57 protein-coding genes and 1 pseudogene (1 of these 58 running past the window's edge) are annotated in these 54,905 nt (G+C 71.5%); 19 read left to right on the top strand and 39 right to left on the bottom strand.

All coding sequences use genetic code 11. From position 1 onward, the window contains the following. Positions 1–82 carry the beginning of an alpha/beta hydrolase gene (locus ACFVYN_RS20100; protein WP_390000255.1) on the bottom strand. 1,061 nt of this gene lie to the left of the window's left edge, so the window shows 82 of its 1,143 coding nt (coding positions 1–82); its start codon is at positions 80–82; the stop codon falls past the left edge of the window. 174 nt (positions 83–256) lie between these two features. On the opposite strand from ACFVYN_RS20100, the gene ACFVYN_RS20095 reads away from it, so the two are divergent. From ACFVYN_RS20095 to ACFVYN_RS20070, 6 genes are all read left to right on the top strand, one after another. Then, entirely contained in the window at positions 257–2,068 is a 1,812-nt protein-coding gene (locus tag ACFVYN_RS20095) for a phosphatidylglycerol lysyltransferase domain-containing protein (RefSeq protein WP_390000392.1), read from the top strand. A gap of 50 nt (positions 2,069–2,118) precedes the next feature. Beyond that, positions 2,119–2,979 carry a dihydropteroate synthase gene (gene folP, locus ACFVYN_RS20090; protein WP_390000252.1) on the top strand — a complete coding sequence of 287 codons (861 nt, stop codon included), beginning with the start codon at positions 2,119–2,121 and terminating at the stop codon, positions 2,977–2,979. Next, positions 2,976–3,479: a nuclear transport factor 2 family protein gene (locus tag ACFVYN_RS20085; protein WP_390000249.1), complete on the top strand. Its 504-nt coding sequence runs from the start codon at positions 2,976–2,978 to the stop codon at positions 3,477–3,479. The genes folP and ACFVYN_RS20085 overlap by 4 nt, the downstream gene beginning before the upstream one ends. Positions 3,480–3,711: 232 nt before the next feature. Then, a complete protein-coding gene (gene folB, locus ACFVYN_RS20080) occupies positions 3,712–4,071 on the top strand; it encodes a dihydroneopterin aldolase (RefSeq protein ID WP_390000246.1) in 360 nt (119 codons plus the stop codon). After that, on the top strand, positions 4,068–4,679 hold the full coding sequence (gene folK, locus ACFVYN_RS20075) for a 2-amino-4-hydroxy-6-hydroxymethyldihydropteridine diphosphokinase (RefSeq protein WP_390000244.1): 612 nt from the start codon (positions 4,068–4,070) through the stop codon (positions 4,677–4,679). Before folB ends, folK begins: the two co-directional genes overlap by 4 nt. 68 nt (positions 4,680–4,747) lie before the next feature. Then, positions 4,748–5,233, top strand: a complete 486-nt coding sequence (locus ACFVYN_RS20070; protein ID WP_390000241.1) for a DUF3180 domain-containing protein — start codon at positions 4,748–4,750, stop codon at positions 5,231–5,233. A gap of 11 nt (positions 5,234–5,244) precedes the next feature. On the opposite strand, the gene folE is transcribed toward ACFVYN_RS20070, so the two are convergent. From folE to dacB, 6 genes are all read right to left on the bottom strand, one after another. Further along, positions 5,245–5,850 (bottom strand): GTP cyclohydrolase I FolE, encoded by a 606-nt coding sequence (gene folE / locus ACFVYN_RS20065; RefSeq protein WP_390000238.1) that lies wholly within the window; start codon positions 5,848–5,850, stop codon positions 5,245–5,247. A gap of 123 nt (positions 5,851–5,973) precedes the next feature. Continuing rightward, positions 5,974–8,007 (bottom strand): ATP-dependent zinc metalloprotease FtsH, encoded by a 2,034-nt coding sequence (ftsH, locus tag ACFVYN_RS20060; protein ID WP_390000236.1) that lies wholly within the window; start codon positions 8,005–8,007, stop codon positions 5,974–5,976. Positions 8,008–8,192: 185 nt separating this feature from the next. Further along, complete coding sequence (gene hpt, locus ACFVYN_RS20055) at positions 8,193–8,753, bottom strand: hypoxanthine phosphoribosyltransferase (protein ID WP_020122574.1); 561 nt, start codon at positions 8,751–8,753, stop codon at positions 8,193–8,195. Between the two features lie 54 nt (positions 8,754–8,807). After that, positions 8,808–9,857 (bottom strand): tRNA lysidine(34) synthetase TilS, encoded by a 1,050-nt coding sequence (gene tilS, locus ACFVYN_RS20050; RefSeq protein WP_390000233.1) that lies wholly within the window; start codon positions 9,855–9,857, stop codon positions 8,808–8,810. 193 nt (positions 9,858–10,050) lie between these two features. After that, complete coding sequence (locus ACFVYN_RS20045; protein WP_390000230.1) at positions 10,051–11,193, bottom strand: zinc-dependent metalloprotease; 1,143 nt, start codon at positions 11,191–11,193, stop codon at positions 10,051–10,053. 65 nt (positions 11,194–11,258) lie between these two features. Then, on the bottom strand, positions 11,259–12,899 hold the full coding sequence (gene dacB / locus ACFVYN_RS20040; RefSeq protein WP_390000227.1) for a D-alanyl-D-alanine carboxypeptidase/D-alanyl-D-alanine-endopeptidase: 1,641 nt from the start codon (positions 12,897–12,899) through the stop codon (positions 11,259–11,261). Positions 12,900–12,978: 79 nt separating this feature from the next. Between dacB and ACFVYN_RS20035 the strand changes: the two genes are divergently transcribed. Both ACFVYN_RS20035 and ACFVYN_RS20030 read left to right on the top strand, forming a co-directional pair. Further along, positions 12,979–13,470 carry an inorganic diphosphatase gene (locus ACFVYN_RS20035; RefSeq protein WP_059209164.1) on the top strand — a complete coding sequence of 164 codons (492 nt, stop codon included), beginning with the start codon at positions 12,979–12,981 and terminating at the stop codon, positions 13,468–13,470. Positions 13,471–13,570: 100 nt separating this feature from the next. After that, entirely contained in the window at positions 13,571–15,241 is a 1,671-nt protein-coding gene (locus ACFVYN_RS20030) for a threonine/serine exporter ThrE family protein (RefSeq protein ID WP_390000224.1), read from the top strand. Between the two features lie 16 nt (positions 15,242–15,257). Here the strand turns inward: ACFVYN_RS20030 and ACFVYN_RS20025 are convergent, their stop codons facing one another. Continuing rightward, a complete protein-coding gene (locus ACFVYN_RS20025) occupies positions 15,258–16,169 on the bottom strand; it encodes a DedA family protein (protein ID WP_390000222.1) in 912 nt (303 codons plus the stop codon). 131 nt (positions 16,170–16,300) lie between these two features. Here ACFVYN_RS20025 and ACFVYN_RS20020 point away from each other — a divergent pair, with 131 nt between their 5' ends. Beyond that, a complete protein-coding gene (locus ACFVYN_RS20020) occupies positions 16,301–16,666 on the top strand; it encodes a YbjQ family protein (protein ID WP_390000219.1) in 366 nt (121 codons plus the stop codon). A gap of 27 nt (positions 16,667–16,693) precedes the next feature. On the opposite strand, the gene ACFVYN_RS20015 is transcribed toward ACFVYN_RS20020, so the two are convergent. Beyond that, complete coding sequence (locus tag ACFVYN_RS20015; protein ID WP_390000217.1) at positions 16,694–17,455, bottom strand: MerR family transcriptional regulator; 762 nt, start codon at positions 17,453–17,455, stop codon at positions 16,694–16,696. Positions 17,456–17,572: 117 nt separating this feature from the next. Here ACFVYN_RS20015 and ACFVYN_RS20010 point away from each other — a divergent pair, with 117 nt between their 5' ends. After that, a complete protein-coding gene (locus ACFVYN_RS20010; protein ID WP_390000215.1) occupies positions 17,573–18,856 on the top strand; it encodes an ion channel protein in 1,284 nt (427 codons plus the stop codon). A gap of 30 nt (positions 18,857–18,886) precedes the next feature. Then, positions 18,887–20,293: a glutamate decarboxylase gene (locus ACFVYN_RS20005; protein WP_390000212.1), complete on the top strand. Its 1,407-nt coding sequence runs from the start codon at positions 18,887–18,889 to the stop codon at positions 20,291–20,293. A 143-nt stretch (positions 20,294–20,436) separates the two neighbouring features. On the opposite strand, the pseudogene ACFVYN_RS20000 reads toward ACFVYN_RS20005, so the two are convergent. The 5 genes and pseudogenes from ACFVYN_RS20000 to ACFVYN_RS19980 all read right to left on the bottom strand — a co-directional run. Further along, positions 20,437–20,622, bottom strand: a pseudogene (locus ACFVYN_RS20000) (ATP-binding cassette domain-containing protein); the annotation flags it as partial. Positions 20,623–20,647: 25 nt separating this feature from the next. Further along, on the bottom strand, positions 20,648–21,289 hold the full coding sequence (locus tag ACFVYN_RS19995) for a PadR family transcriptional regulator (protein ID WP_390000209.1): 642 nt from the start codon (positions 21,287–21,289) through the stop codon (positions 20,648–20,650). A gap of 18 nt (positions 21,290–21,307) precedes the next feature. After that, positions 21,308–21,844, bottom strand: a complete 537-nt coding sequence (locus tag ACFVYN_RS19990) for a DinB family protein (protein ID WP_390000207.1) — start codon at positions 21,842–21,844, stop codon at positions 21,308–21,310. Positions 21,845–21,958: 114 nt separating this feature from the next. Beyond that, a complete protein-coding gene (locus ACFVYN_RS19985; protein WP_390000203.1) occupies positions 21,959–23,419 on the bottom strand; it encodes an aldehyde dehydrogenase family protein in 1,461 nt (486 codons plus the stop codon). A 156-nt stretch (positions 23,420–23,575) separates the two neighbouring features. Further along, positions 23,576–24,400 (bottom strand): helix-turn-helix domain-containing protein, encoded by an 825-nt coding sequence (locus ACFVYN_RS19980; RefSeq protein ID WP_390000389.1) that lies wholly within the window; start codon positions 24,398–24,400, stop codon positions 23,576–23,578. Between the two features lie 364 nt (positions 24,401–24,764). Between ACFVYN_RS19980 and ACFVYN_RS19975 the strand changes: the two genes are divergently transcribed. Next, a complete protein-coding gene (locus ACFVYN_RS19975) occupies positions 24,765–25,265 on the top strand; it encodes an ATP-binding protein (protein WP_390000200.1) in 501 nt (166 codons plus the stop codon). A gap of 91 nt (positions 25,266–25,356) precedes the next feature. Here the strand turns inward: ACFVYN_RS19975 and ACFVYN_RS19970 are convergent, their stop codons facing one another. The 6 genes from ACFVYN_RS19970 to rpmG all read right to left on the bottom strand — a co-directional run bounded on the left by ACFVYN_RS19970 (position 25,357) and on the right by rpmG (position 28,480). Continuing rightward, entirely contained in the window at positions 25,357–25,599 is a 243-nt protein-coding gene (locus ACFVYN_RS19970; RefSeq protein WP_390000197.1) for a DUF397 domain-containing protein, read from the bottom strand. Further along, positions 25,572–26,093, bottom strand: coding sequence for an SRPBCC domain-containing protein (locus ACFVYN_RS19965; protein ID WP_390000387.1), 522 nt, complete (start codon positions 26,091–26,093; stop codon positions 25,572–25,574). The genes ACFVYN_RS19970 and ACFVYN_RS19965 overlap by 28 nt, the downstream gene beginning before the upstream one ends. A gap of 542 nt (positions 26,094–26,635) precedes the next feature. Beyond that, positions 26,636–26,869: a 30S ribosomal protein S18 gene (rpsR, locus tag ACFVYN_RS19960; RefSeq protein ID WP_390000194.1), complete on the bottom strand. Its 234-nt coding sequence runs from the start codon at positions 26,867–26,869 to the stop codon at positions 26,636–26,638. Continuing rightward, the gene (locus ACFVYN_RS19955) at positions 26,869–28,056 is read right to left on the bottom strand and encodes a CobW family GTP-binding protein (RefSeq protein WP_390000191.1); all 1,188 of its coding nucleotides are present in this window, start codon (positions 28,054–28,056) and stop codon (positions 26,869–26,871) included. Before ACFVYN_RS19955 ends, rpsR begins: the two co-directional genes overlap by 1 nt. Next, a complete protein-coding gene (locus tag ACFVYN_RS19950; RefSeq protein WP_390000188.1) occupies positions 28,056–28,313 on the bottom strand; it encodes a type B 50S ribosomal protein L31 in 258 nt (85 codons plus the stop codon). Before ACFVYN_RS19950 ends, ACFVYN_RS19955 begins: the two co-directional genes overlap by 1 nt. Before the next feature lie 2 nt (positions 28,314–28,315). Next, positions 28,316–28,480 (bottom strand): 50S ribosomal protein L33, encoded by a 165-nt coding sequence (rpmG, locus tag ACFVYN_RS19945; RefSeq protein ID WP_390000186.1) that lies wholly within the window; start codon positions 28,478–28,480, stop codon positions 28,316–28,318. A 62-nt stretch (positions 28,481–28,542) separates the two neighbouring features. Between rpmG and rpmB the strand changes: the two genes are divergently transcribed. From rpmB to ACFVYN_RS19925, 4 genes are all read left to right on the top strand, one after another. After that, positions 28,543–28,779 carry a 50S ribosomal protein L28 gene (gene rpmB, locus ACFVYN_RS19940; protein WP_390000183.1) on the top strand — a complete coding sequence of 79 codons (237 nt, stop codon included), beginning with the start codon at positions 28,543–28,545 and terminating at the stop codon, positions 28,777–28,779. A 13-nt stretch (positions 28,780–28,792) separates the two neighbouring features. Continuing rightward, entirely contained in the window at positions 28,793–29,098 is a 306-nt protein-coding gene (gene rpsN, locus ACFVYN_RS19935) for a 30S ribosomal protein S14 (protein WP_390000180.1), read from the top strand. Between the two features lie 68 nt (positions 29,099–29,166). After that, entirely contained in the window at positions 29,167–29,667 is a 501-nt protein-coding gene (locus ACFVYN_RS19930; RefSeq protein WP_390000177.1) for a hypothetical protein, read from the top strand. A gap of 474 nt (positions 29,668–30,141) precedes the next feature. Then, positions 30,142–30,681, top strand: a complete 540-nt coding sequence (locus ACFVYN_RS19925) for a DUF4232 domain-containing protein (protein WP_390000175.1) — start codon at positions 30,142–30,144, stop codon at positions 30,679–30,681. Here ACFVYN_RS19925 and ACFVYN_RS19920 read toward each other — a convergent pair. Next, positions 30,662–31,792, bottom strand: coding sequence for a DUF2786 domain-containing protein (locus tag ACFVYN_RS19920; protein WP_390000384.1), 1,131 nt, complete (start codon positions 31,790–31,792; stop codon positions 30,662–30,664). The two genes, ACFVYN_RS19925 and ACFVYN_RS19920, sit on opposite strands and share 20 nt — an antisense overlap. Positions 31,793–31,990: 198 nt before the next feature. Between ACFVYN_RS19920 and ACFVYN_RS19915 the strand changes: the two genes are divergently transcribed. The 3 genes from ACFVYN_RS19915 to ACFVYN_RS19905 all read left to right on the top strand — a co-directional run bounded on the left by ACFVYN_RS19915 (position 31,991) and on the right by ACFVYN_RS19905 (position 35,666). Further along, positions 31,991–32,620, top strand: coding sequence for a LysE family translocator (locus ACFVYN_RS19915; RefSeq protein ID WP_390000172.1), 630 nt, complete (start codon positions 31,991–31,993; stop codon positions 32,618–32,620). Positions 32,621–32,682: 62 nt separating this feature from the next. After that, entirely contained in the window at positions 32,683–33,435 is a 753-nt protein-coding gene (locus ACFVYN_RS19910; protein ID WP_390000170.1) for a Clp protease N-terminal domain-containing protein, read from the top strand. Between the two features lie 539 nt (positions 33,436–33,974). Continuing rightward, complete coding sequence (locus ACFVYN_RS19905; RefSeq protein WP_390000167.1) at positions 33,975–35,666, top strand: bifunctional 3'-5' exonuclease/DNA polymerase; 1,692 nt, start codon at positions 33,975–33,977, stop codon at positions 35,664–35,666. A gap of 14 nt (positions 35,667–35,680) precedes the next feature. On the opposite strand, the gene ACFVYN_RS19900 is transcribed toward ACFVYN_RS19905, so the two are convergent. The 18 genes from ACFVYN_RS19900 to ACFVYN_RS19815 all read right to left on the bottom strand — a co-directional run. Then, complete coding sequence (locus ACFVYN_RS19900) at positions 35,681–39,061, bottom strand: BTAD domain-containing putative transcriptional regulator (protein WP_390000164.1); 3,381 nt, start codon at positions 39,059–39,061, stop codon at positions 35,681–35,683. 402 nt (positions 39,062–39,463) lie between these two features. Continuing rightward, a complete protein-coding gene (locus ACFVYN_RS19895; RefSeq protein ID WP_390000161.1) occupies positions 39,464–40,357 on the bottom strand; it encodes a glycosyltransferase family 2 protein in 894 nt (297 codons plus the stop codon). Between the two features lie 109 nt (positions 40,358–40,466). Beyond that, positions 40,467–40,904, bottom strand: a complete 438-nt coding sequence (locus ACFVYN_RS19890; RefSeq protein WP_390000158.1) for a DUF3052 domain-containing protein — start codon at positions 40,902–40,904, stop codon at positions 40,467–40,469. Positions 40,905–41,277: 373 nt separating this feature from the next. Then, positions 41,278–41,502, bottom strand: a complete 225-nt coding sequence (locus ACFVYN_RS19885; protein ID WP_390000155.1) for an acyl-CoA carboxylase subunit epsilon — start codon at positions 41,500–41,502, stop codon at positions 41,278–41,280. Positions 41,503–41,510: 8 nt separating this feature from the next. Then, on the bottom strand, positions 41,511–43,109 hold the full coding sequence (locus ACFVYN_RS19880) for an acyl-CoA carboxylase subunit beta (RefSeq protein ID WP_390000152.1): 1,599 nt from the start codon (positions 43,107–43,109) through the stop codon (positions 41,511–41,513). Beyond that, positions 43,106–43,972 (bottom strand): 4'-phosphopantetheinyl transferase family protein, encoded by an 867-nt coding sequence (locus ACFVYN_RS19875; RefSeq protein WP_390000149.1) that lies wholly within the window; start codon positions 43,970–43,972, stop codon positions 43,106–43,108. The genes ACFVYN_RS19880 and ACFVYN_RS19875 overlap by 4 nt, the downstream gene beginning before the upstream one ends. After that, positions 43,969–45,285 carry an MFS transporter gene (locus tag ACFVYN_RS19870; protein ID WP_390000146.1) on the bottom strand — a complete coding sequence of 439 codons (1,317 nt, stop codon included), beginning with the start codon at positions 45,283–45,285 and terminating at the stop codon, positions 43,969–43,971. The genes ACFVYN_RS19875 and ACFVYN_RS19870 overlap by 4 nt, the downstream gene beginning before the upstream one ends. Then, positions 45,282–46,160, bottom strand: a complete 879-nt coding sequence (locus ACFVYN_RS19865; RefSeq protein WP_390000144.1) for an alpha/beta hydrolase — start codon at positions 46,158–46,160, stop codon at positions 45,282–45,284. The genes ACFVYN_RS19870 and ACFVYN_RS19865 overlap by 4 nt, the downstream gene beginning before the upstream one ends. A gap of 4 nt (positions 46,161–46,164) precedes the next feature. After that, positions 46,165–47,688 carry an FAD-dependent monooxygenase gene (locus ACFVYN_RS19860; protein ID WP_390000381.1) on the bottom strand — a complete coding sequence of 508 codons (1,524 nt, stop codon included), beginning with the start codon at positions 47,686–47,688 and terminating at the stop codon, positions 46,165–46,167. A 133-nt stretch (positions 47,689–47,821) separates the two neighbouring features. After that, a complete protein-coding gene (locus ACFVYN_RS19855; protein ID WP_390000141.1) occupies positions 47,822–49,315 on the bottom strand; it encodes an FAD-dependent monooxygenase in 1,494 nt (497 codons plus the stop codon). 2 nt (positions 49,316–49,317) lie between these two features. Continuing rightward, positions 49,318–50,268: an aromatase/cyclase gene (locus ACFVYN_RS19850; protein ID WP_390000139.1), complete on the bottom strand. Its 951-nt coding sequence runs from the start codon at positions 50,266–50,268 to the stop codon at positions 49,318–49,320. Between the two features lie 208 nt (positions 50,269–50,476). Beyond that, positions 50,477–51,265 (bottom strand): 3-oxoacyl-ACP reductase FabG, encoded by a 789-nt coding sequence (gene fabG / locus ACFVYN_RS19845; RefSeq protein ID WP_390000136.1) that lies wholly within the window; start codon positions 51,263–51,265, stop codon positions 50,477–50,479. A 139-nt stretch (positions 51,266–51,404) separates the two neighbouring features. Next, positions 51,405–51,680, bottom strand: coding sequence for an acyl carrier protein (locus tag ACFVYN_RS19840; protein WP_390000134.1), 276 nt, complete (start codon positions 51,678–51,680; stop codon positions 51,405–51,407). A gap of 73 nt (positions 51,681–51,753) precedes the next feature. After that, positions 51,754–52,965: a ketosynthase chain-length factor gene (locus ACFVYN_RS19835; protein WP_390000131.1), complete on the bottom strand. Its 1,212-nt coding sequence runs from the start codon at positions 52,963–52,965 to the stop codon at positions 51,754–51,756. Further along, entirely contained in the window at positions 52,962–54,233 is a 1,272-nt protein-coding gene (locus ACFVYN_RS19830) for a beta-ketoacyl-[acyl-carrier-protein] synthase family protein (protein WP_390000128.1), read from the bottom strand. Before ACFVYN_RS19830 ends, ACFVYN_RS19835 begins: the two co-directional genes overlap by 4 nt. Beyond that, positions 54,230–54,559 (bottom strand): TcmI family type II polyketide cyclase, encoded by a 330-nt coding sequence (locus ACFVYN_RS19825; protein WP_390000125.1) that lies wholly within the window; start codon positions 54,557–54,559, stop codon positions 54,230–54,232. The genes ACFVYN_RS19830 and ACFVYN_RS19825 overlap by 4 nt, the downstream gene beginning before the upstream one ends. Before the next feature lie 64 nt (positions 54,560–54,623). Beyond that, positions 54,624–54,758 (bottom strand): hypothetical protein, encoded by a 135-nt coding sequence (locus tag ACFVYN_RS19820; protein WP_390000123.1) that lies wholly within the window; start codon positions 54,756–54,758, stop codon positions 54,624–54,626. Positions 54,759–54,785: 27 nt separating this feature from the next. Beyond that, positions 54,786–54,905 (bottom strand): biotin/lipoyl-containing protein (locus ACFVYN_RS19815; protein WP_390000378.1); only part of this gene is annotated, 120 nt, incomplete at its 5' end.

Below are 54,905 nucleotides of genomic sequence, written 5' to 3'. Positions count from 1 at the left end.
GCCAGAACCACACCGTGCCGGCGAACAGCGCCATGGCGGTCAAAACCGCTGCCACCAGCGTGTTGTTGTTCGTGAGACCCATTGCTTGCTTCCGCTTTCCTCTGCCTTTGAAACGGCTTTGAGGAGGTGAGTGAACCTCTCCCCCCGAGACACCGTCCTAGAGGGCGCAATGTCGCCGGATGCCCGAATCGGAGCTCCGGATCCAGAGTCACTCGCAGAACCATGGGATGCGATGTCTGTCAGGACAGATGAGGAAATGTCGGGCGGGGTTCCGATCCGATCAACACGGCTGCGGCGTGCACTGCACGGGCCGCGCCCCGAGGCCGTCCCCGTCCTCGTCGCCAGAGCCTGCGCGCTCGTAGGCCTGCTGGACGTCGCCGCCGGCGTCTTCCCGCGCTTCCGGCACAGCCGTATGCACACCATGGCCGAGGTACTGCCCGGTGCGCTCGGCCCGTTCGCGGCCGCGCTCTCGCTCAGCACCGGCGTGCTGTTGCTGCTGCTCGCCCACGGCCTCAGGCGCCACAAGCGCCGGGCCTGGCGGGCGGCCGTGGTGCTGCTGCCGGCGGGCGCGCTGGCGCAGTTCACGTACCGTCACTCCCTCGTCGGGGCGGCCATCTCGCTCGCCCTGCTCGCCCCGCTGCTGCGCCACCGCGACCAGTTCAGGGCGCTGCCCGACCCGCGCAGCCGCTGGCGCGCACTCGCCAACTTCGTCCTCATGGGCGCCGGTTCCCTCGTCCTCGGGCTGATCATCGTCAGCGTCCACCCGAACCGCCTGGTCGGCGACCCGAGCCTGGCCGATCGCCTTACGCACGTCCTGTACGGCCTGTTCGGCTTCGAGGGGCCGGTCGACTACCAGGGCGACACCTCGTGGACCGTCGGCGCCTCCCTGGGCGCCCTGGGCCTGCTCACGGCGATCACGACGATCTACCTCGCCTTCCGTCCCGAGCACCCCGCCGCACAGCTCACCGAGGAGGACGAGTCCCGTCTCAGGGCGCTGTTGGCCAAGCACGGCGGCCGCGACTCCCTCGGCCACTTCGCGCTGCGCCGCGACAAAGCCGTCGTCTTCTCCCCCAGCGGCAAGGCGGCGGTGACCTACCGCGTCGTCTCCGGCGTGATGCTCGCCAGCGGCGACCCGATCGGTGACGTGGAGGCCTGGCCCGGCGCCATCGAGCGCTTCATGGACGAGGCCAGGGCGCACTCCTGGACGCCCGCCGTCATGGGCTGCTCGGAGACCGGCGGCGAGGTCTGGACCCGGGAGACCGGCCTGGACGCCCTCGAACTGGGCGACGAGGCGGTGGTCGACGTCGCGGATTTCTCGCTCGCCGGCCGCGCGATGCGCAATGTCCGCCAGATGGTCAAGCGCATCGAGCGGGCCGGTTACGAGACCCGCGTACGGCGCGTCCGTGACCTCGGGGAGACCGAGCTGGAGCGGATCCGGCAGGCCGCCGACGACTGGCGCGGCACCGACACCGAGCGCGGCTTCTCGATGGCCCTGGGCCGCATCGGCGACCTGGCCGACGGCGACTGCCTCATCGCCACCGCCCACAAGGCCGACGACCAGCCCGGTCTCTACGGCGATCTCAAGGCGATCCTGCACTTCGTTCCGTGGGGCACGGACGGCGTCTCCCTGGACCTGATGCGGCGGGACCGGTCGGCGGACCCCGGCATGAACGAACTGCTGATCGTGGCGGCCCTCCAGGCGGCCCCGAAGCTCGGCATCACGCGCGTGTCACTCAACTTCGCGATGTTCCGCGCGGCGCTGGCACGCGGCGAGAAGATCGGCGCGGGCCCGGTGCTGCGCGCCTGGCGGGGCCTGCTGGTCTTCCTGTCCCGCTGGTTCCAGATCGAGTCCCTGTACAAGTTCAACGCGAAGTTCCAGCCCCGCTGGGAGCCCCGCTTCGTCGTGTACCGGGCCTCCGGCGATCTGCCGCGCATCGGCTTCGCCGCCATGCAGGCCGAGGGCTTCGTCAACCTCGCCCTCCCGCTGCCGCGCTTCCTGCGCCGCCGCACGCACACCGCACGCGCGTGTGCCCACGCGGTCGCGGAACGGGACGTCAGAGCGGCCTGACCCACCGGCCGCGCGGCCCCGCCGCTCCACGCGGGGCCTAGGCTGAACGCATGAGCAAGCAGAGCGGACGCGGGCGCGTCGCCGGCCTTCCGGAACGGGACCGCTGCGCGGTCATGGGAGTCGTGAACGTCACCCCCGACTCCTTCTCCGACGGCGGCCGCTGGTTCGACACGGCGGCCGCCGTCAAGCACGGCCTCGCCCTCGCCGAGGAGGGCGCCGACCTCGTCGACGTCGGCGGCGAGTCCACCCGCCCGGGCGCCACCCGCGTCGACGAGGCCGAGGAGCTGCGGCGCGTCATCCCCGTCGTCCGCGGTCTCGCCGCCGAGGGCGTCACCGTCTCCGTCGACACCATGCGCGCGCGCGTCGCCGAACAGGCCCTCGCCGCCGGCGCGGCCCTCGTCAACGACGTCAGCGGCGGCCTCGCCGATCCCGCGATGATCCCGGTCGTCGCCGACGCGGGCGCCCCCTTCGTCGTCATGCACTGGCGCGGCTTCCTGGAGGGCGGCAACGTCAGGGGCGTCTACGCCGACGTCGTCGCCGAGGTCGTCGACGAGCTCCACGCGCGTGTGGACGCCGTCCTCGCGGGCGGCATCTCTCCCGACCGGGTGATCGTCGACCCGGGCCTCGGCTTCTCCAAGGACGCCGAGCACGACCTGGTCCTCCTCTCGCACCTCGACCGCCTCCTCGGCCTCGGCCACCCCCTCCTCGTCGCCGCCTCCCGCAAGCGCTTCCTCGGCCGTGTCCTCGCCGGCCCGGGGGCCGCCCCGCCGCCCGCGCGGGAGCGCGACGCCGCCACGGCCGCCGTCTCCGCCCTCGCGGCGTACGCCGGCGCGTGGGCGGTGCGCGTGCACGAGGTGCGCGCCACGGCCGACGCGGTACGGGTCGCCCGTGCCGTGGAGGGAGCCCGGTGAGCGCCCCCCACACCGACGTGGAGCAGGTGGAAGCCGCCAACACCGCCTTCTACGAGGCTCTGGAGCGCGGCGACTTCGAGGAGCTGTCCTCGTTCTGGCTCACCCCTGCCGACCTGGGCGTCGACGAGAGCTACCACGACCCGGCGGACGTCGGCGTGGTCTCCTGCGTGCACCCCGGCTGGCCCGTGCTGACCGGGCGCGGCGAGGTCCTGCGGTCGTACGCGCTGATCATGGCGAACACGGACTACATCCAGTTCTTCCTCACGGACGTACACGTCTCGGTGACCGGCGACACCGCCCTGGTGACCTGCACCGAGAACATCCTCAGCGGCGGCCCGGCGCCCGAGGGCGGCGAGGAGCTCGGCCCGCTCGTCGGCCAGCTGGTGGTCGCCACGAACGTGTTCCGCCGCACCTCTGAGGGCTGGAAGATGTGGTCCCACCACGCCTCCCCGGTGCTGGCCGAGAACGGCGAGGACGAGGACGAGGAAGCTCCTTCCTGAGCCGCCTTCCTGAGCCGACTCCTGAACCGCCTTCCTGACCCGCCTTCCTGACCCGTCCGGACCAAGAAGTGGTTGGGATCACCGACCCCCGGGTATGGGCGGCTACCAGCCCGTGAGCAGCGCCCCCGTGGACCGGGCCTGTCAGTGCTCGCAGGTAGATTCGTTCGAGGCCGGGGTACCGCCCGCACACGGTACGGACCGGCCGTCACCGACGATTGCAGGAGTGATTCGCGTGGATCGTGTCGCGCTGCGCGGCCTCAAGGCCCGCGGGCACCACGGGGTGTTCCCCGAGGAGCGCGAGGAGGGCCAGACCTTCGTCGTGGATGTCGTCCTCGGGCTGGACACCCGGCCGGCCGCCGCCGACGACGACCTGACGAAGACCGTGCACTACGGCATCGTGGCGGAGGAGGTCGTGGCCGTCGTCCAGGGCGAGCCCGTGAACCTCGTCGAGACGCTCGCCGAGCGCATCGCCCAGGTCTGTCTGAAGCACCAGCGGGTAGAGGAGGTCGAGGTCAGGGTCCACAAACCCGACGCACCGATCACCGTGCCCTTCGACGACGTGACCGTCACCATCACCCGGAGCCGAGTATGACCGCGTCCTTCGCCGCGGGTCACAGCGACCCGACCGTACAGCCGGTGCCCGCCTCCGTCGTGCAGCGGGTGGACGCCGCCGACGTCACTCTCCACAACCCCAAGCGCGCCGTGCTCTCCCTCGGTTCCAACCTCGGCAACCGTCTGGAGACCCTCCAGGGGGCCGTCGACGCCCTGGAGGACACACCCGGTGTCCGCGTCAAGGCCGTCTCCCCGGTCTACGAGACCGAGCCGTGGGGCGTGGCCGCCGACAGCCAGCCGTCGTACTTCAACGCGGTCGTGGTGCTGAAGACCACACTCCCCCCGTCCTCCCTGCTGGAGCGGGCGCACGCGGTGGAGGAGGCCTTCAACCGGGTGCGGGACGAGCGCTGGGGCCCGCGCACCCTCGACGTCGACATCGTCACGTACGCCGAGGTGGTCTCCGACGATCCGGTCCTCACCCTGCCGCACCCCCGCGCCCACGAGCGCGCGTTCGTGCTCGCCCCCTGGCACGACGTGGATCCCGAGGCACAACTGCCCGGCCGCGGCCCGGTCGCCGCACTCCTCGGCACCGTCACGCGAAACGGCGTGGAACCCCGCGAGGACCTGGAACTCCGGCTGCCCGAATAGCCGTTAAGGTCAAGACGACCACAGTCCGTGGGACCGCCCAAGGACCTCGGGGGAGCTGAAGGGGCACCGTGAAAGAGCTGCGCATCAGGCTGCTGGCCGGCGTGTTCGTCGTGGCCGGGCTCCTGTCCTGGGCGGGCGCCCGCCTGTGGAACTCGGTCGGGACCCTGCCCAGCGTCCCGCTGGCCGCCCCCATCGTCCTCGCCCTGATCGCCGTGGTCCTGATGGCCACGGCGCTCTCCCTGCGCGCCCGCCTGAAGGCCCAGCGCGAGCGCGTCCCCGAGGCCAAGGGCGTCGACCCCCTGATGGCGGCCCGCGCGGTCGTCTTCGGCCAGGCCAGCGCCCTGGTCGCCGCTCTCGTCTCCGGCATGTACGGCGGCACCGGCGTCTTCCTCCTGGAATCCCTCGACATCCCCGCCCGCCGCGACCAGGCCATCTACGCCGGCTTCTCGGTCCTCGCGGGCATCGCGGTGATAGCGGCGGCGATCTTCCTGGAGCGCGTGTGCAAGCTGCCGGAGGACGACGACCACAACACCGGGGCCCCGTCGGCGGCCTGACAGGCCGAGCGTCAGCGCGCCAGTATGAGGCTCATCGCCTCGTTCCGCGTCGCCGCGTCCCGCAGCTGACCGCGTACGGCCGAGGTGAGCGTCTTGGCGCCGGGCTTGCGGATGCCCCGCATCGACATGCACATGTGCTCGCACTCCACGACGACGATCACGCCGCGCGGCTCCAGGATCTCCATCAGGGAGTCCGCGATCTGCGTGGTGAGTCGTTCCTGCACCTGCGGCCGGCGGGCGTAGACGTCCACGAGCCGGGCCAGCTTGGACAGTCCCGTGATCTTGCCGGTGGTGGCCGGAATGTATCCGACGTGAGCGACGCCCCGGAACGGCACGAGGTGATGCTCACAGGTCGAGTACACCTCGATGTCCTTCACCAGCACCATCTCGTCGTGCCCCAGGTCGAACGTCGTGGTCAGCACGTCCTCGGGCTTCTGCCACAGCCCCGCGAATATCTCCCGGTAGGCCCGCGCCACCCGCCCCGGCGTCTCCCGGAGCCCCTCGCGGTCCGGATCCTCGCCGACCGCGATCAGGAGCTCGCGAACGGCGTTCTCGGCGCGCTTCTCGTCGAACTCGCCGATGGAGCCCTCGCCGTCGAGCGTCACGGGGTCGGTCATCTGGTGCCTCGATCTCCTAGAGTCCTCACGGCCGAAAAACGCCGCAGCCCCCCAGGCTAAAACCTGGGGGGCGCGGCATCCATTCCGGGCCCGGCGAGGTCACCGGCGCGAAAGGGGTGAGCGTCAGCTCTCGGGGCGCTCCTCGGGAACGGCATCCGTGGCCTGCTCCGACGCGGTGGCCTTGGCGGTGCTGATCGCCGGGGTCGCGCCATTGGCGCCGTTCGTCAGTGCGAGCTCCCTGGGGGAGAGCACCGGCGGACGGGTGGAGGGCGTACGCCGGGACGAACCGGTCCAGGCCGGCCGCGGCGGACGCTTGACGATGGGAGCGAAGATCTCGGCGATCTGCTCCTTGTTCAGCGTCTCCTTCTCCAGCAGCTGGAGCACCAGCTGGTCGAGGACGTCGCGGTTCTCGACCAGGATCTCCCAGGCCTCGTTGTGCGCCGTCTCGATGAGCTTCTTGACCTCTTCGTCGACCAGCGCGGCGACCTCTTCCGAGTAGTCGCGCGGGTGCGACATCTCGCGGCCGAGGAACGGCTCGGTGTTGTCGCCACCGAACTTGATGGCGCCGAGACGCTCGGTCATGCCGTACTGGGTGACCATCGCGCGGGCCGTTGCCGTGGCCTTCTCGATGTCGTTCGCGGCGCCGGTGGTCGGGTCGTGGAAGACCAGTTCCTCGGCAGCGCGACCGCCCAGCATGTAGGCGAGCTGGTCGAGCATCTCGTTGCGGGTGGTCGAGTACTTGTCCTCGTCCGGCAGGACCATGGTGTAGCCCAGAGCACGGCCTCGGGAGAGGATCGTGATCTTGTGGACCGGGTCGGAGTTCGGGGAGGCCGCCGCGACCAGGGCGTGTCCGCCCTCGTGGTACGCGGTGATCTTCTTCTCCTTGTCCGACATGATCCGGGTCCGCTTCTGCGGGCCCGCCACCACACGGTCGATCGCCTCGTCGAGCATCGAGTTGTCGATCAGCTTCTTGTCGCTGCGGGCGGTGAGCAGGGCGGCCTCGTTGAGGACGTTGCTCAGGTCCGCGCCGGTGAAGCCCGGCGTGCGACGCGCGACGGCCGACAGGTCGACGTCCGGCGCGACCGGCTTGCCCTTCTGGTGGACCTTGAGGATCTCCAGACGGCCCTGCATGTCCGGGCGGTCGACCGCGATCTGGCGGTCGAAGCGGCCGGGGCGCAGGAGGGCCGGGTCGAGGATGTCGGGCCGGTTCGTCGCGGCGATGAGGATCACGCCGCCCTTGACGTCGAAGCCGTCCATCTCGACGAGCAGCTGGTTCAGCGTCTGCTCGCGCTCGTCGTGACCGCCGCCGAGGCCGGCGCCGCGATGGCGGCCGACCGCGTCGATCTCGTCGACGAAGACGATCGCCGGGGCGTTCGCCTTGGCCTGCTCGAACAGGTCACGGACTCGGGAGGCACCGACACCGACGAACATCTCGACGAAGTCGGAACCCGAGATCGAGTAGAAGGGGACACCGGCCTCGCCCGCGACGGCGCGCGCGAGCAGGGTCTTGCCGGTGCCGGGGGGGCCGTACAGCAGTACGCCCTTGGGGATCTTGGCCCCGACCGCCTGGAACTTCGCCGGTTCCTGGAGGAACTCCTTGATCTCCTGGAGCTCCTCGACGGCCTCGTCCGAGCCGGCGACGTCCGAGAACGTCGTCTTCGGGGTGTCCTTGGTGATGAGCTTCGCCTTGGACTTCCCGAAGTTCATGACCCGGGAGCCGCCGCCCTGCATCTGATTCATCAGGAACAGGAAGACGACCACGATGAGAACGAAGGGGAGCAGGGAGAGCAGGATCCCGACGAAGGCGTTCTGCTTCGTCGGAGAGACGGTGTACCCGTCGGGGATCTGCTTGTCCTGGAACTTGGTCTGCAGGGTGTTGGCGATGGTCATGCCCTGGTCGCCGATGTAGCTCGCCTGGATCTTCGAGCTGCCCTCGACCTTTTCGCCGTCCTTGAGCTGGACCTTGATGGTCTGCTCGTCGCCGGTGGTCAGTTTGGCTGATTCGGCCTTGTTGTCATTGATCGCCTGGACGACCTGGCCGGTGTCCACCGTCTTGTAGCCGCCGGACGAGCCGACGACCTGCATCAACACGACCACGGCAAGGACGGCCAGCACGATCCACATGACCGGCCCACGGAAGTATCGCTTCACGTCCATCCATACGGAGCGGTGTCGCCCCGTCCCTCCTGCCATAGTGAGTTTGATAAGACAGTTCTTCTGACGGTACCCCAGCATTGTGGGCCGAAGCCGCACGGGAGTGGCTGACGAACCCGTCTGCTCCCTCCAACGGCGCGAAACCCGCTGGGGTTCCCGATCGTCCTACAGGGCTTGGGCCATCTGGCTCAGCCGCCGTAGACGTGGGGCGCGAGCGTACCCACGAACGGGAGGTTGCGGTACTTCTCGGCGTAGTCGAGACCGTAGCCGACGACGAACTCGTTGGGGATGTCGAAGCCGACCCACTCGACGTCGATGGCCACCTTGGCGGCGTCCGGCTTGCGCAGCAGGGTGCACACCTTGAGCGACTCCGGCTCGCGCGAGCCCAGGTTCGACAGCAGCCAGGACAGGGTCAGGCCGGAGTCGATGATGTCCTCGACGATCAGGACGTGCCGGCCCTTGATGTCGGTGTCGAGGTCCTTGAGGATCCGCACCACGCCGGAGGACTGGGTGCCCGCGCCGTAGGACGACACGGCCATCCAGTCCATGGTGACGGGGGTGGACAGCGCCCGGGCGAGGTCGGCCATGACCATGACCGCGCCCTTGAGGACGCCGACGATCAGGAGGTCCTTGCCCGCGTACTCCGCGTCGATCTTCGCGGCGAGCTCCACGAGCTTCGCGTCGATCTCTTCCTTGGTGATGAGTACCTCTTTGAGGTCGGCACCCATGTCTTTCGCGTCCACCCGCATCACTTTCGGTCGTCCCACCAGCGCCGCCCGTCGCCCCCCGCAGGAGGCAGGGATTCAGCCTTGCCGAATCACCAGTCTGCCACCCTGCCGCTGGGCGACGACCTTGCCCGGGAGATTGATGGCTCCCTGGCCGCGCCAGCCGGTGATCAGCCGGTCGACTTCCTCGATGTGGCGGGCGAACAGCGATCCGGCCGGGGCGCCCGCCTCGATGGCCGCCCGGCGCAGGATGCGGCGGCGTACGGCGGGCGGCAGCGCGTAGAGCTTGGCGCACTCCAGGAGGCCGGCGGCGTCGCGTACGGAGGCCTCGGCCTGGCGGGCCCAGCTGTCGAGGGCGTCGGCGTCGTCGCGGGAGAGCTGAGCCGTACGGGCGAGGGCCTCGACGACTCCTTTGCCGAGGGCCTTCTCCAGGGCGGGCAGGCCTTCGTGGCGCAGCCGGGAGCGCGTGTAGGCGGGGTCGGTGTTGTGCGGGTCGTCCCACACGGGCAGCGACTGGACCATGCAGGCCTTGCGGGCGGTCTGCCGGTCGAGCTCCAGGAAGGGGCGGCGGTAACGGCCGTCGGCCCCCGAGACCGCGGCCATGCCGGACAGGGAGCGGATGCCGGAGCCGCGGGCGAGGCCGAGCAGGACGGTTTCGGCCTGGTCGTCGCGGGTGTGGCCGAGCAGGACGGCGATCGCGCCATGGCGTTCGGCCGCGGCGTCGAGGGCGGCGTAGCGGGCGTCCCGCGCGGCGGCCTCGGGTCCGCCTTCGCGGCCGACGCTCACGGCGGTGGACTCGACGGGGTCCAGGCCGAGTTCGCGCAGTCTGAGGACGACTTCCTCGGCGCGCAGGTCGGAGCCGGGCTGGAGGCCGTGGTCTACGGTGACGCCGCCGGCGCGGATGCCGAGCTTGGGAGCCTCGAAGGCGAGGGCGGAGGCGAGGCCCATGGAGTCGGCGCCGCCGGAGCAGGCCACGAGCACGAGCGGCGCCGGCGGGCGCCGGCCGGCAGAAGCATGATGGGCGTCAGAGGCGTGATGGGCGTCAGAGGCGTGATGGTCGTTGAGGAGGTCGTGGAGGACGCGGCGGACCGCCAGGCGTATCGCCGCGACCGCAGGATGGGGACCCATGTCCGGTTCCCTTCATGAAGTTTTCGGGGGGTGAGCCCGAGGTTCGGTCACTCAGAGTGTGTAGATGGTGACAGAACCGGGGCGTTCCCCGAGCATTGCACGCCTACCCATCGCTCACGGTCCCTCGGACGGGTGATTGAAGGGGCGTTCGCCTGCCGTCGGCCGGATTCCTCTCACGACGTCCGTACACGGTTCACGACTCGGCCTTGCGGTGCACCCGCGCGACCCAGTCCGCCGGTTTGGCGATCTCCGTCTTGGTCGGCAGGGTGTTCGGGGAGGTCCACACGCGGTTGAAGCCGTCCATGCCGACCTCGTCGACGACGGCCCGCACGAAGCGTTCGCCGTCGCGGTACTGCCGGAGCTTGGCGTCCAGGCCGAGCAGCTTGCGCAGGGCCATGTCCAGGCGGGAGGCGCCCTTGGCCCGCCGTTGCTGGAACTTCTCGCGGATCTCGGCGACGCTCGGCACGACGGCCGGGCCCACTCCGTCCATGACGAAGTCGGCGTGGCCCTCCAGGAGGGACATCACCGCGGTGAGGCGGCCGAGGATCTCTCGCTGGGCCGGCGTCTGCACGATCTCCACGAGCGAGCGCCCGCCGTCGTCGTCCTCCTCGCCCTCGGGCCGTCCGCCGGCCAGCGACTGGGCGGCCTCCCGGATGCGCTCCAGGACGGTCATGGGGTCGACCTCGGTCTCCCCCAGGAACGACTGGATTTCGCCCTCCAGGTGGTCGCGCAGCCAGGGCACGCCCGTGAACTGGGTGCGGTGCGTCTCCTCGTGCAGACACACCCACAGGCGGAAGTCGTGGGGCTGGACGTCGAGTTCGCGCTCCACGTGGACGATGTTCGGGGCGACCAGGAGGAGTCGGCCGCCGCCATTCGGTGAATCAGAGGGGCCCCCGGCCGGGAGTTCGCGGGTGGCCGGGGCGAAGGTCTCGTACTGGCCGAGGACGCGGGACGACAGGAACGACAGCAGCATGCCGAGTTCGACGCCGGTCACCTTGCCGCCGACGGCGCCGAGGACCGCGCCGCCGGGGGTGTTGCCGCGCCGCTCCTGCATCTTCTCCAGGAGCGGTTTGAGGATCTCCCTGAACCCGGCGACGTTCGCCCGCACCCAGCCGGGACGGTCGACGACGAGGACGGGAGTGTCGTGGACGCCTTCCGTCCCCATCCGGGTGAAGCCACGGACGTGTTCCTCCGAGGCCTTGGCGTGCCGGCGCAGTTCCGCGACGACGGCCCGGGCCTCGTCGCGGCTCACGTCGGGGCCCGGCCGTACGAGTCGGGTCGCGGTCGCCACCGCGAGATTCCAGTCGACCATCTCGGCACCACCGATGCTCGTCATGCGTCAACCGTACGTGAGCGGTCCCGCTTGGGGCAGGCCGCGCGGGCGGGGAAGCGGACGCGGGGTCAGCCGCAGCCGCAGGCGGCCAGCGCGGAGGCCGTGCGGTCCAGCGCGCTCTGCGCCGCCCCCGGGTCCGTCGTGTCCGAGGCCAGGAAGGCGAAGGCCAGCAGCCGGCCGTCCCGGTCCACGACCGTCCCCGCCAGGGTGTTGACCCCGGTCAGGGTGCCCGTCTTCGCCCGTACGACGCCTGCCGCCCCGTCGGTGTAACGGCTGCTCAGAGTGCCGGTGAACCCGGCCACCGGGAGGCCGGTGAGGACGGGGCGCAGCTCCGGGTGGGCCGGATCGCCCGCCTTCACCAGGAGGGACGTCAGCAGGTTCGCCGTGAGCCGGTCGGCGCGGTTCAGTCCGCTGCCGTCGTGGAAGTCGGCGCCGGCGAGCGGGAGTCCGAGTTTCCGCAGCCGGTCGCGGATGGCCTTGCCGCCGCCCTCGAAGTCGGCGCGCTTGTTGTCCGCCACGGCGGTCTGGCGGGCGAGGGCCTCGGCGATGTCGTTGTCGCTGTTGGTCAGCATGCGTTCGACCAGGGCGGACAGGGGCGGTGAGGAGACCTCGGCGAGGTCCTCGGCGCGGCCGGTCGCCTTGGAGGGGCCGGGGGACGTCGTCCTGACGCCGTCGTCCGCGAGGAACCGCGCGAAGGTGCGGGTCGCGTCCGTCGCCGGGTCGCTCACGCGTGCCACGGGGCCGCTCGCGGAGTCGTCGGTGCGGGCCTCGTCCACCATCAGGGCGCTGACGGGGGCCAGGTTGTCGTTGACCCCGATCGGGTGGATCTCGGGGCCCGCGTAGAGGGTCTTGTCGTAGGAGAGCGTGACGGTCGTGATGTGCCGCTTCTTGAGGGCCGCGGCGGTCCGGTGGGCCAGCTCGCGCAGGCTCGCCCAGCCGTCGGCGGTGTCCTGGTGGGCGGTGAGCGTGGGGTCGCCGCCGCCGACGAGGACGAGTTCCCTGGTGTCGGGTTCCAGCATCGCGCGCGTGGTGAGGCGGTGGTCGGCGCCGAGGGCGGAGAGTGAGGCGACGGCGGTGGCGATCTTCGTGGTGGAGGCGGGGGTCAGCGCCGTGTCGGCGCCCGTGCCGTAGAGCCGCTTGCCGTCGGCGACGTCCACGACGACGGCCGTGTGGCGGGTGCCCAGGGCCGTGTTGCCGAGGAGCGGCCCCAGGACGCCGGCGAGGGCCTTGCCGGTCGGCGCGGACTTCACGGTGACGGCGGCGGCGCTCAGACCGGTGAGGACGGGCGCGGCGCTCGGGGCGGGACGCGGGGCCGTGGCCGTCGTACCGGAATCACCGCCGTGATCTGCGCCACCCGGTTGCTCCAGTGCGACCGCCCGGTCCCGCTCGGCCGTACGCTGACCCGAGGAGTCCCACGGACCGGCGGCGGTCGCCACGGTGGCGGCCAGCGCCAGACCGGCGCCTGCGGCACCGGCGGTGTACTGCCAGGTCTTGGCGGTCTTCGGCCTGCTCACCCCGGCAAGCCGTGTGACCTGCGGTTTCACCACTTGGGCGGTCCGTGTGAGATACGGCCGTACGGTGTCCGTGGCCCGGGTCAGTCCTGGACGTACGGCGTCCGCGGCGCGTGCCAGACGCGGTCGTATGGCGTTCGCGGCCCGCACCACATGCGGTCTCGCGGCCCGCCAAGGCCTCAGTTCAGGCACGACCAACAGCCCCTTTCGCGATCACACACCTGCGTGAGGGACACTTAACCACCAGAACTATGTGTTGATCATGGAGGAGTCACCGGTGGAGTTCGACGTCACGATCGAGATCCCGAAGGGTTCGCGGAACAAGTACGAGGTGGACCACGAGACCGGTCGGATCCGCCTGGACCGTCGACTCTTCACCTCGACCGCCTACCCGACCGACTACGGCTTCGTCGAGAACACCCTCGGCGAGGACGGCGACCCGCTGGACGCGCTGGTCATCCTTGACGAGCCGACGTTCCCGGGCTGCCTCATCAAGTGCCGTGCGATCGGCATGTTCCGCATGACGGACGAGGCGGGCGGCGACGACAAGCTGCTGTGTGTCCCGGCGACGGACCCGCGTGTCGAGCACCTGCGCGACATCCACCACGTCTCCGAGTTCGACCGCCTGGAGATCCAGCACTTCTTCGAGGTCTACAAGGACCTGGAGCCCGGCAAGTCCGTCGAGGGCGCCGACTGGGTCGGCCGCGTCGACGCGGAGGCCGAGATCGAGCGGTCCTACAAGCGCTTCAAGGACTCGGGCGGCCACTGAGCCCGGGTCACGGACGGGCCGCACGCGCACGCGTGCGGCCCGTTCGCATGCCCGCGCATACTGAGGCCTACGGAATGTGTCGTTCAGGGAGCGTTACTCAGTGACGGAGGCGGAGCACCGCAAACCGCAGTCGGACGAGGCCAGGAGTTTCTACGACTCCGAGATCACGTCCGAGTTCGCCCTTCCCGACGGGCTCGCGGTACCGAGAACCGTCGCCGGCGGCGAACCGGAGACCACGTCGGAGTTCGCGGTCCCGAAGGGACTGGACGTTCCGCAGCCGTCGGCGGCGGAGCCGGAGGGGTCGGCGTTCAGTACGCCCCGCACCTACAGCGCGAAGGACGCGCCGCCCGCGTTCACCCCGCCGGCCGGCATACCGGTGGTCAGTCTCACCAAGGACGTGCCCTGGCAGGACCGGATGCGCACGATGCTGCGGATGCCGGTGGCCGAGCGGCCCGCCCCGGAGCCGGCCCAGAAGACCGAGGACGACGCCGGCCCGGCCGTCCCGCGCGTGCTCGACCTGACCCTGCGGATCGGCGAGTTGCTGCTCGCGGGCGGTGAGGGCGCTGAGGACGTGGAGGCGGCGATGTTCGCCGTCTGCCGGTCCTACGGCCTGGACCGCTGCGAGCCCAACGTCACCTTCACGCTGCTGTCGATCACGTACCAGCCGTCGCTCGTGGACGACCCCGTGACGGCCTCCAGGACGGTGCGGCGGCGCGGCACCGACTACACGCGCCTCGCGGCCGTGTTCCGGCTCGTGGACGACCTCAGCGACCCCGAGACGGCCATCTCCCTGGAGGACGCCTACCGGCGGCTCGCGGAGATCCGCCGCAACCGGCACCCGTACCCGACCTGGGTGCTCACCTCGGCGAGCGGGCTGCTCGCGGGCGCGGCCTCGATCCTGGTCGGCGGTGACCTGCTGGTGTTCGTCGCGGCCATGCTGGGCGCGATGCTCGGCGACCGGCTGGCGTGGCTGTGCGCGGGGCGCGGGCTGCCGGAGTTCTACCAGTTCACGGTCGCCGCGATGCCGCCCGCCGCGATCGGGATCGCGCTGACGCTGGCCCATGTGGACGTGAAGGCGTCCGCGGTCATCACCGGTGGGCTGTTCGCGCTGCTGCCCGGACGGGCTCTGGTGGCGGGCGTCCAGGACGGCCTGACCGGCTTCTACATCACCGCCTCGGCCCGGCTCCTGGAGGTCATGTACTTCTTCGTGGGCATCGTGGCGGGCGTGCTCGTGATGCTCTACGTCGGGGTGCAGCTGGGGGCGCATCTCAACCCCGACGAGGCGCTGTCGACGGTTTCGCGGCCGCTGTGGCAGATCGCAGCGTCGATGCTGCTGTCGCTGACGTTCGCGGTGCTGTTGCAGCAGGAACGATCCACCGTGCTGGCCGTCACACTGAACGGCGGTGTCGCGTGGTGTGTGTACGGCGCGATGCGCTACACCGGCGAGTTCTCCCCGGTCGCCTCCACCGCCGTGGCGGCCGGGCTGGTCGGGCTGTTCGGGCAGTTGCTGTCCCGGTACCGGTTCGCGTCCGCGCTGCCGTACACGACCGCCGCGATCGGGCCCCTGCTGCCGGGTTCCGCCACGTACTTCGGGCTGTTGTCGATCGCCGGGAGCCGGGTCGACGAAGGGCTGGTGTCCCTGTCGAAGGCGGCGGCGCTGGCCATGGCCATCGCCATCGGGGTCAACCTGGGGTCGGAGATCTCCCGGCTGTTCCTGAGGGTCGGTTCCGCGGGGAAGCGGCGGGCCGCGAAGAGGACGCGGGGGTTCTGACCCGCGCCGGCAGCTCTCAGTACCCCTGGTTGTACGGGTTCTGCTGGTGCTGCTCGTTCTGCTGCCCATAGTGCTGCTGGTCGCCGTAGCCCTGCGGGTACTGCTGGGCGTAGGGCTGCGGCTGCTGTTGCTGCGGCTGCGGCTGCGGCTGACCGTAGGGCTGCTGTTGCTGCTGGCCGTAGTACTGGTCGTAGCCGTTGTACTGCTGCTGCGGGGGCTGCTGCTCGTGCTCGGACGGGATGCGGCGGAGCTGGGTCGTCGCGTCGTCCATGGGCTGGTACGGCTGCTGGGGCGGGGCCTGGGCCGCCGCCTTCTTCTTGGAGCGCTCCCGCAGGTACTCGATGAGGATCGGGACCACCGAGACCAGGACGATCAGGACGAGGATCGCCTCGACGTTCTTCTTGATGGCGTCGATCTGGCCGAGCCAGTAGCCGGCGAGGGTGACGCCCGTGCCCCAGGCCGCGCCGCCGATCACGTTGTACGTCAGGAAGGTGCGGTATTTCATGCGGCCGGCGCCCGCCACGATGGGGGCGAAGGTCCGCACGATCGGCACGAAGCGGGCCAGGACGATCGCCTTGGGGCCGAACTTCTCCATGAACTCGTGCGCCTTCTCCAGGTTCTCCTGCTTGAAGAGCTTGGAGTTGGGCCGGCTGAAGAGCCTCGGACCGAAGAACTTGCCGATCATGTAACCGACCTGGTCACCGAGGACGGCGGCCAGCACGATGAGCGCGCACACCAGCCACAGCGGCTGGCTGATGAAGTTCCCCTCGGCCACGAAGAGACCCGCCGTGAACAGCAGGGAGTCACCCGGCAGGAACGCGAAGAGACCCGACTCGGCGAAGACGATCAGCAGGATGCCCGGAAGGCTGAAGGTCTGGATCAGATAGTCGGGGCTGATCCACTCGGGGCCGAGCGCGAGCGTGGTCACGGGATTGTGGCTCCTGCGTGTGGGGATCGGGGGGACTGGCTGCCCTCAAGTATCAACGCAGCCACGGTGGCCCAGGTTCCACGGGCGCCCTCAGGATGCACTGTGCCCCGTCCGGGACAAAGCTGTGAGCCATGGGTATTGACGAATACGGCGGCGGCCAGGGGCCCCAGCCAGACGTGCTCGTGGTGACGACGAACGACGTACCCGGCCACCGGGTCCAGGAGGTGCTCGGCGAGGTCTTCGGGCTGACCGTGCGCTCCCGGCACCTCGGCAGCCAGATCGGTGCCGGGCTGAAGTCGATGGTCGGCGGCGAGCTCAAGGGGCTCACGAAGACTCTGGTGCAGACCCGCAACCAGGCCATGGAGCGGCTCGTCGCGCAGGCACGCGCGCGTGGGGCGAACGCCGTACTGATGTTCCGCTTCGACGTGACCGAGGCGGCGGACCTCGGCACGGAGGTGTGCGCCTACGGCACGGCGGTGGTCCTGGCCCGGGAGTGACCCGTACGGGATCCCGGGCCAGGACGCTCACGCGGTGTGCCGGGCGGCGTTGGCGAGGATCGCGTCCTTGAGGTGCGCGGCCAGGCCCTCGTGCATCGAGTCGTAGTACGCCTTGAAACGCTCGTCGGAGACGTACATCTCGGCGAGACACGTGTGCATCTCGTACGGGCACTCGAAGTACCAGGTGCTGATGTGCCGACGGTGTTCCTCGGCCAGGTCCATGGCGCGCTCGCCGGTCGGGGGCTCACCGGCGGCCATCAGGGTCTTGTAGCGCTCCTCCCAGTCGTTCACCGCGGCGGTGATGCGCTTCCAGTCGTCCTTGGTGTAGCGGGCCGCGCGGCGCTGCGACTCGGCGTAGATCTCCGTGCCGCCCCAGCGCTGCTCGGCCTCCTCGGCGTACTGCTCGGGGTCCTTGTCCCCGAACACCTCGAACTTCTCCTCCGGCGTGAGATCGATTCCCATCGTGCGTGCCTCCATGGCGTGCTCCACGGCCGCCGCCATCTTCTGCAGCTTCTCGATCCGGGCGGTCAGCAGTTCGTGCTGGCGGCGCAGATGCGCGCGCGGGTCCGCGTCCGGGTCGTCGAGCAGGGCGGCGACCTCGTCGAGCGGGAAGCCGAGCTCGCGGTAGAACAGGATCTGCTGCAGCCGGTCGAGGTCGGCGTCGCTGTAGCGCCGGTGGCCCGCGTGGCTGCGCTCGCTGGGCACGAGCAGGCCGATGTCGTCGTAGTGGTGCAGCGTGCGCACCGTGACGCCGGCGAAGCCCGCGACCTGTCCCACGGAGTAGCTCACTTCGTCCGCTCCCTTCTCGGTACGCGCTCCACGGTGGCCCCTCACGCCGCGTGAGGTGCAAGCCCGGCACGGACGCCTCCGGATGTCACGACCGTTTTGTCCGCTTATCGTGAGCCCGTGGCCCAGGACACCGCGCAGCAGGCATCCGCCGCCCCGGCGACCCCGGCGCGCACCCTGCTGCCGTTGATCCTCCCCGCTCTCGTCGTCGGGGTGGGCGCGAGCCTTCTGTTCGTCGGGGTGAGCGCGGCGGCCGAGCAGCTCCAGCACGTGCTGTGGCGGAATCTGCCGGACGCGCTCGGGGTGGGCCGGTACTCGGTGCTGTGGATGCTGGTCATGCTCACCGCGACCGGAGTGGCCGTAGGTCTGGTGGTGTGGAAGGTCCCCGGGCACGCCGGTCCCGATCCGGCGACCACCGGTCTGGACGCTCCCGTACTGCCGCCCGCCGTGCTGCCGGGGCTCCTGCTGGCGACCGCGCTGATGCTCGCGGGCGGGCCGAGCCTGGGGCCCGAGAACCCGATCATCGCGGTGAACGTGGGGCTCGCCTTCTGCCTGGGGCGCCGGCTGATCCCGCGGATGCCGCGCGCACTGTGGCCGATGCTGGCGGAGGCGGCGACGATCGGCGCACTGTTCGGGACGCCGGTGGCGGCGGCGCTGGTGATCTCCGAGGCGCTGGCCGGGCGGCAGCTCAGGGGCGCCCTGTGGGACAGCGTCTTCGCGCCGTTGGTGGCGGCCACGGCCGGTGCGCTGACGACCACTCTGGTGGCCGAGCCGAGTTTCGACCTCCATCTGCCCGCGTTCGGGCGGCCCGGCTGGGGCGACCTGCTGGCGATGCTGGTGATCGCGTCGGCCGCCGCGCTGCTCGGCATGACGGCCGTGCTCGCCCTCCCGTACGTCCACGGCGCGTTCGCGCGGTTGCGGCACCCGATGCTGACGCTGCCGGTGGGCGGGCTCGTCCTGGGGCTGCTCGCGGCCGTGGGCGGCCATCTGACGCTCTTCAAGGGGCTCGACGAGATCGGGGAGCTGGCCGCCGATCCGGAGGGCTGGTCGGCCGGGCAGTTCGCCACCATGACGGTCGTGAAGCTGGCCGCGCTGCTCGTCGCCACCTCCTGCGGCTTCCGGGGCGGGCGGATCTTCCCGGCCGTGTTCGTGGGCGTCGCCTTCGGGCTGTGCGCGCACGCGCTCGTGGACGCCGTACACCCGGCCGTCGGTGTGGCGGCCGGGGTGCTGGGCGTGTTGCTCGCCGTCACCCGGCAGGCCTGGGTGAGTCTGTTCGTCGCCGCCGTGCTGGTGGCCTCGCCATCGATCCTCGCGCTGCTGTGCATCGGCTCGCTGGCGGCCTGGCTGCTGGTGACGGGGCGGGCGCAGATGCAGTTGCACCAGGACGGAACCCCCGTCCGCTGACCGACGTTGATCCCTTCAGGAGGCACGCCCATGCCACTGCACAAAGGACCCGAGAAGCCCGACGAGCGCCCGCTGTCCGTCAATCCCTTCTACGGCGAGGCCGATCCGGTCGGCGGCATGACCGAGGCCCCGCCCAAGCACCGGCTCCCCACCGCTCCCCTGCCGCCGTCGACCGCCTACCAGGTGGTCCACGACGAGCTGATGCTCGACGGCAACTCCCGGCTGAACCTCGCCACCTTCGTCACGACCTGGATGGAACCGCAGGCCGGGGTCCTGATGGGTGAGTGCCGGGACAAGAACATGATCGACAAGGATGAGTACCCGCGCACCGCCGAGCTGGAGCGCCGCTGTGTGGCGATGCTCGCCGATCTGTGGAACGCGCCGGACCCCTCGGCGGCGGTGGGCTGTTCGACGACCGGGTCCAGTGAGGCGTGCATGCTCGCGGGCATGGCGCTGAAGCGGCGCTGGACGCAGCGCAATGCAGACCGGTACCCAGCAGCGCGGCCCAATCTCGTCATGGGGGTCAATGTCCAGGTCTGCTGGGACAAGTTCTGCAACTTCTGGGAGGTCGAGGCCCGTCTGGTGCCCATGGAGGGCGACCGCTTCCACCTCGACCCGCAGGCCGCCGCCGAGTTGTGCGACGAGAACACCATCGGGGTCGTCGGCATCCTCGGCTCCACCTTCGACGGCTCCTACGAGCCCATCGCGGACCTCTGCTCGGCCCTGGACGCCCTCCAGGAGCGCACCGGTCTGGACATCCCCGTGCACGTCGACGGGGCGTCCGGCGCCATGGTCGCGCCCTTCCTCGACGAGGACCTGGTGTGGGACTTCCGGCTGCCCAGGGTCGCCTCGATCAACACCTCCGGGCACAAGTACGGGCTGGTCTATCCCGGGGTCGGCTGGGCGCTGTGGCGGGACACCGAGGCCCTGCCCGAGGAGCTCGTGTTCCGCGTGAACTACCTGGGCGGCGACATGCCGACCTTCGCGCTGAACTTCTCGCGCCCCGGGGCCCAGGTCGTCGCGCAGTACTACACCTTCCTGCGGCTGGGCCGCGAGGGCTACCGGGCCGTGCAGCAGTCCACGCGGGACGTGGCCCGGAGTGTCGCCGACCGCGTGGAGGCGCTCGGCGACTTCCGGCTGCTGACCCGCGGCGACGAACTCCCCGTGTTCGCCTTCACCACGGCCCCGGACGTCCAGGCGTACGACGTCTTCGACGTCTCCCGGCGGCTGCGCGAGCGGGGCTGGCTCGTGCCGGCGTACACCTTCCCGCCGAACAGGGAGGACCTGTCGGTACTGCGGGTGGTGTGCCGCAACGGCTTCTCCGCCGACCTCGCCGAGCTGTTCGTGGCGGACCTGGAGCAGTTGCTGCCCGAACTGCGCTGGCAGTCGCACCCGTTCACCAGGAACAAGGAGGCGGCGACCGGCTTCCACCATTAGTCGGGGACGGGCTTCTTCCATTGGGCCGGGACCGGCCGACGGGAAGGCGCGACTCGGGTCGGCCGCGCCGGCCGGGGGGGGTGACGGGGGCCTCTTCGCGCACGCCACAGTCTCTGTGCGGTCGCCCGGCCGAGAGGCTCGCGCAGGCCGATACGCAGCCGTACGTCGTAGGCATCGCGCTCCACGTCGTGGCCCGCCACCTCGGCGCGGCCCTCGTCCGGGCGCAACAGGGCGGACCCGACGCGGACCAGGGTGGTCTTTCCCGCGCCGTTGGGGCCGAGCACGCCGTGGACGCTGCCGCGCGCGACCCTCAGGTCGAGCCCGTCCAGGGCCGACTACGTTCATCAAACTTGATTAGTCGGCATCCCCCGGATGCCGCTCCCCCGTCGCGTACGGGTTCTCCTCGCCTTCGGCCAGGACGCCGACGAACGGGTTGCCCTCCCCCGCGAAGGTGTACGCCCCGCCCTCGATGCGGGCGATGAGCCCCTGGGTCCATTCGGCCTCGGCGTCGGCCGTGTGGATCCAGAGGTTCATGATCTCGCCGATGTGCCCGAGTTGTTCGGGGCCGGCCTCGGGCACGTAGTGCTCGGTGACCGAGGAACGCCACGCCTCGATCCCGCGGATCCGCTCCTTCAGCAGCGCCACGGCCTCGGCGCGCGGCAGTTCCACGATGAAGCCGATGGCCGCCGACTTGACGTCCGTCTTCTGGTCGTACGAGGTCAGCGCCTCGCGCACCAGCCGGAAGCACTCCTCGGTGCCGGCCTCGGTGATCTCGTACTCCGTGCGCGGCGGACCGCCCGCGGTGGACGGAGCCGTCTCGTGCTCGATCAGCAGTCCCTGCTTCGCCATCTGTTTCAGGGCGTGGTAGATCGAGCCGGGTTTGGCGTTGGACCACTCGTGCGCGCCCCAGTACTCCAGGTCGTTGCGCACCTGGTAGCCGTGGGCCCGCCCGTGCTGGCGGACCGCGCCGAGCACGAGGAGACGGATCGCTGACATGCGGTCCAGGTTATGGCTTCACTTTTCGGCGAGCGCCACCAGCTCGAACGCGGTCTTTCCGTCGAGGGACTCGCGGATGATGTCGGCGTGCCCCGAATGGCGGGCCGTCTCCCGGATCAGGTGCAGCAGCGCCCAGCGCACGGAGACCCGGCCCTCGGGCGGGAACCAGGGCTGGTCCGGGAGCGGGAAGGTGTCGTCGAGGCTCGGCACCGAACGGGCGAACGCCTCCGTCTCGGCGGCCACCTTCTCCCAGTACGCCAGCTGCGAGGCGACGGTCTCGTCCCCGACCAGGGCGAAACACTCGTGCCAGTTCGACGGGTCCCGCCGCACGGCAGGCTCCTCGCCCCGGGCGCGGGCGATCCAGCCCTGCTCGGTCTCGGCGACGTGTTTGACCAGCCCGGCGAGGGACAGTTCGCTCGCGCTCGGCCGGCTCACGGCCTGCTCGTGCGTCAGCCCGAGCACAGCGCGCCGGATCCCGCCGCGCTGCTCCTGAAGGAAGGCCAGAAGCGCTCCGCGCTCGTCGCCGTACTTCTCCGCGAGAACGTGAGTGACCATGACAGCCGCCTTTCGTCGGACGCCGGGGGCCTTCCCCCGACACCCACGAAGCTACGGTCCCTTCAGGACAGGTTCTGTCCTGAAGGGACCGCGACGGCGGACGTTCTCGGCACGTCAGAAGGGGAAGGCGCTGCGGCCGTGCTGGACCGAGATCCACTTGGTGGTGGTGAAGGAGTCCAGCATGGTGTCGCCGTTCAGGCGGCCGATGCCGGAGTGCTTCTCGCCGCCGAAGGGGACGATCGGCTCGTCGTGGACGGTGCCGTCGTTGACGTGGAACATGCCGGTGTCGATCTGCTTGGCGAAGGCGACTCCGCGCTCGATGTTCGCGGTGTGGACGGCGCCGCTGAGACCGTACGGGGTGTCGTTGACCAGGCGGACGGCCTCCTCCTCGCCGTCGAAGGTGACGAGGAGGGCGACCGGGCCGAAGAGCTCCTGCTTGAGGAGGGGCGAGTTCGGGGACAGGTCGGTGAGGACGGAGGGCTCGACCAGGTTGTCCGTCCTGGTGCCGTGGATCAGCGCGGTCGCGCCCTCGGCGATCGCCTGCTCGACAGCGCCCGAAATGGCCTCCGCCTGCGAGGAGTTGATGACCGGGCCGATGACCGTCTCGGGGTCGCGCGGGTCGCCGGCCTTCAGCGTCCGCACCTTGGCGACGAACTTCTCGGTGAACTCCTCGGCGACCGTACGGTCCACGAGAACGCGGTTGGCGGCCATGCAGACCTGGCCCTGGTGGACGTACCGGCTGAAGACGGCGGCGTCGACCGCGTAGTCGAGGTCGGCGTCGTCGAGGACCACCAGGGCGCTGTTGCCGCCCAGTTCGAGGACCGAGCGCTTGAAGTGCGAGGCGCAGACGGTGGCCACGTGGCGGCCGACCTTGTCGGAGCCGGTGAAGGAGATGACCTTCGGCACCGGGTGCTCCAGGAAGGCGTCCCCGATCTCGGCGATGTCGGTGATGACGACGTTGAGCAGACCGCCGGGCAGCCCCGCGTCCTCGAAGATCTTCGCGACCAGGGAGCCGCCGACGATCGGCGTGTTCTGGTGCGGCTTGAGGACGACGGCGTTGCCGAGAGCGAGCGCGGGGGCGACCGACTTGAGCGACAGCAGGAAGGGGAAGTTGAAGGGGCTGATCACGCCTACGACGCCGACCGGGACGCGGTAGACGCGGTTCTCCTTGCCGTCCACCGGCGAGGGGAGGATCTTGCCCTCGGGGCGCAGCGACAGCTGGATCGCCTCGCGCAGGAACTCCTTGGCGAGGTGGAGTTCGAAACCGGCCTTCAGGCGGGTGCCGCCGAGCTCCGCGATGATCGCCTCGGCGATCTCCCCCTCGCGCTCCTCGATCAGCCGGAGCGCCTTCTCGAACACCGCGCGGCGGGCGTAGGGGTTGGTCGCGGCCCACTTCTTCTGCGCACGGGCGGCGGCCCGGTACGCCTCGTCGACCTCGTCGACCGTGGCTATCGTGATCGACGCCAGCTTCTCGTCGTCGTACGGGTTGAAGTCGATGATGTCCCAGGAGCCGGTGCCCGGGCGCCACTCACCGTCGATGTACTGCTGGGCCAGGTCGGTGAAGTACGACGACATGTGATCCCCAAATCACTAGCAGACACACGATCAACGTCACGGTCTGATCTCACGTCATCGTACGTGCGTGGCACGCCAGTTGGGCACGCTGAGCGAACTTCTGGGGAGAACCCTCGGGGAGTCGGTGGAGATCCCGCGCGCTCAGGAGAGTTGCGCTCAGGAGAGCTGGAGGAGGCCACGCAGCAGGTCCCGGCTCTCGCCCGGGCCCGGGCTGTCCTGCTGGAGCTCCTTCATCGCCTTCTCGTACTGCGTGACGTCCTCGCGCTTGTCCAGATAGAGCGCGCTGGTGAGCTGCTCCAGGTAGACGACGTCCGTCAGGTCGGACTCGGTGAAGCTGAGGATCGTGAAGGCGCCGCTCTCGCCGGAGTGCCCGCCGAAGCCGAACGGCATGATCTGCAGCCGCACGTTGGGGCGTTCGGAGATGTCGATGAGGTGCTGGAGCTGCCCGCGCATCACCTGGCGGTCGCCGTACGGGCGGCGCAGGGACGCCTCGTCGAGCACCACGTGGAACTCGGGACCCCCGTCGTCGGCCAGGTACTTCTGCCGCTCCAGGCGCAGCGCCACCCGCTTCTCGACGTCCGCCGCGCTCGCGCCCTTCATCCCGCGCCGCACCACCGCACGTGCATACGCCTCGGTCTGCAACAGACCGTGGATGAACTGGACTTCGTAGACGCGAATGAGGGAGGCAGCGCCCTCCAGGCCCACATAGGTGGGGAACCAGCTCGGCAGGACGTCGGAGTAACTGTGCCACCAGCCCGCGACGTTGGCCTCGCGGGCGAGGGAGAGGAGCGAGGCCCGCTCCTGCTCGTCCGTGATGCCGTACAGCGTCAACAGGTCTTCCACGTCACGCGTCTTGAAGCTCACCCGGCCCAACTCCATCCGGCTGATCTTCGACTCGGACGCGCGGATCGAGTAGCCCGCCGCCTCGCGCGTGATGCCCCGGGCCTCACGCAGCCGCCTGAGTTGCGAGCCGAGCAGCATCCGCCGCACCACCGATCCGGGCTCTCCCGCGCTCACGTTCGCCAGCCTCCCCAACGTCTCCAGGGGCCGAAGTCTGCCACTAAAACACTCCGAGCAGTACTCGTCCGATTACAGATATGGAAAGAAGCCAAAGATTCCGCACAGGGCGGAGACAGGTAGAGGGGAGGAAGAGACAAGAAGCCGTAGAGAAGTTGGCGGAAAAAATGGCCAACAAGCGGTATGGGTGGGGTAATTCGGTCACGTGCACGTGCATCTGCACCTTGCATCTGCATCGCTCATCCGAAACCATGGTCCCGCGCAACCGCTGCATCGCAACGACCGCGAGTTCCCGGGAGTGCCTCGCATGGGGATGAATGGATCGACCATGCTCGAGCCGTTACGGCAGGGCCTTCCGCCGCTTGATCCCGCGGCCGCGTCCGACGCCGCCTCCTGTTCCCTGCCCGCCCGCTACGAAGCGGTGGGCGACGCACGGAGGTTCACCCGCAGAACCCTCGACCAGTGGGAACTGGGCGACCACTTCGACGACATCTGTCTCGTCGTCTCCGAACTGGTCACCAACGCACTGCGGCACGCGATGCCGGCGAACAGCGTGCACACCGGGGAGCACCATCCGCCTGTGCGGCTGCACTTGATGCGGTGGACCGGGCGACTGGTGTGCGCGGTGCGCGATCCCAGCCAGGACAGTCCGGTCGCACGCGACTCCGAGGACTTCTCGGCGGAGTCGGGGCGCGGGCTGTTCCTCGTCGACTCCTTCAGCGACAGCTGGGGATGGCATCCGCTGGCCGGGACGCTGGGCGGCAAGATGGTCTGGGCGCTGTTCCGGGTCCAGCCGCACGCGGGCCCGTCCGCGGCTTCCACCGAGTGATACACCGCGGCTTTTTACGAGGCCACGATTCTACGCGCGTTACACGGTGCGCTGCAGCGGTTACCTCCGGTCACCTACCGGTGACCGGAGTTCAGCCTGCTACGAGGTGGTCGAACTCGCCGTCCTTGATGCCGAGAAGCATCGCCTCGATCTCCGCGCGGGTGTAGACGAGCGCGGGGCCGTCGGGGAAGCGGGAGTTGCGAACTGCAACTCCGCCGTCCGGCAGGCGCGCGAACTCCACACAGGAACCCTGCGAGTTGCTGTGCCGGCTCTTCTGCCAGGCCACCCCGCGCAGATCCGTGGCCGTCATGCCGTTGTACACGTCGAGGTCCACAGGTCGCTCCCCGGTGGTGCGGTGGCCCTTGTGGCCAGTGATGCAGTGGTCAACTGGTCCGGATCATAGCTCTGTTCACGTGCAGACGCATGAGCAGATGCACGTGCACGCGGGGTGTTCCCGTGGTTACAGATGTGACGCTTGGGGCGCTTGATACGTTCCATTGTGTGCCCCCGTGCCCGCGTCACATGTGTCCGCCCGCCCCCGTCCATGATCGTCCGGGCCATCGGCCGAGCGGGACCGTCGGGATCGAATCCCCCGTGCACTAGGAAGAGACGCGTCCCGGGCCCTTCCTGTTCCACCTTCCATGTGACGGTCCGGTGCGCGGAGTTGACCGGATCGGCGTCGGTCCACCGGAGGCTCGGCGTCCGGTGCGGCTCGAAGGCGAGAACCTCCACGTCGGCGGTGCCCGGGACGTTCGCGTCGGGCCGCGGGACGGAGGTCATGGTGAATCGGTGTCCGACCTGGAGCCGGAACGCCTCCGCCTCCTGCATCTGCCGCTGCACGAGCCGGCCGCCTACGACGGCGACGGGTGCCGTGGTAGCCGACACACGCGCGTGTACCGAGCGCCGGGCGCCGGGCGCCGGGCGAGCAGGGTCTGGCAGGTGGCGGCGCGGACGGCGAGGGGCGAGCAGCGCTCGGGCCGACGGGCGCACGGTTCTGGCGCGGCCGGCTGATGGACCTGGGCGCGCTGCTCGACCGTATGCCCGACGATGAGGTGACCTGAGCGAGGCGCCCGACGCCGACCCCACCCTCATCCCCGTCGACCAGTTCTTCCCGCACCCGCCCGCCAAGGTCCGGCGCGCCCTGACCGAGCCCGCCGGCGCGCTGCAGCCGCGGCACCTCGCGGCGAACGGCGCTCGCGAGACCGGCGAGGACGCGGTCCGCGTCGGTCTCGGTGGACCGGGTGCGGTCGTGCCGGTCTTCCTGCCGGTGTGCCTCCGTCAGCAGCAGGAAGACCGCCTCCGTGATCCTCCGTACCGAGCCGGGAGATTCCCCACCCGTCAACCGTGGGGAATCTCCTGCCTGTAGCCCCCTACCTGCTGGAGTACGGCAGCAGTGCCATCTCGCGGGCGTTCTTGACCGCGCGGGCGAGCTGTCGTTGCTGCTGGGCCGACACGCGGGTGACGCGGCGGCTGCGGATCTTGCCGCGGTCGGAGATGAACTTCCGCAGCAGGTCGGTGTCCTTGTAGTCGATGTAGGTGATCTTGGCTTGGTCCAGCGGGTTGGGGCGGTCCTTGGCGGGCTTGCGGTCGGGTTTGCGCGGCATCAGACCTCCAGGAGGGTGTCGAAAGCGGGCGGGAGCTGTCTCCAGGCGTCGCGCCCCGCGGAGTACTCGGCATCCGTCAGCAGGCAGGACTCCAGAAGCCGTTCGAGTCCGTCGCGGTCGAGGCCGGGCGAGGTGAAGACGAGGTGCTGGCAGCAGTCACCGTGCTCGGGGTGCCAGTCCATCGCGGCGGCAGCTCGCCGTACCGGCGGGACCATGTCCCAGGCCGCGTCCGGGAGCGAGGCCAGCCACGGACCCGCGCTCTCCACGCACAGGGCACCGCCGGCCGCGTCCCAGTGCAGCAGCACGTCCGGCCTGTCGGCGAGCCAGAACCGGCCCCGGCTGCGGGCGGCCGCGCAGGTGATGTCCTCCAGCGCCTGGTACAGCCGCTCCGGGTGGAAGGGCCGGTGACGGTGCCATACCAGCGTGGCGACACCGTGCGCGTCGGCCTCGGCGGGCAGCAGGGCGCAGGCGGGATGCTGGGCGGCCGCGGCGGCCTCCACGTCGAACCCGGCCAGGGCGGCGCGGGCGAGGGGTGAGTGCGCTCCGGGAGCGGAGTGCCGTACCGGATAGCGGGTGCCCGCCCCGTCGGTCGGTTCGCCGACACGGATCGGCACCCGGTGGGCCGTCGGGTGGAGCTGGGCGAGGAGTTCGTGGTCCTCCTCGTCGGCCTCCGGGGAGTCGAGGACGGCGAGGACGGGGGCGTACTCCAGCTGGCGGGCGAAGGTGTCGGCGACCGTGCGCTGGTCGGTGGCCGCGGCGGCGAGGCCGCGGTCGGCGAGGTCGTCGCCGTTGCCGAGGAAGGGCAGGACAAGGGCCGGGTCGACCGCGGTGATCACGCCGGTGACCGTGAGGCCGGCGGCCGCGACCACCTCGGCCATCGCCTTGGGCTCGACGGAGTCCCACAGTTCGACGACCGCGAGGCGGAGCGTCCCGGCCCCGTCCAGGCGGCGCAGCTCCGGGACCAGGTCCTCCCGGAGCGCGCAGCAGGCGCAGTCGTTGACCAGCGGCGCCTCGCCTGCGGACCGGATGCCGGTGGCGTCGCGGATCGTCCGTACGACGGTGCCGGCCGCCGCCGTCGCCAGGTCGTGGTGGAGTACGACGCTGCCCGGCACGTCGGCGAGCAGCTGCCCGACGGCAGCCTTGCGCGCGTCGGCGTGCAGCCCGCCGACGATCACGACGGAGAGCATCAGCCCTGCTTTCCGTACCGGCGCTCGAAGCGCTCCACGCGGCCTGCGGTGTCCAGGACGCGGGCCGTGCCGGTGTAGAAGGGGTGGCTGACGTTGGAGATCTCGACGTCCACGACCGGGTAGGTGTGACCGTCCTCCCACTCGATCGTCTTCCCGCCCGCCGTCGCCGAAAGGGTCGAGCGGGTGAGGAAGGCGTGGTTCGCGGCGCGGTCACGGAAGACGACCGGGCCGTAGGACGGGTGGATTCCCTCGCGCATGGTCAGCGCTCCTCTCGGAAGTCGACGTGGCGGGCGGCGACCGGGTCGTACTTCCGCAGGGTCATACGGTCCGGGTCGTTGCGGCGGTTCTTGCGGGTGACATAGGTGAAGCCGGTCCCGGCGGTGGACCGGAGCTTGATGACCGGGCGGAGTTCGTTGCGTGCCATGCTGGTATCTTACTGAAAATGAATTCCATTTACATCCCCGCTCCGAGAGAGGTGCATCACCCTTGTCCGCCCACTGCATGCTGACCGGCGCCCAGCCGGGCTTCGGCAACCGCATCTCCCACTCCCACCGGCGCACCTCGCGCCGCTTCGACCCCAACATCCAGTCCAAGCGCTACTGGCTGCCGAGCGAGGGCCGGTACGTGCGGCTGCGGCTGAGCACCAAGGGCATCAAGACCGTCGACTCGCTCGGCGTCGAGGCGGCCGTGGCGCGGATCCGCGCGCGCGGTGTGCGGATCTGAAGGGAGCACCGGCATGGCGAAGAAGAGCAAGATCGCGAAGAACGGGAAGCGCCAGGAGATCGTCGCGCGGTACGCCGTACGGCGGGCCGAGCTGAAGGAGATCATCCGCAGGCCGTCGTCCACGGACGCCGAACGGCTCGCGGCGCGGGAGGAGTTGCGGCGGCAGCCGCGGGACGCGAGCGCCACGCGCGTGCGTAACCGGGACCAGGTGGACGGGCGGCCGCGCGGCTACTTCCGGGCCTTCGGACTGTCCCGGGTGGGACTGCGGGAGCAGGCGCACGCGGGATATCTGCCAGGTGTCCGCAAATCGTCCTGGTAGCTCTCACGGGTACCCGCTGGTAGCTTGCTGCGATCGTCTGGCCGACCACTACAGCTTGGGAGCTTCCAGTGACTTCGGCGATCTTCTCGCGCACTGTGTCGGGTCGGCGGGCCGGGCTCGCGGCCGCGGCGCTGGTGGGCGCGCTCGTACTGACCGCGTGCAGCGACGGGGGCTCGGACGACGACACGTCGCCCAGCTCCAACGCGCCGGTGTCGCCCTCGGCCTCCCCTTCCGGCGGCACCGGCGGTACGTCGTCCTCGGCGTCCGGCGAGGTCGCGGGCAACTGGCTGGCCACCAGCCGCGGCAAGGCGGTGGCCCTCTTGGTCAACGGCGACCAGGCCGGGCTCTTCGCCACGGGCGGAGCGGTGTGCAGCGGTACCGCGAGCGCGGACACGATCCGCCTCAAGTGCACGGACGGCAGCACGGACCGGGCCGACGGGACGGTCGAGTCGGTGAGCAGGACGACGCTCAAGGTGAAGTGGTCTGGCGGAATCGGCACCGAGACGTACACCCGGGCCGAGGGCGGCAAGCTGCCCAGCGGACTGCCGACGGCGGGGCTCGGGTCGTAGGGGGCCTCGGGTTCGTGAGCGGCCTCGGGTTCTCGTTGGCGGGTCTCGGGGCGTTGGGGGTCTCGGGCCGTGGGCGGGGCTCGGTGCGTTGGGCGGGGCTCGGTGCGTTGGGCGGGTCTCGGGCCGTGGGCGGCGCTCGGGTCATAGGCGAGGCCTGGGTCGAGCCGGACTTCCGGTCATAGGCGAGCCCTCGGGCCATAGCCGGGCCTCCGGTCGTAGCCGGGCCTAGAGTTCGTAGGCGTGCCCTCGGGCCATAGCCGGGCCTCCGGTCGTAGCCGGGCCTCGGGTTCGTAGGTGGGTCCTCGGGCCATAGCCGGGCCTCCGGTCATGGGCAGCTCTCGGGCCGTGGACGGGCCTCGGGTTCGTGGCCGGGGCGCCGCTCGTAGCCGGAGGGCTTTGTGGGGGTGGACGTACGTGGGGTTCTGGCATGCGTGATGATCCTTGCACCGGATCGCTCACACCAGAGGACTTCACATGCGCGCCGCCCCCCTCGCCGTCACCGCCCTCGCCGCCGCCCTGCTGCTGACCGGCTGCTCCGGTGACGGCGACAGCTCCGGCGGCGACAGCGCCACCGCGAGCCCGAGCAACGGCACCACGTGCCGGATCGGTCATATGGACGTGGAGGTGGGACCCGCCAGCGTGGCCCCCGCCGCCGGGGACACCGGCGACATCCCCGTCACGCTCACCAACCAGAGCGCCCAGTGCACCCTGGACGGCTTCGCCGGCATCGACCTGAACGCCACGGACTCGTCGGCGAGCGTCTCCCCCGCGAAAGGCGCGAAGGCCACGAAGCTGACCCTGGCCAAGGGCACGGCCGCCACCTTCACTCTCACGTACACGCGCGGCGAGGCCGGCGCCAAGGCGAGCCTCGATGTGAAGACGCTGGCGATCGGTCTGCCCGGAGCGGACACGCAGAAGAGCTTCAAGTGGTCGTACGGCCCGGTCCAGGGCCAGAACGACAACGCCAACCATCCGAACGTTTCCGTCAGCGCCTTCACTCAGGCCGGGGACTGAGCCGGGGCCGGTTGCCGACCTGCGCCCGGTCGGCCGCCCGGGCACCCTCGGTCCAGCCCGCCTCGTCGCTGACACCGCGCAGCCGGGTCGTCGTCGTCTGCGGGAACATCTGCTCCATGCGATCGGTGACGGCGACCTCGCGGGAGGCGAGAACCGGCAGCAGGTCCACAGTCACCGGGGCCTCGGCGGCGGCGCGCAGGCGGTCGCCGACGCGGTGGGCGTAGGCCGCGAGGAAGGACTGCCGAAAGGTCTTGGTGCGCTTGCGGCCGCCCGCCCGCTGGGCCGCCTCCGCCGTCGCCATCGCGGACTGCGCCTGCACGAGCAGCGAGGTGTAAAGGAGTTCGACCGCCGCCAGGTCGCCCTCGAAGCCGACGACCGTGGAGAAGGCGAACGGTTCGTTCCACACGGCCCGGCAGTGGTTGGCGGTGGCGACTGCGTCGAGGAGCACCGCCTTCGCCTGCTCGTACGGCGGCTCGACCCCGATCCGGCAGGCGCCGGGGGTGTCCTTCGCGGGCGCCCGGGCGTCGAGCAGCGCCTCGTCGACACTGTGCCGGGCCATCAACTCCTGCGCCTTGGCGGTGAGCGCCTCCGCCTCCTCGGGGTAGCCGGTCGCCTCCGCCTTGGCGAGCAGGGCGCGGATACGGCCGAGCATGCGGGCGTCGCCCCGGTGCTCCCGCCGGGGCTCCCGGGGCTCCTCCAGCGGTTCCAGCGCGGGCAGGCGCAGCAGCAGACGGTACAGCTCCAGTACGGCGGTGGCGTGCGTGAAGCGGTCGGGGCGCGGGGTGTTCCCGTCGGCCTCCTCCGCCTCGGAGAGCTGGGCGAGCTGAGCGGTCCAGCGGGGCCCGCGCGGGCGGTCGTCGCCGGCCTGTGCGCGGATCAGGGCCGTGGCGAGTCGCACATGGGTGTCGTCCAGTTCGCGTCGCACGATCCGTACGACATCGGCGGGCTGCCAGCCGCGCCGCCAGGCCTGCGCCACGAACTCGGCGCCGCGCCGGGCCAGTTCGGCGTCGGTGGCGGGGTCGGCGGCGAGGAGGGAGGCACCGGTGTCCAGGGCGGTGTCGTCGTCGGCGTAGAGGGCGGCGCGGAAGGCACGGTCGACGGTGCCGGTCATGTCACCGGACGTGTCACCGGTCGCGTCGCTGGTCGTGTCGCCGGTCGGGCCGCTGTTCTTGGTGCCGCGCCTGTTGTCGCTCTTGTCATCGGGCTTGCTGCCGCTCGCGCCCCTGCTCCTGCTCCTGCTCACGGGGCGATCGTCTCACTCCCCGAAAATCGGTCGCCCACGCGCGTGTGCCGCTTCGAGCATGGCGGCATGGTGGACATGTCTCTGTACGCGGCCTTCCTCGTCGCCGCCTTCGCGCTCTGTGTCACTCCCGGTCCCGACATGATGTTCATCGTGGCGATGGGCGGCCGGGGCGGGCCCGCCGCGGGGGTGATGGCCGCGTTCGGCGTGGCCTGCGCCATGCTCGTGCACACGGTCGCGGCGGCGCTCGGACTGTCGGCACTGTTCAACACCCTGCCGACGCTGTACCACGTGCTGCGCTGGGTGGGAGCGGCCTATCTGCTCTACCTGGCGGTGAAGGCGTTCCGGGACCGGTCGGTTCCGGGTGAGGACGGGGACACCGCCGGCGGGGCGGGGATGCGGCGGGCCTTCTGGCGGGGAGCGGTCACCAATCTGCTCAATCCCAAGGTGATCCTCTTCAACGTGGCGTTCCTGCCCCAGTTCGTGAACCCGTCGCTCGGCCATGTCCCGGGGCAGTTGCTGCTGCTCGGTACCACGCTCGTGGTCATGGGCTTCCTGTGGGACGGCGGGGTGGGGCTGCTCTCCGGGCGGCTCGGGAACGTCCTTCGCCGCAGTGCGCGCGTGAACCGGTGGATGAACATCGTCTCGGGGACGGTGTTCACGGGACTCGCGGTGCGGCTGGCGGCTTCACCGAAGTAGTACTCAAGCATGGGGGCAACCTCTGGTTGACACTCTCTGGGTGACAACCTACGGTTGACAGCATGACGACGAACCCCAACATCACGTCATCCGTACGGCTCGACGACCTCATCACGGCCATCAAGAAGGTCCATGTCGAGCCCCTAGACCAGCTCCAGGACGCGGTGATCGCCGCGGATCACCTCGGGGAGGTGGCCGACCATCTGATCGGCCACTTCGTGGACCAGGCCCGGCGTTCGGGCGCCTCCTGGACCGACATCGGCAGGAGCATGGGGGTCACCCGGCAGGCGGCGCAGAAGCGGTTCGTGCCGAAGGAGTCGGCGGACCTGAACGCCGACCAGGGCTTCAGCCGGTACACCCCGCGGGCCCGCAACGTGGTGATGGCGGCCCACAACGCGGCCATCGCCGCCCGTAACCCCGAGGGCCGTCCCGAGCACCTCGTCCTCGGTCTGCTGGCCGAACCGGAGGGCCTCGCCGCCAAGGCGCTCGTCGCGCAGGGGGTCACGCTCGACGCCGTCCGCGAGGCCGCTACGGCCGCGCTCCCGCCGGCCGTCGAGGAGGTCCCCGAGCTCGTCCCCTACGGCTCCGACGCCAAGAAGGTCCTGGAACTCACCTTCCGCGAGGCGCTCCGGCTCGGCCACAACTACATCGGCACCGAACACATTCTGCTGGCCCTCCTGGAGTTCGAGAACGGCACGGGCGTCCTGTCGGGCCTCGGCATCGAGAAGGGCCCGGTGGAGGGCGCCATCGCCAAGGAGCTGGAGGGGTACGTGAAGTCGCAGGGCGGGGAAGGGGGCCAGGGCGAGCAGGGCTGAGGGGGGCGGCCGGGGCGGCCAGGCGGTGTGGGCGGCGGGGTTCGGCCGGGGCGGCCGGGACATCCGCGCAGATCCTGCCGGGCGGGCTGCCTCGTTGGACGGGCCGGCGGGTGAGTCTCCCGCAGGGGGCGTAAGGGGCACTTTCCACGCGGCGCCGGATGCCCGTCCCGCTCGGGCTGCGGGCACGGTCGCGGGCGCGGCCGCGTCGTTCTCGGCGGGGGCAGAGGGCACCGGCCCCGCGGGCGGGTCTGGACGCGGTTTCGCGGCGGACCGGGGTCCGGTGCCACACGGCTCGCGGGTGTCATGTGCCTCGGAAGCTGGGAAACGGCGGCCGAAAACCCCGAACGCCCACCCCCACGCGGGCGGCCTCGGGCGGCCCGCCCAGAGACTGGCGGGTCAGCCCCAGGCGCTCGTGGAAGCCAGCTCGGGCGGGGTCGGCGGAGTCGGCGGAGTCGCGGGGCCGTGAAAGCCATGAGAGCCGTGAGAGCCCTTGATGTCCGGAAGGTCCGTTGTCACAGGTGGCTGGCACACTCGCAGACATGACCGACCGCTGGGCTCTCGCTCCGGCCGAGGACGGTGGTGTGGAGGTGGCCGCCCTCGGGGCCGGCGGGCTGCCCGTCGGGCCGGTGCGGCGGGAGGGGGATCTCGCCGAGGCCGTGCGGGGGCGGCCGGAGGTGGCGCGGTGGGTGTGGCGGTCCACCGCCGAGGTCTACCCGCGGCTGCTCGCCGCGGGGGTGCGCGTGGAGCGGTGCTACGACATCGAGGACGCCGAGACCCTTCTGCTCGGCCACGCGGGCCGGTCCGGGGAGCCGCGCTCGGCGGCCGCCGCCCTGGCCCGGCTGCGCGGCGGCCCCGTACCGCCCGACCCGCCCCAGCGCGCCGCCGTACCGGGGTCGCAGTCGTCCCTGTTCGAGCCGCAGAGCGTCCATGTGCCGCTGACCGACCTCGCCGAGATCTACGCCGACCAGCAGCGGCGGCACGACGCCACCGCGCACCCCGACCGGATGCGGCTGCTGACCGCCGCCGAGTCGGCGGGGATGCTGGTGGCCGCCGAGATGAACCGCGCGGGGCTGCCGTGGAGCGCCGAGACCCACCGCCGGGTACTGCACGAACTGCTCGGCGAGCGGTACGCCGGCGGCGGCGAGCCCCGGCGCCTCGCCGAACTGGCCGACGAGGTGTCCGCGGCCTTCGGGCGCCGGGTGCGGCCCGATCTGCCCGCCGATGTCATCAAGGCGTTCGCGCAGGCCGGGATCAAGGTGAAGTCGACCCGCCGCTGGGAGATCGAGTCCCTCGACCACCCGGCCGTGAAGCCGCTGGTCGAGTACAAGAAGCTGTACCGCATCTGGGTCGCCCACGGCTGGTCCTGGCTGCAGGACTGGGTGCGGGACGGGCGGTTCAGGCCCGAGTTCCACGCGGGCGGGACCGTCACGGGCAGATGGGTCACCAACGGCGGCGGTGCCCTGCAGATCCCCAAGGTCATCCGGCGTGCGGTGGTCGCCGACCCCGGCTGGCGGCTCGTCGTCGCGGACGCCGACCAGATGGAGCCGCGGGTGCTGGCGGCCATCTCCCGCGACCCGGGGCTCATGGAGGTGGCGGGACGCGAGAGCGACCTCTACCAGGCCGTCTCCGAGCGGGCCTTCTCCGGCGACCGGGCCCAGGCCAAGCTCGCCGTGCTCGGCGCGGTCTACGGCCAGACCTCCGGCGACGGCCTGAAGAACCTCGCCGCGCTCAGACGCCGCTTCCCGAAGGCGGTCGCCTACGTCGACGACGCGGCCCGCGCGGGCGAGGAGGGCCGGCTGGTGCGGACCTGGCTGGGGCGGACCTGCCCGCCGGCCGCGGGGGCGGGTGACGCGGAGGAGGCGGGCATCCCCCAGGACGACCCGGCCGGTCGGCCCGCTTCCGGCGAGGACGGCTGGACGCCCGGGTACGCCTCCACCAACACCCGTGCCCGCGGCCGTTTCGCCCGGAACTTCGTGGTGCAGGGCAGCGCCGCCGACTGGGCCCTGCTGCTGCTCGCCGCACTCCGGCAGGCCTGTGCGGGGATGGCCGCCGAACTCGTCTTCTTCCAGCACGACGAGGTGATCGTGCACTGTCCCGAGGAGGAGGCCGAGGCGGTCGTGGCGGCGATCAGACAGGCGTCCGACCTGGCCGGGCGGCTGACGTTCGGCGAGACTCCGGTGCGGTTCCCGTTCACGACGGCGGTGGTGGAGTGCTATGCGGACGCGAAGTGATCACCGCGAAGTGATCACCGTAAACAGGAGTCGTCGAGCAGGGCGATGAGCTCCTGGAGCACCGTCTTCTCGTCCGTGCCGTCCAGCGCGTCGAGAGCGGCCCGCCACTGTTCGTACGCCTCCTCGGCCCTGCCCCGCTCGCGCAGCAGGAGTCCGTGCTGGTGGCGGGCGAGGGCGCCGGTGTAGCGGTCGGCGCGGGCGTCCGCGCGGCGCAGCAGTTCCGCGCACTCGGCGGCGGCGCGGTCACCGTGGCCGATCAGGCGCAGGGCGCGGACCAGGCCGAGGCGGCTCTGCGACTCGCCGTGCCAGTCGCCGGGGCTGCCGAGGATGCGCAGGCTCTCCTCGAAGTGGGCCACCGCGGCGGCGGGTTCGCCGAGGGTCAGATGGGCGTAGCCGATGTTGCAGTGCGCCGAGTGCCGTACGACCACGCTGCCGGCCTCCTCGCCGATGGCGAGCGAGCGGCGGTGCTGCTCGATGGCGGCGCGCGGGTCGGTGTGCTCGTACAGGTTGCCGAGGTTGCTGTGGGTGACGGCCTCGCCGAAGGGGTCGTTCAACTGCCCCGAGTAGGCGAGGCTCTGCCGCAGTGCCTCGCCCGACTCGGCGTACCGGCCCAGGCCTTCGAGCAGCAGACCCCGGTTGTTGAGGCAGCGGCGCGTCCAGGAGTCCCGGCCCAGCCGCCGCCAGATGGCGAGGGCCCGGTCGTTGAGGGCCAGGGCCTCGCTGTGCCGGCCGGTCAGGAAGTGCAGTCCGGCCAGGTCGCCCAGGGCGCACGCCTCGGCCTCCTCGTCACCGAGCCGGCGCGCCACCGTGAGCGCGGCCCGGCCGAGGACCTCCGTCTCGGCGACCCGGCCGCTGCGCTGGAGGAAGGGGGAGAGCAGTCTCAGCAGGGTGGAGACATGGGCGGCGGCGCGTTCGTCGGGGGTGTCCGTGTGCCGTTCGGCCAGGGCGACGATGTTCTCCAGCTCCGACTCGCACCAGGCGAATGCCTTCTCGGAGGAGGGGAACGGCGGGATGGCCAGCACATGTGCCGCGTGCTCGGGGGGCTGGGCGGCGGTCGGGCGGCGGCGGTCCTCCAGGTCGAGGCCGGGTTCGGCGATCGCGATGAGGGCGCGTTCGGCGACGGCCGCGTACCAGCGCAGGGCGGTGCGGGCGATGTCGGGGGCGTGTCCGGTGCGCGCGAGTTCCCGCGCGAAGTCGCGGACCAGGTCGTGCGGGGCGTAGCGGCCGTAGGCCGTCTCCTCCAGCAGGGCCACGTCGACCAGGCGGTCGAGCGCGTCCTCGGCGCGGGTCTCGTCGCTGCCGTCGGTGCCGAGGAGGCGGGCGACGAGGGGGACGCCGTAGGTGGGCAGGTCGAGGGCGCCGATGCGGCACAGGGCGAGGGCGGCGTCGCGGTCGGACCGGCGGCCCGAGGCGGCGAGGGCGTCGTGGGCGACGGCCAGGGAGCGGCGGACGGAGAGGTCGTCGTACTCCAGATGCCGCAACCGGTCCTCGGTGGCGGCCAGTTGGTCCGCGAGGACATCGGGGGTGAGGGCGTGCCGGGCGGCCAGGCGGGCGGCCACGACGCGGAGGGCCAGGGGGAGGCGGCCGGTGAGTTCTATGAGGGGATGGGTGGCGTCGATGGGGGTGACGGCATCGGAGGCGTGGCGGGTGTCGGGGGTGCTGCCGTCAGCGGGGTCGCCGTCGGCGCCGGGGCTGTCCCGGCCGTCCCGGCCCGACACCGCGCGCAGCAACTGCGCGCTCTCCTCGGCCGAGAGCGGGGAGAGCGGGAAGCGGTGGGCGTCGTCGAGGGCGGTCAGGGGGGAGCGGCTGGTGACGATCACCGCGCAGCCGCCGCCGGCCGGCAGCAGCGGCCGTACCTGAGCGGCGCTCGCGGCGTCGTCCAGCACCATGAGCGTGCGGGTGGGCGCGAGCAGCGAGCGCAGCAACGCGGCTGCCGCGTCCGGATGTTCGGGGATGCGGCGCGGGTCGGCGCCGAGGTCGCGGAGCAGGGCGGTGAGGGCCTGGGCCGGGGTGAGGGGAGTCATTCCCGGGGTGGCGCCCTGGAGATTGACGTAGAGCTGGCCGTCAGGGAAACGTTCCCGCAGCCCATGGGCGACATGCAGCGCGAGCGCGCTCTTGCCGACCCCGGCCATACCGCTGACCACGCCTACGGCGGGGCCGCCGCCCAGGGTGAGGGCCCGGAGCAGGTCGTCGCGGGTGGCGACGCGGCCGGTGAAGTGACCTGGAGGTGGCGGGAGTTGGGCGGGGCGGGGCAAGGGGAGCGGGAGCGGGGTCTCGGCTTCGGGGGCGGGGTGCGGCGGATGGGCGGCAGGGGGCGACGGATGGGCCGGAGGGGGCGATGGCTGGGCGGCGGGGTGTGACGGATGGGCAGTGGGTGGGGCGTCTTCGCGCGTAGCTCCTGCGGGAAGGGTGCCGGGAGGAACACCGGGCGGGACACCAGGAGATGCACTGGGAGGTGCACCTGAAGGTCCACCGGGAGCGGTCGGCCTGCTCTTCTCGCGTGGCTCGCCGAAGTCGACGGCAGCTCCCGGACGTCCTCTCCTGCCCTCACCTCCGGCCCGGTCGGACCCGTCGTTCCGAACAGCGGCCACACCGCGAGTCCCGGCCTCGGCCCGCCCGCTGCCGTCTCCCCCGCGCAGCACCTTCACATGTGCCTCGCGGACCGCCGGGCCCGGTTCCACGCCGAGTTCCTCGACCAGGCGGGTGCGCAGGTCGCGGTGGACGGCGAGGGCCTCGGCCTGACGGCCGGTGCGGTGGAGGGCGAGCATCAGCTGGCGGTGGTAGGACTCGCGCAACGGGTGTTCGGCGGCCAGTGCGGAGAGCTCGGGGACGAGGGCGTCCGGCCGGGTGTCGGCGAGGGCGAGCTCGGCGTCGTAGTGCCACTCCAGGAGGAGCAGCCGGGCCTCCTCCAGCCGCTGGGCCAGGGCGTATCCGGCGATTTCGGAGGGGACTCCGCTGAGCGGTGCGCCCCGCCACAGGGCGAGTGCCGCCGCGCATTCCCGGACGGTCTCGGTCCAGTTCCCGGCGGCGTGCGCGCCGCGGGCCCGGGCGGCGTGGCTCTCGAAGACCTGGACGTCGAGTTCGCCAGGTGCGACGCGCAGCAGGTAGCCGGGGGCCACCGCCTGCAGCCTTTCGGGGTCGTCGAGCAGCCGTCGCAGCCGGGAGACGTGATTGTGGAGCGAGGCCTTGGCCGAGGCGGGCGGGGTACTCCCCCACAGCGCCTCCTTGAGGGAGTGCGTGGAGACGACCCGGCCGGCTTCGAGGAGCAGCGCGGCCAGCAGGATCCGCTGCTTGCGGCTGCCGACGACCCGGACGCCGGCGCCGCCCTGGCCGTCGTACAGAATCGGCGGCCCGAGCAGTCCGAACCGCAGCCCCGACTGCGATCCGCGCCCCATCACGCCGCCCACTTCTGGCGGAAATCCGCCCTCTTCACGGCGGTTTCCCGCCAGCCGTCCGATGCCGGCCTGTGCCGGAATCCGCTGTCGCCCCGCGGTTGCACACCGTCGGTCCCCCATCACCGCCGTCGACTTCACGCCAACCGGCGGACCACGAAACGTAGATGCGTTGGCCACATGTTAGCGATTTGTTGGCGCAACCTGATGTGATCACAACATCGGATCTGGCCCGAGGGTGCGCGCGTACGACGCGCAACTCGGGGGAGTGTCGCCGTCGTGGCCGGATCCGTGGGACGCGAGAGGGTCCCGGTCGGCGGAGGTGAACGACCGGGGCCCTCGTCCTGTCCCCCGGGCCGGGGACTCTCGGATCAGGCCCTCGGATCAGGCCCTCGAGTCAAGCCCTCAGATCACGGGCGGGCGTCCCAGCCGGGTGAGGTGCCACACCGTTCGCCACCGCATCGGCCGCCGTTCACCGGCCGGTTCCCGCACGCCCTCGACGAACCCTCCGCACCACGCGCGCAGTGCGCTCGACGAGCGGATCCGCAGCAGGGTGAGGGCCGTCCACACGCCGAGGTGCACGGGGATGAGCGGCAGGGGCAGCCGACGGCGGACCAGCCAGACGCGGTTGCGGGCGTTGACCCGGTAGTAGATGGCGTGCCTGGCCGGTGAGGTCTTCGGGTGCTGGAGCAGCAGTTCGGGCGCGTACAGGATGTGCCAGCCGCGGTCGCCGGCCCGCCAGGCCAGGTCGGTCTCCTCGTGGGCGAAGAAGAACTCGGCGGGCCAGTCCCCGGTCTCGGCGAGCATGGCCATGCGCAAGGCGTGCCCACCGCCCAGGAAGCCGGTGACATGGCCGCCGCGCATCGGATCGCAGGCGCCGACGCGGGGCACGTGCCGCTGCTGGGTCTCGCCGTTCTCGTCGGCGATACGGAAGCCGACGATGCCGAGCCGCTCGTCGGCCGCGAACAACTCCTGTACGCGGCGCAGCACATCGGGGTCCACGAGCAGGCCGTCGTCGTCGAGTTCCACTACGACGTCCACGTCGCCGAAGTCCCGCAGCCGGGCGAGCGCCACGTTCCGGCCGCCGGGGCAGCCGAGGTTCTCCTCGACGTCGAGGGCGGTGACCTGGCCGGGCAGGGAGAGCCGCTCGGCGAACTCGGGCAGCCGGCAGCCGTTGCCCACGACCACGATCCGGGCCGGGGGGATGTCCTGCTCGGCCACGGACCGCAACAGGGCGTCGACCTCGTCGGGCCGGTTCCCCATCGTCACGACGGCCACGGCGATCCTGGGCGCGCCCATGTCCCCCACCTTCCCCTCATCCGGGTCGTCCCGATGGGATCGACCGGCGTGGACCGGCGTGATGCTAGCCGTTCACGGTGAGGACTTCCCTGCGCGTCAGGCAGGCGTGTCAGCTCCGCCGGTTCTCCCTCCGTCGCACGAACTTCAGTCCCGACCAGTCCTCGCCCAGCGCCGCGACCTTCACGTCGACGACGCCGAGCGGGAGGAAGACCTCCCGCAGGGCGTTCTCGGTGATGTCGCTGACGTGCCCGGCGGCCCTGCGGGGCCAGGCGATCCACAGGGCGGCGTCGTCCGCGAGGCCGGCGACCAGTTCATCCGCCTCGGCGGCTAGCCGCGCGTACTCGCGGTGGAAGGCGAGGGCGACGTCCGCGCCGCGCGAGCCGCCGGCGGCGACGTCGCAGTCCTCGGGCAGACCGGGGATGTCCCATCCCTCGGGCGCGCCGTCGAGCCGTACCCGGTCTCCCGCCTTGATGCCGAGCTTCTTGGCGAGGGGCGTGGCGGAGTAACCGCCCGCCGTCCTCGATGCCCCCGACCCGGTTCCTGACATACGGCACCTCCGCGTGCTGGTCCAGCCCCGTCCACCCCGTCCACCCCGTCGTGACCATCGTGACGGTCGGGACGGAGGATGTCCGTCCGGACACGGCGTCACGGGTTGGCGGCGCCCCCCGAACCGGCTGCCGCACCCCACGGAACCGGAGCCAGGGCCGGGTCTGTTCGGCCCGGCGCCCGAACCGTCTGCCCCAGCCACCGCGCCGGATGTCGTCCCGCGCTGGATCGTCCTGTCCCGCACCCGCTGTAAGGACATGGCGCGGCCGAGCCGGCCGCGGCGTGTCGCACGGGTCACCCGCGCTCGGAGGCCGTTCGCCGGTGGCCGTCGTCGGGGGTGTCCGTCGGCGAGCGGTCTCCCTGGTTGTCCCCGTTCAGCCGTGCCGGCCCCGGGGGCAGTTGTAGGCGCGGATGCGTTCCGGACGGGTCCAGTGGGCTGTGGTGGGGCGTTGGGGGGTGGGCTCGTGCCGGGGGGTCAGGCGCAGGGTGAGGACGGCTGTGATCGCGGCGAGTTCCTCGGCGCTGGGCTCGCCCCGCAGGATGCGCAAGGACGTGGCGGCGAGCAGGTCGGACGGCGTGGGAGTCGGGGTCGCTGTCATGAGGCCTCCTACTGGGGCGGGTTGCCGTGCTTGCGGGTGGGCAGGGCGGCGGACTTGGTGGCGAGCATGGCCACGGCGCGGCTGAGGATCAGCCGGGTCTCGCGGGGGTCGATCACGTCGTCGACGAGTCCGCGCTCGGCCGCGTAGTAGGGGTGGACCAGCTCGTTCCTGTACTCCTCGATCTTCTGTCGGCGCATCGCCTCGGGATCGTCGGCGGCCGCGATCTCACGGCGGAAGACGACGTTGGCGGCGCCCTCCGCGCCCATCACCGCGATCTCGTTGGTGGGCCAGGCGAGGGCCACGTCGGCGCCGATGGAGCGGGAGTCCATGACGATGTAGGCGCCGCCGTAGGCCTTGCGCAGGACGACGGAGACGCGCGGCACGGTGGCGTTGCAGTAGGCGTACAGCAGTTTCGCCCCGCGCCGGATGATGCCCTCGTGCTCCTGGTCGACGCCGGGCAGGAAGCCAGGCACGTCCACCAGGGTGATCAGCGGGATGTTGAAGGCGTCGCAGAACTGCACGAACCGCGCGCCCTTTTCGCTCGCCCTGATGTCGAGCACACCGGCCATGGAGGCGGGCTGGTTGGCGACGATGCCCACGACGTGCCCGTCGAGGCGGGCCAGCGTGCAGACGATGTTGGTGGCGAAGGCGGCGTGGACCTCCAGGTGGTCGCCGTCGTCGACGATCTCCTCGATCACCTTGCGGATGTCGTAGGAGCGGTTGCCGTCCTCGGGGACCAGGTCGAGCAGGGCGTCGCCGGGGCGGTCCGCCGGGTCGCCCGTGGGGTGGGTGGGCGGCAGTTCGCGGTTGTGGGAAGGGAGCAGGGAGAGGAGGTAGCGGACCTCTTCGAGGCAGGTGCGCTCGTCGTCGTAGACGAAGTGGGCGACTCCGGAGATGCCGCCGTGCACGTCGGCGCCGCCGAGGCCGTTCTGGGTGATCTCCTCGCCCGTCACCGCCTTCACGACGTCCGGCCCTGTGATGAACATCTGGGAGATGTCGCGTACGGCGAAGACGAAGTCGGTGAGGGCGGGGCTGTAGGCCGCGCCGCCCGCGCACGGGCCGAGCATCACCGAGATCTGCGGGATGACGCCGGACGCCTTGGTGTTGCGCTGGAAGATGCCGCCGTAGCCGGCCAGGGCCGAGACGCCCTCCTGGATGCGGGCGCCCGCACCGTCGTTCAGCGAGACCAGCGGCGCGCCGGCCGCGATCGCCATGTCCATCAGCTTGTGGATCTTCTGGGCGTGAGCCTCGCCGAGGGCGCCGCCGAAGATGCGGAAGTCATGGGCGTAGACGAAGACCGTACGGCCCTCCACGGTGCCCCACCCGGTGATGACGCCGTCGGTGTACGGCCTCTTGGCCTCCAGACCGAATCCCTGGGCCCGGTGCCGGCGGAGTGCCTCGACCTCGGTGAACGAGCCGGGATCGAGGAGGAGTTCGATGCGTTCGCGGGCGGTGAGCTTGCCCTTGGCGTGCTGGCGTTCGGTCGCCTTGGGGTCGGCGCCCGTGCGGGCGAGCTCCTTGATGGTGTGCAGCTCCGTGAGGCGGTCCACCTCAGGAGCGTCGGGGACGGTGTCCAGCACGGGAACCTCGGGATCGGTGACGGTCATGATGCCTGGGCCCTTTCCTTCCTGTTGCTGCTGTTGACGAGGGCGTGCGGGCGTACGGAGAACGGATCGTTGGCGCGCAGCACGGTGCGCAGGCCCGGTTCGACGGCGGAGATCAGCTCGACGGCGTCCCGGGCGTACAGCGACTCGACGGGCACCGGGTACAGGGCGGCCCGCCAGTCCCTGCCGCCGGCCAGCGCCGCGGCGCCGACATGGCCGTCGCACAGGGGCGTGTTGCGTACCGTCCAGCCGGCCGGGCGCCAGGACTCGGCGGCCTCGCCGAGGTAGTCGAGGTTGGCCGCGCGGGCGAGACCGGTGCCGAGACCCTTCAGATAGGCCTCCTTACGGGACCACAGCCGGGCGAAGGCGGTCTGCCGCCGGTCGGCCGGGAGCCGGGTGATCTCCTGGCGCTCGGCCGGGTGCAGCAGGGGCAGACAGGCGTCGACGGTCTCCTGCGACGGCATCGCCTGGACATCGACGCCGACCCGGGTACGGGCCACCGCGACCAGGGCCAGGCCGTGGCTGTGGGAGAGCGAGAACTCCGGGGCGCCCGGCAGATCGACCAGCACCGGCCGGCCGTGCCGTTCCCCGCACTCCTCGCACCACTCGCGGCCGATGGGCAGCCGCCGGGGTTCGACGCCGGTGTAGACCGACAGCACCCGGCGCAGGCCCACATGGGCGGCGACATACATCTGCCGGTCGCTGTGCCGGCGGTAGGCGGCGGCGCGCCGCAGCTCGTCCTGGTCGAGTTCGCCGACCGGGACGTCGCGCGGCGAGGCCGGGGACGGCAGCAGCCAGATGTGCAGGTCCGTCGGACCCAGTTCCCGGGTGCTGCGTGGGGCGTTCGGTACGAGGGGGAGGTTCACGGGCGGCTCCCGGTTCCGTTCTTGGGTGGGTGCAGGTACGCGGCAGGCGCTGCCGCGAGTCGGGTGTCGCTGCGGTCGGCGACCGCGGCGACGAGGGCGGCCGCCAGCGAGATCAGGCCGCCCGCCCACAGCGCGGAGCGGGTGCCCAGGTACTGGCTGACGGCGCCGACGAAGAGGGCGCCGAGCGGGGCGCTGCCCTGCAGGATCAGCGTGTAGAGGGCCATGACCCGGCCGCGGTGTGCGGGGTCGCTGCCCAGTTGGATGCGGTGGTTGGCGGCCTGCGCGAAGTACAGGGAGGCGAAGCCGGTCGGTACGAGCAGTGCCAGCGCGATCGGCAGGTTCGGTGCCCATCCGGTGGCCGCCGCCAGGGCCCCGAAGGAGGCGGCCCAGCCGATGACCAGGCGGGCCCGGGGGCGGCCCCGGCGCAGGGTGCCGGTGAGGGCGGCCAGGAGCGATCCGGCGGCGAGCGCGGCGGTGAGCAGGCCGAAGGCGGCGGCGTCGGTGTGGAAGACGGTACGGGCCATGAGCGGCAGGGTCAGCTGAAGGTTCAGGCCGAACAGCGACACCGCCGCGAGCAGGGCCAGCGTCGCGACCAGGTCGGGCCGGGACCGCAGCTGGGCCAGGCCCTCGGTGACCCGGGCGTCGCGCCCGGCGGGCCGGGGTGAGCGGTGCAGTTCGCCGGGCCGCATGGCGCGCAGTCCCGCCACCGTCGCCGCGTAGCTCGCCGCGTTCAGGAGCATCACGGTGCCGGTGCCTGCCGTCTCGATGAGCAGCCCCGCCAGGGACGGCCCGAGCACCCGCGCGATGTTGAAGTAGGCGCCGCTGAGCGCGGAGGCGTTGGGCACCAGGTCCCGTCCGACGAGCTCGGCGATGAAGGACAGCCGGGCCGGCACCTCCACGGCGCCCGCGACGCCGAGGGCGAGCGCGAACACGTAGACGTGCCACAGCCGGGCCGCGTCGCCGGTGACCAGCAGGCCCAGCAGCAGTGCGAGCACCCCGGAGACCACGTTGGCCCCGGTCAGCACGGCGCGCTTGTCGTGGCGGTCGGCGATCCGGCCGCCGTACAGGGTCAGCAGCAGCATCGGTGTGAACTGGAGCGCGGTGACCGTGGCGAGCGCGGTGCCGGAGTCGCCGGTCAGGTCGAGGACGAGCCAGTCCTGGGCGACGACCATCATCCAGGTGCCGGTCGCGGACGCGACCTGACCGGCCGCGAAGAGCCGGAAGTTGCGTACGGTCAGCGAGCGCAGGCCGGTGGCCAGCAGCCCTCGGGTGCTGGCCGACGAGGCGGGTGTGCCGGATCCGGATGCGGTCATGGACCGTCCCGCTCCGGAAGGCACTCCTCGAAGAAGGCGAGCGCGCGCAGGTGGTAGGCGCGGGCCGTGCGGCCCAGACTGATGTTGTGGCCGGCGTCCGGCTGCCGGTCGACGACCACCCGCGGCGCGGCGCTCAGCCTCGCGCGCAGGTCGTCGAGGGCGGCGGCGTCGTGCTTCCACCACAGTTCGTGCTCGGCGAACGTCAGGCGCACCGGGACGCGCACCCGCGGGGCGAGCGCGTCGAACACCTCCGGCCAGTCCGAGGCGGCCCGCAGCTCCTGTTCCGGGATGGGCTTCACGAGGTCGGCGCTGCGCCGGAAGGTGGCGGGCGGGTAGAGGCCGAGGCGGCCCCAGTTGTGCTTCCAGCGGGCCCGGTCGGGTCCGGCGAGCAGTTCCGCGGAGCGCGGGGCGTAGCGGTGACCGCAGCCGGAGATGTCCAGGCCCAGCAGATCGGCCGGCGGCGCTTCGGCGGCCACGGTCAGGGCGAGCTTGCCGCCGAAGGAGTGCGCGAGCAGGAAGGTTCCCATGCCGACGTGGTGGTCGGCGCGGAAGTGGTCGAGCGCGGCCCGCAGGACGCGGGCCTGCCCGGCGAGGTCCAGGCCCTCGGGGAGCCCGGCGGCCGAGTCGCCGTAGCCGGGCCGGTCGACGGCGAGGACCGCGAACCCCAGATGCGCTCCCAACGCGCAGAGGGAGGCGTCCGGTTGGGCCCCGCCGTCGAAGTAGCCCGCGCTCATCCCGGCCCCGTGCAGCGCGATGACGGTGGCCCGCGGCGGCGTGTCCTGAGGTGCGCTCAGCAGGGCCGACAGGGTGTGGCCTGCGGCATCCAGGGTGATCCGCCGCACGCGCGGACCGACGGACAGGGGCGCGGTGGTCATGGTGCTACGCCACCTCCGGGATGCCGAACCAGTGGTGGAGGGCGGTGACGAGGCTGTCGATGCCGGCGGCCACCTCGTCCTCGTTGGCCTGAGGGGCGTCAGGGGTCGTCGTGGCGGGTGCCGGTGCGGCGTCGCTCGGGTCGTCCATCGGGTGGGGATCCTTTCTTCCGGTGGCCCAGGCCACGTGGCCGTCCGGGCGTACGAGCAGGGCGGTCGCTCCGAAGAAGGCCTCGGGGCTCTCGGGGGTGGCCGTGACGACCGAGACCCGGTCGCGCCAACCGGCCGCGGCCTCCCGGAGGTCCGGGTCGTCGGCGAGGTCGAGCAGGACGCCTCGGGCCGGGTGGAGCAGGTCGGTCGTGGTGGTCCGCGTGCCGTCGACCTGATGCAGGGGACGTGGGGGCAGGCGCCGGCCGAGGAGGGGGTGGGTGCCGGGGCCGAGGTCGTAGGTGATGTCGAGGTGGCTGACCACGCCGGCCAGTCGGCGGCGGACCTCCGGCAGGCCCATCAGCTCGCCGAAGACCTTGCGTACGGGGTCGGCCTCGGCGCCGCCGAGGAAGATCATGCCCTGTGCGCGAGTGTTCATCAGCAGTCGCGCGCCGACGGGATGCCGTTCGTCGTGGTAGGTCTCGAGGAGGGCGTCCGGCATGTCCCCACGGACCACCGCTGCCAGTTTCCAGCCCAGGTTGACCGCGTCCTGCACGCCCGTGCTGAGCCCCTGGCCGCCGGCCGGGAGATGGACGTGCGCGGCGTCCCCGGCGAGCAGCACCCGGCCCCGGCGGTAGGCGACGGCCTGCCGGGTGGCGTCCGTGAAGGAGCTGACCCAGTCGGCGCCGCCCCCGGCCAGTGACTCGCCGGTGATGCGCTCCCAGGCGGCCGCGACCTCGTCGAACTCCACCGCCTGCGGCCGGTCCCCGGCGGGCGTGCCGTCCTCGCACACGATGATCCGGTCGACACCCGGCGCCAGCGGCGCGGCCATCACCATGCCGTTCTCCAGCCGCTCACCCAGGAAACGGGGGCGGATGTCGCAGCCGGTGACGTCGGCCAGGTACATGCGGCGCGTGGCCGGCAGCCCGGGGAAGCCGACACCGGCCGCCCTGCGTACGACGCTCTGTCCGCCGTCGCAGCCCACCAGGTACGCGCCGCGCACCCGCTGTTCGCCCTCGGGTGTGGCCGCCACGATCTCGACGCCGTCCCCGTCGTCGGCCAGCTTGGCCAGCTCCCAGCCCCGCCGTATGTCCGCGCCCAGCTCGCCGGCCCACTCCTCCAGGACGGCCTCGGTGCGGGACTGCGGGACGCCGCGCGCGCCGAAGTGGGCGTCCTCCAGGACGGTGTAGTCGAACTGCACGCCGCCGAAGTGGCCCATCGGGCTCTTCTCCAGCGTGCCGAAGCGCGGCAGCAGCCCGCGTTGGTCGAACACCTCCATCGCGCGGGCCGTGAATCCCAGTCCCCGGGACTGCCCGGTCGGCTCCGCCAGCTTCTCCACGACGACGACCCGGGCTCCGCCCAGCCGTAGTTCCCCGGCCAGCATGAGGCCCGTCGGCCCCGCGCCGACAACGATCACATCCGTGTCCACAGCGCTTCCCTCTCCGTGCCTCGCTGAAAGTGAGACGAACCAAGGCGGAACGTTCCGCCTTGTGGTGCCCGGGGCGGTCGGATCCCGGTCACAGCCCGGGGTCGGGCCTGCCGAACCAGTGGCGGATCGCCGCCGTCGCCGCCCACGGATCCGTGCCCGCCCAGGCGACGTGGCCGTCGGGGCGGACCAGCAGCGCCTCGGCGTCGTGCAGCGGCCCGGCGGTGTCCGGTCGTACCGCCACCGAGGTGACCCGGTGCGACCAGACCTTGCCGAGCCAGCGCAGTTCGGCCCGGGCGGAGTCCGCGACGAGCAGCAGTCCGCGCCCGTCCCGCAGCAGCTCCGCGACCCCGACCGGACCGTCCGGCGTGGACAGCGTGCCGAGCGGGAGCCGCGCCCCGAGCAGCGGATGGGTGCCGCCGCCCACGGGGTAGCGGATGTCGAGCCCGGTGATCATCGCCGCGAGGTGGTCCCGCGTGGGTCCCGCCGCGATGAGCTCGCCGAGCACGGTGCGTGCCGCCTCCACCTCCGGCCCGCCGAGCAGCAGCAGCGCCTGGGCCCTGATGTTGGCGAGCACCCGACGTCCGACCTCGTGCCGCTCGTCGTGATAGGTGTCGAGCAGCCCCTCGGAAACCCGGCCGCCGGCCACCGCGGCCAGCTTCCAGCCGAGGTTGGCCGCGTCCTGGAGGCCCAGGTTGAGCGCCTGGCCGCCGCTCGGCATCTGACGGTGGGCGGCGTCCCCGGCGAACAGCACCCGCCCGTGGCGGTACCGCTCCAGCTGCTGGTTGGCGTCGCCGAAGGCGTTGAGCCACACCGGGCGTCCGCCGCCGATGTCCTCGCCGGTGACCTGTCGCCATACGTCGACGACCTCGGCGAAGTCCGGCGGCGCCGTCCGCCGCCGGGCCGGGCGGCCGAACGCGTGCACCATCACCCGGGTGACCCCGTCGGGCATCCGCGCCGCGATCGCCAGCCCGTGCTCCCGGCGCTCGAAACGCCGGTTGGGGATGTCGATCCCGGCGATGTCCGCCCGCAGCAGCTCCCGCCCCGCCGGGGTCCCGGGAAAAGCCGCGCCGGTCAGCCGCCGCACGGTGCTGTCCTCGCCGTCGCAGGCGACGACGTACGCCGCCCGCAGCCGCCGTATGCCGTCCGGGGTGTCGGCCGTGACCTCCACGTACCCGTCCTCGGGTCCGTCGTGCTGGGTGAGTTCGCGCACCTCCCAGCCGCGCCGGACGTCGGCGCCGAGGGCCCCGGCCCAGTCCTGGAGGAGTTCCTCGGTCCTGGTCTGGGGCACCTTCCACTGGCCCGAGTACGGGCCGGGCACGGTCAGGTCCATCGGTACGCCGCCGAAGTGGCCGCGGGGCTCGCGCGGCGGGTCGCCGAGCGCGTCCAGCAGGCCGCGGCTGTCGAACAGCTCCACGGTGCGGGCGTGCAGCGTGGAGGCGCGGGACTCCGCGGTGGGGGTGCGCAGCCGTTCCAGTACGACGACGTCGGCGCCGCCGAGAAGGAGCTCGCCGGCGAGGAACAGGCCGACGGGGCCCGCCCCCACCACGATGACCCGGGTGGCCCGGGAGGTGTCGGTGGCCATGGTCAGCGGCTCTTCTCCGCGTGGTCCCTGGCGTGGCCCAGCGTGGCGCGGCTGTTGGTGCTCAGTGCGCCCTGGACGTAGTCGCGGGCGTCCTCGACGGTCGCGTCGGGGCCGAGGATCCGCTGGATGTTGTCCGGGTTGAGCACGACCGTGTGCTGCGAGGTGGCGGCGACCCCGCGCGGGTACTCCTCGAACGTCCACATACCGGTGTGCAGGGTCATCAGGGCCGGCAGGGTGACCTGCTTGTAGGCGATCGCGCGGTGCGGGAAGGTCACCCGGTACGACTTGGTGGTGTGCGTCGAGCCGTCCTTGGCCCGGGTGTCCATCTCCAGCACCTGCAGGCCGGGCGTGGGCTCCTCGAACCGGACGCGGGCCACATGCGGCAGCCGGTCCACCCAGCGGTCGGCCTCGTTGATGAAGTCGTAGACGTCCTTGGCCGAGCCCTCGATCAGCACCGTGTCCTCGAAGGAGAAGGTCAGCTCGCGCGTGGCGTGGGCCCGCTCGACGTTCTCCTTCAGGGCGGCCAGCTCCGAACGGGAGTTGCGGTCGACGGCCTCGTCGATCCAGGCGAGGCTCTCGGGGTCGTCGTCGATGGCGCGGTAGTCGTGCAGCAGCCGTACCAGCGCGTCACCGCCCGGCAGCTCCTCGATCACCCAGGTGCCGCCCATCGCGGCGACCGGGGGCGCGGGGACCTCCTGACGGAAGGTGATCCGTCGGTTCTCGGGGTCCAGGGTGCGTCGGGAGGTCCAGCTCTTGGCGGTGTCGTTGGCGGTGGCCCAGATACGGATGCGCTCCTCACGCTCACCCGACTCCAGGTGGTCCACGTGAATGGTGGGCGGGAAGATCTGCGGCCAGTTCTCCACCTCCGCGATCAGGCGGTAGACGGCTTCTGCGGGAGCCGAGACGGTGATCTCGTGCGCCACCTCGCGGGTCGTTGCTTCCGTCGTGGTCACGTCCTCGTCCTCTTCTTCCTGTTGTCGGTCCGGCGGTCGGGGGTCGGGTCCGGGCGGGTCCGGGCGGGTCCGGGCGAGCGCGGTGGGCCGAGCGGGCCTGGCAGGTCCAGGCGGGCTCGGTGGATCCGGACGAGCACCCGTCGGTCCGGCAGGCCCGTGGGCCTATGCGCGCCCTGGTCGGTCGGGGCGGGGTCGGGTCGGAGCTGGGTCAGAAGTTGCCCAGGCCGCCGCAGACGTTGATCGCCTGAGCGGTGACCGAGGCGGCGGTGTCGGAGGCGAGGTAGCCGACCATCCCGGCGACCTCCTCCGGGGTGGAGTAGCGGCCGAGCGGGATCTTGGCCTGGAACTTCTCGAGGATCGCGTTCTCGGTGGTCTCGTAGGCGGCGGCGTAGCCCTGACGGACCCGCTGGGCCATGGGGGTCTCGACGTAGCCGGGGCAAACCGCGTTGACGGTAATGCCGGTCGGCGCGAGCTCGTTGCCGAGAGCCTTCGTGAAGCCGACGACGCCGTGCTTGGAGGCGGAGTAGGGGGCGCCGAGGACCACGCCCTGCTTGCCGGCGGTGGACGCGATGTTGATGATCCGGCCCCAGCTGCGGCCGCGCATGCCGCCGGTGTTGAGCACCTCGCGGGTCAGCCGGAAGACGCTGTTGAGGTTGGTGTCGATGACGTCGTCCCACAGTTCGTCCGCGAGGTCGGCGGTCACTCCCCCGCCGCTGCGGCCGGCGTTGTTGACGAGGATGTCGACGGCACCGAAGCGGTCGACGGCGGCCTGCACGAAGGCGCGGACCGCGTCCCGCGAACGGACGTCCACGACGGCGCCGTCCGCCTCCACGCCCTCCTCCTGGAGCTGCTTGACCGTCGCGGCCACGTTGCCGGCGTCACGCGCGCCGATGAACACGCGGTGCCCGGCGGCGCCCAACTGCCGGGCGGCCGCCAGGCCGATGCCACTGGTGGCTCCGGTGATCAGTGCGACCCGCTGCGTCTGCTGCTGCGGCATGCTCTTTCAACTCCTCTGGATGGAAGGCTGCGTGGACTGCGAAAGGGGTGGGGGGTACCGCCGCCGGTCCAGTGGGGTGTCCGGCGGCGGCACACAGGCGTACGGCATCCCGCTGTGTCGGGCAGGGCAGGGCGAGGCGTCAGGCGGCGGCCTGCGTCCCGTCCTCCATCTGGGCGTTGACCGCGTCGACGAGGGCGCGCGGGGTGTTGCTCTCCGACAGGACGTCGTCGTCCAGGACGATGCCGTACTCGCGCTCGATGCGGCCGCCGGTCTCCAGGAGCGCCAGCGACTCGTAGCCGAGGTGCTCGAAGTCCTCGTCGAGGATGTCGCCGTCGAGGTCGACGGTCTCCTCTGCCCCGGCGCCCTCGATCAGGATGCGCTTGAGGTCGTCGAGGGTGAACTGCTGCGTTTCCACGTGGAGTTCCTTTCGGATGTTTCGGATGATTCCGATGGTTCGGGTGTCGGGGAGCGGTGGCCGGTCCCGGCGGTCAGGCGACCGCGCGTACGACCGCCGCCGAGTTGAAGCCGCCGTGGCCGCGGGCCAGCACCAGCGCCGTCCGCAGCGCGGCGTCGCGCGGCCGGTCGACGACCAGGTCGAGGGCGTAGTCGGGGGACGGCGTCACATGCACCGTCGGCGGGATCACTCCGTCGCGCATGGACAGGAACGCGGTGGCCAGGTCCAGGGGTGCCGCGCCCGAGGAGAGGCGGCCCGTCATCGTCTTCGGCGCGGTGACCGGGACGGCCCTCGGTCCGAAGACCGCCGTGATCGCTTCCGCCTCGATCCGGTCGAGCTCGGGGTCGGCCGCCGCGTCGCAGAACACGACGTCCACCTGCTCGGCCCCCACCCCGGCGTCGTCCAGGGCGAGTTCGATCGCCCGGCGCAGGCCCGGCGGACGTCCGCTGCCCGGCGCGGGGTCGAACGTCGCGGCGTACCCGGCGATCTCGCCGTAGATCCGCGCGTCGCGGGAGCGCGCCGACTCCTCGGACTCCAGGACGAGCAGCGCACCGCCCTCACCCGGCACATGACCGTCGGCCGCCCGGTCGAAGGGCAGATACGCCTGGCTGGGCTCGTCGCGTGTGGTCAGCCGCTGCGCGGCGAGCTGGGCGACCCAGCCCCACGGGCAGATGGAGGCGTCCACGGCCCCGGAGACCACGACCGCGGTGCCCTTGCGGATCTGCCGGCGTGCCTGCGCCACCGCGTCCAGACCGCCGGCCTGGTCGCTGACGACCACGCTGCTCGGGCCCTTCATGCCGTGTCTGATGGAGATCTGGCCACTGTTGACGGCGTAGAACCAGGCGAACGACTGGTACGCGCTGACGTACTGGCTGCCCCGGCTCCACAGTGCCTGCAGCTCACCCTGACCGAACTCGAAACCGCCCGACGAACTCGCCGTGACCACACCCATGCTGGACCCGGGCAGCTCCTGCGGCCGTATCCCGGCGTCCTCCAGCGCCCAGTCGGCGGCGACCAGCGCCAGCCGGGTCATCCGGTCGGTCTGCGGCAGCAGCCGGCTCGGCAGGTGCTCCTCGGCCGCGAAGCCGGGGATCTCACCGGCGAGCCGTGCCGGGTACCGCGACGGGTCGAAGCGGGTGATCCGCCCGATGCCGCTCTTGCCGGCGAGCGTCGCCTCCCAGTAGTCCCGGACACCCAGTCCGTTGGGGGCCGTGACGCCCAGCCCCGTCACCACCACCGCGGTCATGCCATGCTCCTCTCGGGACGGGCGAGCACCATCGCGCTCTGGAATCCGCCGAACCCGCTGCCCACCGTCAGCACCGCGTCGGTGAGCTGCTCGCGCGCGGTGACCGGCACGTAGTCGAGGTCGCACTCCGGGTCGGGGGTGTGCAGGTTCGCCGTGGGCGGCACCACGTGGTGCTCCATGGCCAGCGCGGACGCGGCGATCTCGATCGAGCCGATGGCGCCGAGCGAGTGCCCCACCATCGACTTGATGGAGCTCACGGGAGTGCGGTAGGCGTGCTCGCCCAGGCTCTTCTTGAACGCGGCCGTCTCGTGGCGGTCGTTCTGCTTGGTGCCGGAGCCGTGGGCGTTGATGTAGTCGATCCGGTCCGCGTTCATCCGGGCCTCGTCGAGCGCCACCGTGATGGCCTCGGCCATCTCCGCGCCGTCCGGCCTCAGACCGGTCATGTGGTACGCGTTGCTGCGGGTGGCGTAGCCGGCGATCTCGGCGTAGATGTGCGCCCCGCGCCGCCGGGCGCTCTCCAGTTCCTCCAGGACGAACACCGCGCACCCCTCACCGAGCACGAACCCGTTGCGGGTGCCGTCGAAGGGGCGCGAGGCCTGCTCCGGGTCCTCCCTGCGCGGGGTCGTCGCCTTGATGGCGTCGAAGCAGGCCATGGTGATCGGCGAGATCGGCGCGTCGGACGAGCCGGCGATCATCACGTCGGCCGAGCCCTCGCGGATCAGCTCGACCGCGTAACCGACCGAGTCGATGCCGGAGGTGCAGCCGGTGGACACCACGGAGTTGGGGCCCTCCGCGCCGACCGTCCAGGCGACCTCGGCCGAGAAGGAGCTGGGGACGAAGTAGTTGTACAGATGCGGTACGGCGTACTCGTGGTCCACCAGGTGCAGCCGGCCGCCGTCGCTGACGATCCGGTACTCCTCGTCCAGACCCGTCGTGGCGCCGACCGCGCTGCCGATGGTGACGCCCACCCGGTGCGGATCGTGGGCGGCGAGGTCGATCCCGCTGTCGGCGACCGCCCCGCGTGCCGCGACCACGGCGAACTGGGCGGCCCGGTCCATCCGCCGGATCTCCTGCGGGGCGAGCCCGTGCTGCTCCGGGTCGAAGTCCATCTCCGCGGCGACCCGCGACCGGAAGGGGCTCGGGTCGAAGAAGGTGATCCCCCGCGTGGCGGTGCGGCCTTCGCTCAGCATGTCCCAGAAGGGGTCCTTGCCGACGCCGCCCGGCGCGAGCACCTCGATTCCGGTGATGACGACGCGACGGCCGCTCATCGGGAGGCCTCCCAGGAGTAGAAGCGGGTGGCCATCGCGTCGGCGGGGGACCGCCAGGTGGCCGGGTCGTACGCCTGTATGTAGGGCTTCAGGTCCTCGCTGATGCGCACGAAGCGCTCGTCCGACTTGGCCTTCTCGATCAGCTCGCCGCCGTTGTCCGCGTCGAAATCCTGGAGATGGAAATAAAGGCCTTGGTACTGGAAGAGCTGGCGGCGTCGAGTGCCCATCAGGTGCGGCATCTCGGACTCGTCGAACGCGCCGAACAAACTGGCGACTTCGGCTGCCGAGCCCGGTTCCATCCGAGCCACGATCAAAGTGCTGTGCATGAGCTCTCTCCTTGGAAAAGGGTGCGTGGGACGTGGGGGAACGGGAAGGGAAAGTCGAATTCCGTCAGTCGATGCCCCGGCAGATGTGCGGGCGGTCGCTGTCGTTCTCGTCGTCCTCACCGGCCAGGAGCCAGGCGGGCGCCGGCGGCACGAGCGTGTCGTGCCCGTCGTACGACGGGGATTCGGTCTCGGAGTACATCTGGGTCTCACCTCCCTCGGGACGTACTCAGTCCTTGATCTCGCAGATGGGCACACCGGCGGCGAGGGAGGCGCCGACCTCGGCCGACAAGTCCTTGATGGTGCCGGTCTTGTGGGCGTTGAGGGGCTGTTCCATCTTCATGGCCTC

This window comes from Streptomyces sp. NPDC058307, from assembly GCF_042880295.1.
Lineage (GTDB): Bacteria > Actinomycetota > Actinomycetes > Streptomycetales > Streptomycetaceae > Streptomyces.
This window is presented reverse-complemented; position numbering and strand designations above follow the sequence as displayed.

Coding starts and splice junctions, on each gene's coding strand:
- ACFVYN_RS20095 (WP_390000392.1), top strand. CDS start 257: ATGTCGGGCGGGGTTCCGATCCGATCAACACGGCTGCGGCGTGCACTG.
- folP (WP_390000252.1), top strand. CDS start 2,119: ATGAGCAAGCAGAGCGGACGCGGGCGCGTCGCCGGCCTTCCGGAACGG.
- folK (WP_390000244.1), top strand. CDS start 4,068: ATGACCGCGTCCTTCGCCGCGGGTCACAGCGACCCGACCGTACAGCCG.
- folE (WP_390000238.1), bottom strand. CDS start 5,850: ATGACCGACCCCGTGACGCTCGACGGCGAGGGCTCCATCGGCGAGTTC.
- ftsH (WP_390000236.1), bottom strand. CDS start 8,007: ATGGACGTGAAGCGATACTTCCGTGGGCCGGTCATGTGGATCGTGCTG.
- hpt (WP_020122574.1), bottom strand. CDS start 8,753: ATGCGGGTGGACGCGAAAGACATGGGTGCCGACCTCAAAGAGGTACTC.
- tilS (WP_390000233.1), bottom strand. CDS start 9,857: ATGGGTCCCCATCCTGCGGTCGCGGCGATACGCCTGGCGGTCCGCCGC.
- ACFVYN_RS20045 (WP_390000230.1), bottom strand. CDS start 11,193: ATGACGAGCATCGGTGGTGCCGAGATGGTCGACTGGAATCTCGCGGTG.
- ACFVYN_RS20020 (WP_390000219.1), top strand. CDS start 16,301: ATGGGTATTGACGAATACGGCGGCGGCCAGGGGCCCCAGCCAGACGTG.
- ACFVYN_RS20005 (WP_390000212.1), top strand. CDS start 18,887: ATGCCACTGCACAAAGGACCCGAGAAGCCCGACGAGCGCCCGCTGTCC.
- ACFVYN_RS19995 (WP_390000209.1), bottom strand. CDS start 21,289: ATGTCAGCGATCCGTCTCCTCGTGCTCGGCGCGGTCCGCCAGCACGGG.
- ACFVYN_RS19990 (WP_390000207.1), bottom strand. CDS start 21,844: ATGGTCACTCACGTTCTCGCGGAGAAGTACGGCGACGAGCGCGGAGCG.
- ACFVYN_RS19985 (WP_390000203.1), bottom strand. CDS start 23,419: ATGTCGTCGTACTTCACCGACCTGGCCCAGCAGTACATCGACGGTGAG.
- ACFVYN_RS19980 (WP_390000389.1), bottom strand. CDS start 24,400: ATGCTGCTCGGCTCGCAACTCAGGCGGCTGCGTGAGGCCCGGGGCATC.
- ACFVYN_RS19975 (WP_390000200.1), top strand. CDS start 24,765: ATGCTCGAGCCGTTACGGCAGGGCCTTCCGCCGCTTGATCCCGCGGCC.
- ACFVYN_RS19965 (WP_390000387.1), bottom strand. CDS start 26,093: ATGCAGGAGGCGGAGGCGTTCCGGCTCCAGGTCGGACACCGATTCACC.
- rpsR (WP_390000194.1), bottom strand. CDS start 26,869: ATGCCGCGCAAACCCGACCGCAAGCCCGCCAAGGACCGCCCCAACCCG.
- ACFVYN_RS19955 (WP_390000191.1), bottom strand. CDS start 28,056: ATGCTCTCCGTCGTGATCGTCGGCGGGCTGCACGCCGACGCGCGCAAG.
- ACFVYN_RS19950 (WP_390000188.1), bottom strand. CDS start 28,313: ATGCGCGAGGGAATCCACCCGTCCTACGGCCCGGTCGTCTTCCGTGAC.
- rpmG (WP_390000186.1), bottom strand. CDS start 28,480: ATGGCACGCAACGAACTCCGCCCGGTCATCAAGCTCCGGTCCACCGCC.
- rpsN (WP_390000180.1), top strand. CDS start 28,793: ATGGCGAAGAAGAGCAAGATCGCGAAGAACGGGAAGCGCCAGGAGATC.
- ACFVYN_RS19925 (WP_390000175.1), top strand. CDS start 30,142: ATGCGCGCCGCCCCCCTCGCCGTCACCGCCCTCGCCGCCGCCCTGCTG.
- ACFVYN_RS19920 (WP_390000384.1), bottom strand. CDS start 31,792: ATGACCGGCACCGTCGACCGTGCCTTCCGCGCCGCCCTCTACGCCGAC.
- ACFVYN_RS19915 (WP_390000172.1), top strand. CDS start 31,991: ATGGTGGACATGTCTCTGTACGCGGCCTTCCTCGTCGCCGCCTTCGCG.
- ACFVYN_RS19910 (WP_390000170.1), top strand. CDS start 32,683: ATGACGACGAACCCCAACATCACGTCATCCGTACGGCTCGACGACCTC.
- ACFVYN_RS19905 (WP_390000167.1), top strand. CDS start 33,975: ATGACCGACCGCTGGGCTCTCGCTCCGGCCGAGGACGGTGGTGTGGAG.
- ACFVYN_RS19900 (WP_390000164.1), bottom strand. CDS start 39,061: ATGGGGCGCGGATCGCAGTCGGGGCTGCGGTTCGGACTGCTCGGGCCG.
- ACFVYN_RS19895 (WP_390000161.1), bottom strand. CDS start 40,357: ATGGGCGCGCCCAGGATCGCCGTGGCCGTCGTGACGATGGGGAACCGG.
- ACFVYN_RS19890 (WP_390000158.1), bottom strand. CDS start 40,904: ATGTCAGGAACCGGGTCGGGGGCATCGAGGACGGCGGGCGGTTACTCC.
- ACFVYN_RS19885 (WP_390000155.1), bottom strand. CDS start 41,502: ATGACAGCGACCCCGACTCCCACGCCGTCCGACCTGCTCGCCGCCACG.
- ACFVYN_RS19880 (WP_390000152.1), bottom strand. CDS start 43,109: ATGACCGTCACCGATCCCGAGGTTCCCGTGCTGGACACCGTCCCCGAC.
- ACFVYN_RS19870 (WP_390000146.1), bottom strand. CDS start 45,285: ATGACCGCATCCGGATCCGGCACACCCGCCTCGTCGGCCAGCACCCGA.
- ACFVYN_RS19865 (WP_390000144.1), bottom strand. CDS start 46,160: ATGACCACCGCGCCCCTGTCCGTCGGTCCGCGCGTGCGGCGGATCACC.
- ACFVYN_RS19860 (WP_390000381.1), bottom strand. CDS start 47,688: ATGCTGGCCGGGGAACTACGGCTGGGCGGAGCCCGGGTCGTCGTCGTG.
- ACFVYN_RS19855 (WP_390000141.1), bottom strand. CDS start 49,315: ATGGCCACCGACACCTCCCGGGCCACCCGGGTCATCGTGGTGGGGGCG.
- fabG (WP_390000136.1), bottom strand. CDS start 51,265: ATGCCGCAGCAGCAGACGCAGCGGGTCGCACTGATCACCGGAGCCACC.
- ACFVYN_RS19835 (WP_390000131.1), bottom strand. CDS start 52,965: ATGACCGCGGTGGTGGTGACGGGGCTGGGCGTCACGGCCCCCAACGGA.
- ACFVYN_RS19830 (WP_390000128.1), bottom strand. CDS start 54,233: ATGAGCGGCCGTCGCGTCGTCATCACCGGAATCGAGGTGCTCGCGCCG.
- ACFVYN_RS19825 (WP_390000125.1), bottom strand. CDS start 54,559: ATGCACAGCACTTTGATCGTGGCTCGGATGGAACCGGGCTCGGCAGCC.
- ACFVYN_RS19820 (WP_390000123.1), bottom strand. CDS start 54,758: ATGTACTCCGAGACCGAATCCCCGTCGTACGACGGGCACGACACGCTC.